Source organism: Frankia alni ACN14a, from assembly GCF_000058485.1.
Classification (GTDB): Bacteria; Actinomycetota; Actinomycetes; order Frankiales; family Frankiaceae; genus Frankia; species Frankia alni.
Map to the genome: position 1 here is coordinate 2705902 of NC_008278.1, position 56954 is coordinate 2762855.

Annotated in this window: 48 protein-coding genes, 1 tRNA gene and 5 pseudogenes (2 of these 54 only partly in view); 18 read left to right on the forward strand and 36 right to left on the reverse strand. The window is 70.2% G+C overall.

Going from position 1 to position 56954, the window contains the following annotated elements:
- Positions 1–408, reverse strand: partial view of a TetR/AcrR family transcriptional regulator gene (locus FRAAL_RS10860; RefSeq protein ID WP_011603643.1) — the 5' portion only. The gene continues 216 nt to the left of window position 1, outside the view; 408 of the gene's 624 nt are visible here — the first part of the coding sequence; its start codon is at positions 406–408; its stop codon lies beyond the left edge, outside the window.
- A 130-nt stretch (positions 409–538) separates the two neighbouring features.
- Between FRAAL_RS10860 and FRAAL_RS10865 the strand changes: the two genes are divergently transcribed.
- From FRAAL_RS10865 to FRAAL_RS10880, 4 genes are all read left to right on the forward strand, one after another.
- Entirely contained in the window at positions 539–1372 is an 834-nt protein-coding gene (locus FRAAL_RS10865) for a class I SAM-dependent methyltransferase (RefSeq protein WP_011603644.1), read from the forward strand.
- A 97-nt stretch (positions 1373–1469) separates the two neighbouring features.
- On the forward strand, positions 1470–2525 hold the full coding sequence (locus FRAAL_RS10870; protein ID WP_041939140.1) for an alcohol dehydrogenase catalytic domain-containing protein: 1056 nt from the start codon (positions 1470–1472) through the stop codon (positions 2523–2525).
- Between the two features lie 170 nt (positions 2526–2695).
- A complete protein-coding gene (locus tag FRAAL_RS10875; RefSeq protein ID WP_041939141.1) occupies positions 2696–3343 on the forward strand; it encodes an HD domain-containing protein in 648 nt (215 codons plus the stop codon).
- 236 nt (positions 3344–3579) lie between these two features.
- Entirely contained in the window at positions 3580–4617 is a 1038-nt protein-coding gene (locus tag FRAAL_RS10880) for a metallophosphoesterase (RefSeq protein ID WP_041939142.1), read from the forward strand.
- Here the strand turns inward: FRAAL_RS10880 and FRAAL_RS10885 are convergent.
- The 3 genes from FRAAL_RS10885 to FRAAL_RS10895 form a co-directional block, all read right to left on the reverse strand.
- Positions 4551–6263: a sensor domain-containing protein gene (locus FRAAL_RS10885; RefSeq protein ID WP_011603649.1), complete on the reverse strand. Its 1713-nt coding sequence runs from the start codon at positions 6261–6263 to the stop codon at positions 4551–4553. The two genes, FRAAL_RS10880 and FRAAL_RS10885, sit on opposite strands and share 67 nt — an antisense overlap.
- Positions 6264–6396: 133 nt before the next feature.
- Positions 6397–8640 carry a squalene--hopene cyclase gene (gene shc, locus FRAAL_RS10890; RefSeq protein WP_011603650.1) on the reverse strand — a complete coding sequence of 748 codons (2244 nt, stop codon included), beginning with the start codon at positions 8638–8640 and terminating at the stop codon, positions 6397–6399.
- Positions 8633–9274: a TetR/AcrR family transcriptional regulator gene (locus FRAAL_RS10895; RefSeq protein WP_041940395.1), complete on the reverse strand. Its 642-nt coding sequence runs from the start codon at positions 9272–9274 to the stop codon at positions 8633–8635. Before FRAAL_RS10895 ends, shc begins: the two co-directional genes overlap by 8 nt.
- 392 nt (positions 9275–9666) lie before the next feature.
- Between FRAAL_RS10895 and FRAAL_RS10905 the strand changes: the two genes are divergently transcribed.
- Both FRAAL_RS10905 and FRAAL_RS10910 read left to right on the forward strand, forming a co-directional pair.
- Positions 9667–10197: a phosphatase PAP2 family protein gene (locus FRAAL_RS10905; protein ID WP_231861608.1), complete on the forward strand. Its 531-nt coding sequence runs from the start codon at positions 9667–9669 to the stop codon at positions 10195–10197.
- 88 nt (positions 10198–10285) lie between these two features.
- A tRNA-Leu gene (locus FRAAL_RS10910) sits at positions 10286–10370 on the forward strand.
- 140 nt (positions 10371–10510) lie between these two features.
- On the opposite strand, the gene FRAAL_RS10915 is transcribed toward FRAAL_RS10910, so the two are convergent.
- Together FRAAL_RS10915 and FRAAL_RS34780 are read right to left on the reverse strand one after the other, a co-directional pair.
- Complete coding sequence (locus FRAAL_RS10915; RefSeq protein WP_231861609.1) at positions 10511–11137, reverse strand: IS6 family transposase; 627 nt, start codon at positions 11135–11137, stop codon at positions 10511–10513.
- Positions 11053–13278: a sensor histidine kinase gene (locus FRAAL_RS34780; RefSeq protein WP_083866759.1), complete on the reverse strand. Its 2226-nt coding sequence runs from the start codon at positions 13276–13278 to the stop codon at positions 11053–11055. Before FRAAL_RS34780 ends, FRAAL_RS10915 begins: the two co-directional genes overlap by 85 nt.
- Positions 13279–13419: 141 nt before the next feature.
- Between FRAAL_RS34780 and FRAAL_RS10925 the strand changes: the two genes are divergently transcribed.
- Together FRAAL_RS10925 and FRAAL_RS10930 are read left to right on the forward strand one after the other, a co-directional pair.
- The gene (locus FRAAL_RS10925) at positions 13420–14106 is read left to right on the forward strand and encodes a DUF4386 family protein (protein WP_011603655.1); all 687 of its coding nucleotides are present in this window, start codon (positions 13420–13422) and stop codon (positions 14104–14106) included.
- A 250-nt stretch (positions 14107–14356) separates the two neighbouring features.
- A complete protein-coding gene (locus tag FRAAL_RS10930; protein WP_011603656.1) occupies positions 14357–14767 on the forward strand; it encodes a VOC family protein in 411 nt (136 codons plus the stop codon).
- A 242-nt stretch (positions 14768–15009) separates the two neighbouring features.
- On the opposite strand, the gene FRAAL_RS10935 is transcribed toward FRAAL_RS10930, so the two are convergent.
- Complete coding sequence (locus FRAAL_RS10935) at positions 15010–15813, reverse strand: nuclear transport factor 2 family protein (RefSeq protein WP_011603657.1); 804 nt, start codon at positions 15811–15813, stop codon at positions 15010–15012.
- A 120-nt stretch (positions 15814–15933) separates the two neighbouring features.
- Between FRAAL_RS10935 and FRAAL_RS10940 the strand changes: the two genes are divergently transcribed.
- Positions 15934–18138 (forward strand): ATP-binding protein, encoded by a 2205-nt coding sequence (locus FRAAL_RS10940; protein ID WP_011603658.1) that lies wholly within the window; start codon positions 15934–15936, stop codon positions 18136–18138.
- Between the two features lie 159 nt (positions 18139–18297).
- Here the strand turns inward: FRAAL_RS10940 and FRAAL_RS34785 are convergent.
- The 14 genes and pseudogenes from FRAAL_RS34785 to FRAAL_RS11005 form a co-directional block, all read right to left on the reverse strand.
- Positions 18298–18492, reverse strand: a pseudogene (locus tag FRAAL_RS34785) (integrase); the annotation flags it as partial.
- 53 nt (positions 18493–18545) lie between these two features.
- Entirely contained in the window at positions 18546–19286 is a 741-nt protein-coding gene (locus FRAAL_RS10945; protein WP_041939144.1) for an SDR family NAD(P)-dependent oxidoreductase, read from the reverse strand.
- A 427-nt stretch (positions 19287–19713) separates the two neighbouring features.
- Positions 19714–20364, reverse strand: coding sequence for a CoA transferase subunit B (locus FRAAL_RS10950; RefSeq protein WP_011603660.1), 651 nt, complete (start codon positions 20362–20364; stop codon positions 19714–19716).
- Positions 20365–20366: 2 nt separating this feature from the next.
- On the reverse strand, positions 20367–21119 hold the full coding sequence (locus FRAAL_RS10955; RefSeq protein ID WP_011603661.1) for a CoA transferase subunit A: 753 nt from the start codon (positions 21117–21119) through the stop codon (positions 20367–20369).
- 8 nt (positions 21120–21127) lie between these two features.
- The gene (locus tag FRAAL_RS10960) at positions 21128–22048 is read right to left on the reverse strand and encodes an SDR family NAD(P)-dependent oxidoreductase (protein WP_011603662.1); all 921 of its coding nucleotides are present in this window, start codon (positions 22046–22048) and stop codon (positions 21128–21130) included.
- A gap of 5 nt (positions 22049–22053) precedes the next feature.
- A complete protein-coding gene (locus tag FRAAL_RS10965) occupies positions 22054–23277 on the reverse strand; it encodes a CaiB/BaiF CoA transferase family protein (RefSeq protein ID WP_050997080.1) in 1224 nt (407 codons plus the stop codon).
- Positions 23277–23753, reverse strand: a complete 477-nt coding sequence (locus tag FRAAL_RS10970; protein WP_011603664.1) for a Zn-ribbon domain-containing OB-fold protein — start codon at positions 23751–23753, stop codon at positions 23277–23279. Before FRAAL_RS10970 ends, FRAAL_RS10965 begins: the two co-directional genes overlap by 1 nt.
- An 89-nt stretch (positions 23754–23842) precedes the next feature.
- Positions 23843–25024 (reverse strand): thiolase C-terminal domain-containing protein, encoded by a 1182-nt coding sequence (locus FRAAL_RS10975; protein ID WP_011603665.1) that lies wholly within the window; start codon positions 25022–25024, stop codon positions 23843–23845.
- Positions 25021–25914: a hypothetical protein gene (locus tag FRAAL_RS10980; protein ID WP_157892043.1), complete on the reverse strand. Its 894-nt coding sequence runs from the start codon at positions 25912–25914 to the stop codon at positions 25021–25023. The genes FRAAL_RS10975 and FRAAL_RS10980 overlap by 4 nt, the downstream gene beginning before the upstream one ends.
- A 13-nt stretch (positions 25915–25927) precedes the next feature.
- Positions 25928–26989, reverse strand: coding sequence for a MaoC/PaaZ C-terminal domain-containing protein (locus tag FRAAL_RS34790; RefSeq protein WP_011603667.1), 1062 nt, complete (start codon positions 26987–26989; stop codon positions 25928–25930).
- On the reverse strand, positions 26989–28128 hold the full coding sequence (locus tag FRAAL_RS10990; RefSeq protein ID WP_041939146.1) for an acyl-CoA dehydrogenase family protein: 1140 nt from the start codon (positions 28126–28128) through the stop codon (positions 26989–26991). Before FRAAL_RS10990 ends, FRAAL_RS34790 begins: the two co-directional genes overlap by 1 nt.
- Positions 28125–29330, reverse strand: coding sequence for an acyl-CoA dehydrogenase family protein (locus tag FRAAL_RS10995; protein WP_011603669.1), 1206 nt, complete (start codon positions 29328–29330; stop codon positions 28125–28127). Before FRAAL_RS10995 ends, FRAAL_RS10990 begins: the two co-directional genes overlap by 4 nt.
- A gap of 38 nt (positions 29331–29368) precedes the next feature.
- Positions 29369–30520, reverse strand: a complete 1152-nt coding sequence (locus FRAAL_RS11000; protein ID WP_011603670.1) for an acetyl-CoA C-acetyltransferase — start codon at positions 30518–30520, stop codon at positions 29369–29371.
- A gap of 122 nt (positions 30521–30642) precedes the next feature.
- A complete protein-coding gene (locus FRAAL_RS11005; protein ID WP_055752404.1) occupies positions 30643–31050 on the reverse strand; it encodes an SRPBCC family protein in 408 nt (135 codons plus the stop codon).
- A 265-nt stretch (positions 31051–31315) separates the two neighbouring features.
- Here FRAAL_RS11005 and FRAAL_RS34795 point away from each other — a divergent pair.
- Positions 31316–31993 (forward strand): annotated as a pseudogene (locus FRAAL_RS34795) (AMP-binding protein); the annotation flags it as partial.
- On the opposite strand, the gene FRAAL_RS33520 reads toward FRAAL_RS34795, so the two are convergent.
- From FRAAL_RS33520 to FRAAL_RS11060, 11 genes are all read right to left on the reverse strand, one after another.
- A complete protein-coding gene (locus FRAAL_RS33520; RefSeq protein WP_162137501.1) occupies positions 31902–32168 on the reverse strand; it encodes an LLM class flavin-dependent oxidoreductase in 267 nt (88 codons plus the stop codon). The pseudogene FRAAL_RS34795 and the gene FRAAL_RS33520 overlap by 92 nt on opposite strands.
- Before the next feature lie 28 nt (positions 32169–32196).
- Positions 32197–33255 carry an LLM class flavin-dependent oxidoreductase gene (locus FRAAL_RS11015; protein ID WP_197537262.1) on the reverse strand — a complete coding sequence of 353 codons (1059 nt, stop codon included), beginning with the start codon at positions 33253–33255 and terminating at the stop codon, positions 32197–32199.
- A gap of 138 nt (positions 33256–33393) precedes the next feature.
- Entirely contained in the window at positions 33394–34221 is an 828-nt protein-coding gene (locus tag FRAAL_RS11020) for a mycofactocin-coupled SDR family oxidoreductase (protein ID WP_011603675.1), read from the reverse strand.
- A gap of 326 nt (positions 34222–34547) precedes the next feature.
- Positions 34548–35213: a TetR/AcrR family transcriptional regulator gene (locus FRAAL_RS11025; RefSeq protein WP_011603677.1), complete on the reverse strand. Its 666-nt coding sequence runs from the start codon at positions 35211–35213 to the stop codon at positions 34548–34550.
- Between the two features lie 141 nt (positions 35214–35354).
- Positions 35355–36197, reverse strand: coding sequence for an LLM class F420-dependent oxidoreductase (locus FRAAL_RS11030; RefSeq protein ID WP_011603678.1), 843 nt, complete (start codon positions 36195–36197; stop codon positions 35355–35357).
- Between the two features lie 161 nt (positions 36198–36358).
- Positions 36359–36757: a metal-sulfur cluster assembly factor gene (locus tag FRAAL_RS11035; protein ID WP_011603679.1), complete on the reverse strand. Its 399-nt coding sequence runs from the start codon at positions 36755–36757 to the stop codon at positions 36359–36361.
- Positions 36750–37877: an amidohydrolase family protein gene (locus tag FRAAL_RS11040; RefSeq protein WP_050997082.1), complete on the reverse strand. Its 1128-nt coding sequence runs from the start codon at positions 37875–37877 to the stop codon at positions 36750–36752. Before FRAAL_RS11040 ends, FRAAL_RS11035 begins: the two co-directional genes overlap by 8 nt.
- Positions 37878–37997: 120 nt before the next feature.
- A complete protein-coding gene (locus tag FRAAL_RS11045; protein WP_041939147.1) occupies positions 37998–38834 on the reverse strand; it encodes a mycofactocin-coupled SDR family oxidoreductase in 837 nt (278 codons plus the stop codon).
- Between the two features lie 85 nt (positions 38835–38919).
- Entirely contained in the window at positions 38920–40101 is a 1182-nt protein-coding gene (locus FRAAL_RS11050) for an ABC transporter permease (protein ID WP_011603682.1), read from the reverse strand.
- Positions 40098–41633 (reverse strand): sugar ABC transporter ATP-binding protein, encoded by a 1536-nt coding sequence (locus FRAAL_RS11055; RefSeq protein ID WP_162137466.1) that lies wholly within the window; start codon positions 41631–41633, stop codon positions 40098–40100. The genes FRAAL_RS11050 and FRAAL_RS11055 overlap by 4 nt, the downstream gene beginning before the upstream one ends.
- A gap of 8 nt (positions 41634–41641) precedes the next feature.
- Complete coding sequence (locus tag FRAAL_RS11060) at positions 41642–42802, reverse strand: sugar ABC transporter substrate-binding protein (RefSeq protein WP_157892045.1); 1161 nt, start codon at positions 42800–42802, stop codon at positions 41642–41644.
- A gap of 280 nt (positions 42803–43082) precedes the next feature.
- On the opposite strand from FRAAL_RS11060, the pseudogene FRAAL_RS30950 reads away from it, so the two are divergent.
- Positions 43083–43510, forward strand: a pseudogene (locus FRAAL_RS30950) (IS6 family transposase); the annotation flags it as partial.
- Here the strand turns inward: FRAAL_RS30950 and FRAAL_RS31570 are convergent.
- A pseudogene (locus tag FRAAL_RS31570) lies at positions 43511–44362 on the reverse strand (IS30 family transposase); the annotation flags it as partial.
- Positions 44363–44765: 403 nt separating this feature from the next.
- Between FRAAL_RS31570 and FRAAL_RS31575 the strand changes: the two are divergent.
- Positions 44766–45245: pseudogene (locus tag FRAAL_RS31575) on the forward strand (IS3 family transposase); the annotation flags it as partial.
- A 948-nt stretch (positions 45246–46193) separates the two neighbouring features.
- The gene (locus FRAAL_RS11070) at positions 46194–49511 is read left to right on the forward strand and encodes an AfsR/SARP family transcriptional regulator (protein ID WP_157892046.1); all 3318 of its coding nucleotides are present in this window, start codon (positions 46194–46196) and stop codon (positions 49509–49511) included.
- A 36-nt stretch (positions 49512–49547) separates the two neighbouring features.
- Here the strand turns inward: FRAAL_RS11070 and FRAAL_RS32910 are convergent, their stop codons facing one another.
- On the reverse strand, positions 49548–49700 hold the full coding sequence (locus tag FRAAL_RS32910; RefSeq protein ID WP_157734496.1) for a hypothetical protein: 153 nt from the start codon (positions 49698–49700) through the stop codon (positions 49548–49550).
- 262 nt (positions 49701–49962) lie between these two features.
- On the opposite strand from FRAAL_RS32910, the gene FRAAL_RS11080 reads away from it, so the two are divergent.
- Together FRAAL_RS11080 and FRAAL_RS11085 are read left to right on the forward strand one after the other, a co-directional pair.
- Positions 49963–51330 (forward strand): ATP-grasp domain-containing protein, encoded by a 1368-nt coding sequence (locus tag FRAAL_RS11080; RefSeq protein WP_011603693.1) that lies wholly within the window; start codon positions 49963–49965, stop codon positions 51328–51330.
- The gene (locus tag FRAAL_RS11085; RefSeq protein WP_197537263.1) at positions 51330–52019 is read left to right on the forward strand and encodes an LmbU family transcriptional regulator; all 690 of its coding nucleotides are present in this window, start codon (positions 51330–51332) and stop codon (positions 52017–52019) included. Before FRAAL_RS11080 ends, FRAAL_RS11085 begins: the two co-directional genes overlap by 1 nt.
- Before the next feature lie 105 nt (positions 52020–52124).
- Here the strand turns inward: FRAAL_RS11085 and FRAAL_RS11090 are convergent, their stop codons facing one another.
- Both FRAAL_RS11090 and ccrA read right to left on the reverse strand, forming a co-directional pair.
- Complete coding sequence (locus tag FRAAL_RS11090; protein WP_011603695.1) at positions 52125–52772, reverse strand: FMN-binding negative transcriptional regulator; 648 nt, start codon at positions 52770–52772, stop codon at positions 52125–52127.
- Between the two features lie 105 nt (positions 52773–52877).
- Positions 52878–54248: a crotonyl-CoA carboxylase/reductase gene (ccrA, locus tag FRAAL_RS11095; protein ID WP_011603696.1), complete on the reverse strand. Its 1371-nt coding sequence runs from the start codon at positions 54246–54248 to the stop codon at positions 52878–52880.
- Positions 54249–54703: 455 nt separating this feature from the next.
- Between ccrA and FRAAL_RS11100 the strand changes: the two genes are divergently transcribed.
- The 3 genes from FRAAL_RS11100 to FRAAL_RS11110 form a co-directional block, all read left to right on the forward strand.
- Positions 54704–54919 (forward strand): MbtH family protein, encoded by a 216-nt coding sequence (locus FRAAL_RS11100; protein WP_011603697.1) that lies wholly within the window; start codon positions 54704–54706, stop codon positions 54917–54919.
- A gap of 215 nt (positions 54920–55134) precedes the next feature.
- Positions 55135–55764, forward strand: a complete 630-nt coding sequence (locus FRAAL_RS11105; protein WP_011603698.1) for an LmbU family transcriptional regulator — start codon at positions 55135–55137, stop codon at positions 55762–55764.
- Positions 55765–55856: 92 nt separating this feature from the next.
- On the forward strand, positions 55857–56954 hold the 5' portion of the coding sequence (locus tag FRAAL_RS11110; protein ID WP_041939149.1) for an amino acid adenylation domain-containing protein. The gene runs 489 nt beyond the window's last position; only the first 1098 of its 1587 coding nucleotides appear in the window; it begins with the start codon at positions 55857–55859; its stop codon lies off the right edge, out of view.

Sequence of the window (56954 nt, forward strand, 5' to 3'; positions counted from 1 at the left end):
GGCGACCGTCGCGGTGGCCTCCGTCAGGACGGGGACGCCGACCGTTCCGGTCCGGCGCAGGGCGGCGCGCAGCTCGTCGCGGGCGGTGACGAGGCTGACGACGGCCAGCGCCACCGAGCCGAACAGGTCCGACAGCGCGGCCGTGAGGTTGTCGGCGACGGTGCCGGTCCCGGCCCGTGCGCGCAGGCCGGCGCCCTGGCCGGTGATCCGGGCGGTGCGGTCGCGCACGAGTTCGGCGAGGAACTCGTCGAAGTCGGCGAAGTGCCGATGCAGGACGCCCTTGGCGCAGCCCGCCTCGGTGGTGACCGCCCGGCTCGTCAGCGCGCTCGGTCCGTCGCGCAGCAGGACGCGTTCGGCTGCGGCGAAGAGCTGCTCACGTACGTCGCGCAGGGCCACCCCGGTCGGCATCGTTCCATCCTCCTGCTTGCGGCCGGCCGCACGTCGAGGGCTGCTGGTGCGGCCTGCCGGGGGTGGCGGGTCGCTCGTGGCGAGGCCTGGCGCGATTGCCTAGTGGGCAAGTGCCCACTAGGGTGGGCGCATGCCCACTCCATCTTCGGGCTCGGCGTCTCCCTGCGACCAGGAGCCGCACCGCCACCGGCAGCTGGCGGAGTCGTTCGGCGCCGACCCCGATCGCTACGACCGGACCCGTCCCCGCTACCCCGAGGCCATGGTGGGCCGGATCGCGGCGGCCAGTCCCGGGCCCGACCTGCTCGACGTCGGCTGCGGGACCGGTATCGCCGCCCGGCAGTTCCACGCGGCCGGCTGTCGGGTGCTCGGGGTCGACGTGGACGCGCGGATGGCCGGGTGGGCGCGGCGCAGTGGGATCGAGGCCGAGGTGGCGGCGTTCGAGACCTGGGATCCCGCCGGGCGCACCTTCGACGCGGTGATCGCCGGGCAGACCTGGCACTGGGTGGATCCGGTCGCGGGCGCAAGCAAGGCGGCGCAGGTGCTGCGGCCCGGCGGCCGGCTGGCCGTGTTCTGGAACGCGGGCCAGCCGCCACCCGGCCTGGCGGCGGCCTTCTCCGCGGTCTACCGCCGGGTGCTGCCCGACGCGCCGCTCTTCCACCGGACGATGACCGGCCCGGACGGGCACTCGACGGTGCTCGCCAGGGCCGCCGACGGCATCCGTCAGACGGGCGCGTTCGGCGACCCGCAGCGGTGGCGGTTCCATCGGCAGCAGTCCTACACCCGGGACGAGTGGCTGGACCAGGTGCCCACCTTCGGCGGCCACAGCCGGTTCCCGCCGGCCACCCTCGCGCGGCTGCTGGCGGGCCTCGGCGCCGCCGTCGACGCGGCGGGCGGTGCCTTCACCGTGCGCTACACCGCCGTGGTGATCACCGCGGCGCGCGCCGGCACCCGACCAGGCGAGTAGAGTCCTCCTGACTGCGCAGAATCAGTGTGTCGGCTCGTTTTCTCCGGCGTCCACGCGGCGGCCGGAAATGGGGCCGAAATACGTCAGGGAGAAGCGCGTGCGTGCAATCCAGTTTGCCGGAGTGCGGGACGTCCGCCAGGTGGAGGTCCCCAAGCCCACCATCGGTGCCGGTCAGGCTCTCGTCAAGGTCACGGCCGCCGGGGTGTGTCAGACCGACATCCACATTCGCGGCTCGGCCGAGGAGATGATTCCCGCCGGGACGATCCTGGGCCACGAGATCGCCGGTGAGATCGTCGACATCGCCGACGGCTTTCCGCACTTCTCGCCGGGTTCCCAGGTGATCGTGCATCCGGTCTGGTCCTGCGGCGTGTGCCGGCTGTGTGTCGCCGGCCAGGAAAACGCCTGCCGCAACACGGGGAACCGACTCTACCCGGCCCCGACGCCCGGGGTGTCCGTGAACGGCGGAATGGCCGACTACGTCGCCGTGAACGCCGCCGCGCTGGTCCCGGCCGACGGTCTGGACCCGGCCTTCGCCGCCGTGCTCGCCGACGCGGGCCTCGTGCCCTACCACTCCATCCGCGCCACCCTGGACCTCCTGCGCCCCGGTTCGACGGCGGTGGTCATCGGGATCGGCGGCCTCGGGCAGTTCGCGGTCGAGCTGCTGCGGGAACTCACCGCGGCGCAGGTCATCGCGCTCGACATCAGGGACGCGTCGCTCGCCGCCGTCCGGGGGAAGGTCGACCACGCGCTGCGCTCCGACGATCCCGAGGTCGCCGCGAAGGTCCTGGCGGTCACCGGTGGCTATGGTGCCGACGTCGTCCTGGATCTGGTCGGCAACAACCAGACCCTCGCGCTGTCGGGCGCCGTCGTCGCGCCCTACGGCGCCGTGCGGGTGCCGGGGCTCGGCGACGGGGTCTTCGCGTTCGAGACCTCGCAGACGTCGGTGTCCCTGCCGTGGGGCGCGTCGCTCACCCGCCCCTACAGCGGGAACCACCAGGATCTCCACGACCTGGTGGCGCTGGCCCGCACCGGCCGGATCACCGCCGACCTCACCCGGTACAGCTTCGACGACGGCCTGCAGGCGTTCGACGACCTCGAGGCCGGCAAGATCTTCGGTCGCGCGGTCATCGTCCTGGCTGACCCGGCGAGCTGACCCGGCGGGCTGACCCGGCGGGCTGACCCGGCTACGCGGGGAGAGGTCGACGCCGCTGGTGTCCCGGCGGTCGTCGGCCGCGTTCCCCGGCCGTTCCTGCGGCCGTTGTCCCGGGTACCTCCACGATGCTCGACCGACAACGGTCAGCCATCGACCCGGGGGGAGTCACCATGACCAGCAGCACCGTGCCGCTCGCCGGCGTTGCCATACCCGACACGAGCCTGGCCGCCCAGGCCACCGAGCTGGTGCGCGACGCCACCGACGACCTGATCTACCACCATTCGCGGCGGGTCTACTGCTTCGCCGGCCTGCAGGGCCGCCGCCGCGGGTTGAGCTTCGACCCGGAGCTGCTCTACGTCGCGGCGATGTTCCACGATCTCGGTCTCAACGAGGAGTTCCGCCGCAGCGGCCGGCGTTTCGAGGTGGACAGTGCCGACGAGGCACGCCGTTTCCTGCACGGGCACGGGATGCCCGAGGACAGCATCCGGCGGGTGTGGACGGCCATCGCCCTGCACACCACCCCAGGCATCCCGGAGTTCATGGAGCCCGAGGTCGCCCTGCTCACCGCCGGGGTGGAGTACGACGTGCTCGGAATCGGCTACGACGACGTCAGCGAGGCCGACCGGGACGCGATCACCGAGCTGCACCCCCGGCCGGACTTCAAACGTCGTATCCTGCGTGCCTTCACCGACGGCATCGCGCCCAGGCCGGACACCACCTTTGGCAATGTCAAGGCGGACGTCCTCGCGCACTACCTGCCCGGCTTCCGCCGCCGCGACTTCGTCGACACCATCCTCGACTCCCCGTGGCCCGAATAACGCCGGTGATGGCACCCCGCTCCGCTGCCGGCGCGCCGCGGACCAGGCAGTCTCCTCGGTCGCGGCGCGCCGCGTTTCGTTGCCTGTGCGGAGACGTTAACCCGTAATTCCGGGTACGTTCCGGCTGGCTCGATAGCTTGCCGAGGCTCGGAAGAAGGACAGCGGGGCGATCGCCTCGAATTGACCCGACCCCGAAGCATGAACCGCGCCGCCCTTTGTGTGAAGGAGCCTAACCGTTGCGTTACCGCAGGATTGCTTTAACCATTGTCGCGGCGGGTGCCCTCACCGTGACGACGTCGATGTCGGCCAGCGCGACGCCCCCGACCAGCGCCGGCGCCGCCCCGTCGACGATCGCCGTCATCGGTGACATCCCTTATGGTGCGGAGAAGATCGCCGCGTTCCCGGCGGACATCGCCAAGATCAATGCCGATCCCGACGTGTCTCTCGTCGCGCATCTCGGCGACATCAAGAACGGCAGCAGTCTCTGCTCGGACTCCTACTTCGCGACGATCAAGGCAGATTTCGATCAGTTCCAGGATCCGCTCGTCTACACGCCGGGCGACAACGAATGGACTGACTGCCACCGGGCGAACAACGGCGGTTACGTTCCCACGGAACGTCTCGCCGCGCTACGCCGACTCTTCTTCCCGGTGCCCGGCCGGACGCTCGGGGTGAACCCGAAGCAGGTGATCACCCAGGCTTCGGACCCGGCGTACGCCGCCTTCGTCGAGAACACCAGGTGGACCCAGTCCGGCGTGGTGTTCGCGACCCTGAACATCCCTGGCAGCAACAACGATCTCGGTCCCTGGTTCGGCGTGACCCCGCTGTCCGCGGAGCAGCAGAACGAGTACTCGACCCGGCTCGATGCCACGCTGTCGTGGATCAACACGGCGTTCAACTCCGCCCGGCAGACCGGCGCGCCCGGCGTCGCGCTGCTCCTGCAGGCGGACATGTGGGACACCAGCGCGCTGGCCGCGGGCGGGGACGGCCTGACCGGCTACGACGCCATCGTGAAGCGGATCGGCACCCTCGCCGGCCACTTCGGCAAGCCGGTGCTCCTCCTGGAGGGCGACTCGCACGTCTTCCGGGTCGACCATCCGTTCACCCGCACGGATCCGCTCTACGGCATCCATCCGCTGGCACCGAAGGACCTTGAGGTCCCGAACGTGACGCGGATCGTCGTCGACGGCAGCGGCCAGGCGAACGACTATCTCAAGCTCAGCATCGACCCGTCGGCCCCGGCCGTCTTCAGCTGGTCACGCGTCAACTTCTGACGCGTGTTCGCCGCCACCGGGGTCCGCATCTCGGTGGCATAGGCCAGGCGCTGGCCGGGACCGTTGCGCTTCGCCGTGTACATGGCGATGTCGGCGGCGTTCAGCAGGGTCTCGGCGTCGGCAAGGTCCGGGTTTGACAGGGCCAGTCCGACGCTCCCGGTCAGCGTGACGGGGCGGTCGAGCAGCCGGACCGGTGCCGCCAGCGCGGTTACCACCCGGTCGGCGATCGCCTCGAGGTCGGCGACGCCGTCGACGTCCTCGCAGAGGACGGCGAACTCGTCGCCGGCGAGGCGTCCGGCCACGTCACCGGGCCGCACGGCGTGGGACAGCCGGGCGGCGGTGGTGCGCAGCAGGTCGTCGCCGGCCTGGTGGCCGAGGGTGTCGTTGACGGCCTTGAAGCCGTCGAGGTCGACGAAGAGGACTCCGACCCGCCGTCCGTCGTGGCCGGCGCGGTGCAGGGCCCGGTGGAGGCGGTCGAGCAGCGCGGTGCGGTTGGGCAGGCCGGTGAGCCCGTCGTGCAGCGAGCGGTGGCGGATCTCGGCTTCCATCTGGAAGCGCAGGGCGGCCGAGCCGAGCACCGCGGTGACCGCGTGGACGAACTCGCGCTCCTGGTCCTCCAGCGGCGCCCGGTGCAGTTCGATCACGGCCAGCGGTCGGTCGGGGCGGCCGACCGGCACCGTCGTCACCCACGCGGCGGTGCGGCGCGGCGGATCCCGCTGCGTCCCGGTCGGGACCTGCGGTGCGCGCCGATCCTCGTGGGCGAGCGGGCCGACCCGCTTCCCGTCCGCGTCGAGACCGTAGGCCCGCACCAGGTCGGCGCCGAGATGGTCGGCCAGCGCCGTGACCGCCCGTTGCCACAGCTCGGCCGGCTCGCGCGCCTCCAGGGCCCGGCGGCCCAGGTCGGCGACGACCGCCTGCTCGGCGGAGCGGGCCCGCAGGCTGGCCAGCGCGAGGTGCAGGTCGGTGACGTCGCTGGCCACCGCGGCGACGGTGTCCACCTGGCCGCCGGGCCCGGGGATGGGCACGAGGTGCACGTCGAGGCGGCGGCCGAACGCCTCGAGGATCTGGTGGACGCGCTCCCCGTCGAGTGCCCGCCGCATGATCGACGTCGCCTGCGGCAGGTACGCGAACGTGGTGAAGATGGACGACGCTCGCGCCTCCGCCAGCCCGGCGGCAGCCTCCGGACTGGCGGTGCCCTCGCTGACGAGGACCCGCCCGCTGCGATCGATCAGGAACATGGACACCGGCGTGTTCTCCACGATGAGCCGCAGCCGGTCCTGGGCGGCGATCTCCTCGGACACGTCCTGGAGGTGGACGACGAAGTACTCCTCGCCATCCGGATCGGCGCGCAGCACGATGGTGGCCAGGGCGTGGCGCAGGTCGCCGTCCGGCTGCAGCAGCCGGACCATCATCCGTTCCCGGCGTCGGCCGCTGGCCTGGCGGAAGCGGATCTGCGCATGCAGGCGGGCGTGGTCCGCCGGGGTGGTGATCTTCTCCCAGTCGAGGCCGACGACCTCGGCCTCGGGCCGGCCGAACAGGGCGCAGGCGGCCGGGTTGGCCCGGCGGATGCGGTGATTCCGCACGGTTGCCTCGACGACCGCGATGTCCAGAATCTCGATGAGATCCGGCTGCACCCCCAGGGGCATGACTGTTCACCCGCCTACCAGCACGTTGCCATCGGGCTTCGTCCTACCCGGGCGCCCGACCGGTAAGCAGATGTATGCATTCAGTGATGACTTGGTGCTGTGGGTGGAGATGGTCGCCCGGCGGTCCGGCGAGTCAGTCGGACGGATGCTGGCGGCTGTGCAGGTAGCGGCCGAGGGCCATGACGGGCCAGACCAGCCGATAGCCGTGGTAGTTGAGGTAGAAGAAGCCCGGGAAGCCGGTGCCGGTGAACATCTCCTCGTCCCAGCCGCCGTCCGGCCGCTGCTGCTCGGTGAGCCAGCGAGCCGCGGCGGCCAGGGCGTCGGCGTGGACGCCGCCGTGATCGGTGGCGAGCAGGCCGAGCATCGCCCAGGCCGTCTGCGAGGGGGTGGAGAGTCCGCGGCCGGACCACGCCGGGTCGCCGTAGGAGCGGATGTCCTCACCCCAGCCGCCGTCGGAGTTCTGCCGCGACAGCAGCCACCGCGCGCCCGCCACCATCGCCGGGTGGGTCGGCGGGAGCCCCGCCGCCTGCAGGGCGGGCAGCACCGAGCCGGTGCCGTAGACGTAGTTGACGCCCCAGCGGCCGTACCAGGATCCGTCGGCCTCCTGGTTGCGCAGCAGCCAGTCGACGCCGCGCAGGGTACGCGGGTCGCGGATCCGCCCCGTCTCGCAGAGCAGTTCGACGACGTGCGCGGTGACGTCGGCGGACGACGGGTCGGTGAGCGCGCCGAAGTCCGCGAACGGAATCTGGTAGACGAGGGTGCTGGCGTTGTCGGAGTCGTAGGCCCCCCATCCGCCGTCGCGGGACTGCAGGGCGAACAGCCAGGCCGTCGACCGTTCGAGGGCGGCGTCGATCCGGGTGTTCGTGGGGTGGCGCAGCCGGCGAAGCCGGTTCAGCCGGTGCAGCGCCAGCACGACCTCGGCGGTGTCGTCGGTGTCGGGGTAGGTGTCGTTGTCGAACTCGAAGGCCCAGCCGCCCGGCGCCACGCCCGGGTGGGTGATGGCCCAGTCACCCCTGCGGTGCTGGATCTCCTGGCCGAGCAGCCAGTCGGCAGCCCGTTCCAGCGCCGTCGGAACCGGCGCGGATGGCGCCGGGGCGCCGGTCGCGACCCGCTGGGTGGGCAGCGCGGGCGCCACGTCGACGTCGGCAGGGGCGTCGATCCCCGCGTCGGCCAGGGCGAGGACGGCCAGCGCCGTGTCCCAGATCGGCGACTGGGAGGCCTCGATCATGCGCGAGCCGTCCTCGCGGTGCAGGGTGTACGCGTCCAGCGAGCGCAGCGCGGCGGCGAGGACCGGATGGTCGAGGTCGTAGCCGAGCAGGCGCAGCGCGATGATCGAGTAGACGGCGGGCGGCTGGATCCCGCCGAAGCAGCCGTCCGCCTCCTGCCGGGCGATGATCCAGCGTTCCGCGGTGCGCAGCGCGTGGCGGCGCAGGGGCCCGATCGGGTGGCGGTGGTAGCGGTGCAGCGCCGCGTCGAGCCCCCGGAAGAAGACCTTGGCCGTGTTCGGCCGGTCGCCCCCCAGCCGCCGCATCGCGCCCCGCAGCGTCCGTCCGCCGGCGGGGGACCGAGTGTCGGGGGACTGGGCGGCGCCGTGGGACTGGGCGGCGGGGACCTCGTCGGGGTCCAACTCGGCCAGGTCGAACGGCGCCGGGCACTGGGGGCGGGCGGCCGAGACGATCGTCAGGGGGACGATGGTCTGGCGGGCCCAGGAGGCGAACGAGTAGATGCTCAGCGGCGCCCGCGGGGGAAGGAACATGATCTCGGGCGGCAGGACCGGCAGGTCCTCCCAGCGCCACCAGCCGAACAGCGCCAGCCAGATCCGGGTGAACACCCTGGTCGCCGGGATGCCGCCGCGCTCGCGAATCCACGCGGCGCTGCGTCGCAGCGGTTCGTCGTCGGGTGAGTCACCGGCGAGCCGTAGGGCGATGTAGCACTCGACCGTGGTGGACAGTTCCCCGGGGCCGCCGAAATAGGTCGGCCAGGAGCCGTCGTCGAGGCGCCGGGAACGGATGTGCTTCGCGGTGGCCTCGGTCTGCTCGACGGTGCGGATGCCGAGGTACTCCCGCAGGAGGAGGTCCTCGGCGTCCATCGTCGGATTGGTCTCGAGGTCGAACTTCCACCAGCCGCGCGGGTCCTGCAGTCGCAGCAGGTGCTCGGCGGCCCGCTGGACCGTCTCCCGCAGTGCATTCTCCGGTGCCGGTGCCGGTGCCGGTGCCGTAGTCGGGGTCGGGGTCGGGGTCGCCACCGCTGCGGGGGTGGAGGCCGGTGCGGGCTCACCGGTGGGCGCGCTGGGCGACAGGGTGTCCGTGCGCCCGAGGTTCGGGGCGTGGTGCCTGCCATCCGCGCGGTCGACATCGCGAAGCTCGAGGTCAGGCACGGTGTGCGGGGTTCCTTTCGATGACGAGGCTGTCCAGGCAGATCAGGGCGGTGGCGACGAGATCCGCGGGATCGGTGCTGGCCGAGGCGCACCAGGCGCGCACGGCGACCTGCACGGCGGCGAGGAACGCGAACGCGGCCAGCGAGGCGTCGAGGTCCGTGCGTCGCGGCTGTGGGCCGTCGTGGTCGTCGCCCTCGACGAACTCCAGCGCGAACCGGTCGCCCAGGGCGACGATCCGGTTCTGGACCGCCCCGGCGAGCGCGGAGGCGTTGCCGATCGGCAGCAGATGATCGGTGTAGTGCCGCAGCGACTCGCCGTCCGGGCTCATGATCGTCCAGGCGTCGAGGACCGCGGCGCGCAGGGCGGTGAGCGGCGGCTCGTCGGCCGGACGCCGGCGCAGGGCCGTCAGGGTGAGCTCGCCCATCTCGTCCAACGGCGCGAGGGCCACCTCTTCCTTGTTCGCGAAGTAGCGGAAGAAGGTGCGGACGGACACGTCGGCGCCGGCCGCGATCGCCTCGACCGTGGTCGTGTCGTAGCCGTCCTCGTGGAACAGGGCGTGCGCCACGTCGATGATCGACTGGCGCGTGCGGCGCTTCTTGCGTTCCCGCAGGCTCTCTGCCTGCTTCTCGGACATCCCGCGCACCACCCGAAGACCTTGCTGGACTAAAGCGACATCCGGAACTTATGGCACGAACTGTCACTTGGCAAAGGGTGCCTACTGCGTCCGTGTGACAGTTGCCGGCTGTCGGCGCTCCCTCGGCGCCGCGAGGCGCGGCCGGCAGCGGGCGCCCTACGCCCCGGCGAGCCGGCGGGCAGGCATGTGCGCAGGCGGATCGGGTACGCCGTCATGCATGCTGACCTGGGGTATTTCGCCGCTCAAGGCCCGATCGGACCGGAGTCGGGCGCCGTGGCCGGGCCTCCTGGCATAGGCCGCTTCCTGCGCGCTGTCCGCGCCGATCACCTGTACCCGCGTCGAGAGGACGAGCCCCAGTGTCATGCACCTCCACCAGGAACCCGCCCGATGGTGTGCCGACCCTGATCGACCGCGGCGTGCTGCGCGCCGTGGTCGCTTCCACCGGCAGGCGCGCGCCGGTCGTGGTCAGCTCCCTGAGTAACCACCAGAAGCCGTGGCTGGCCGCGACCGTGGTCCTGCTGGTGCTCGGTGAACGTCGGGCCGCGGCGCGCGGGCTGATGGCCGTCGCCGCCGCGGGGGCGGTCAACGGAGTGCTCAAGAACCTGGTCGACCGGCGCCGCCCCCAGACGTCGGACTCCGCCGGTCGCGCCCCGTCCGGCGACCCTCCCCACAGCGCCTCGTTCCCGTCCGGCCACACCATCACGGCGGTCGCCTTCACCGCCGCGGTCACCGACGAGCTGCGCCACCCCCTGCTCGCCGCCGCCCTCGCGAGCATGGCCGCCGCCATCGGACTCGCCCGGGTCGCGGCCGTCCGCCACTGGCCGACCGACATCGCCGGCAGCGTCGTGATCGGAGCCGTCGGTGGTCTCGCGACCCGGCGCCTCGTTCCCGCGTCGCGCGTTCCGCGTCCCCCGCTGCCTTGATCTGCCGGTGGTCGGGGGTAGCGACAGGCACCCGCTCTGACCGTGTAACATCGCAGACGTGCGCGGGTGAGACACCCCGCGACCACCTGTCCGGGTGGCGGAATGGCAGACGCGCTAGCTTGAGGTGCTAGTGCCCTTTATCGGGCGTGGGGGTTCAAGTCCCCCCTCGGACACTCTCGTTCGTACATGATCGCTTGAGGTTGGGTCTCGGCGATCACTCTGTGGGCTCCTGGCTGGTAGGTGAGCTGGAGTCCGAGCGACACTGTTGCATTACGGGGAAGCTGAACATGCCAGCGGCTGGGGCGAGCGCCGGTCAAACGGCTGCGGCGAGTTCGGTGAACGCGGCTGCCAGTCGCAGCGGCGGGTGGGCGTCGATGGCGAGTTCATAGTGGCCGCGGCGGATGTTCTGGATCAGGGCGTGTCCGGCGCTGACGGTCTGGACCGAGCGCAGCCGTTTCAGCCCGCGCATAGGCCGCAGCCGTGCTTTCAACCGGCCGTGGTCGGCTTCGATCCGGTTGTTCTCCCGGGCGGCGTCGACGTGGCAGGCCTCCGGGAGCAGCTCGTCGAGGACCCGCGGGTAAACGGCGGCCTTGTCGGTGGTGACCTCGACCGGTCGACGGCCATGAGACAGCGCCCGGGTGAAGAAGCGGCGGGCGGCGGTTTGGTCGCGTCGTTCGCTGGCGAAGACGTCGATGACCTGTCCGTGCTGGTCAACGGCACGGTACAGGTAGGTCCAGCGGCCGGCGACCTTCACATACGTCTCATCCACGAACCACCTGTCGTCCGGCCGATGCCGACACGGCCTGGCCGCCTCGGCAAGCAGGGGTACGAAGCGCTGCACCCACCGGTAGACAGTCACGTGATCAACTTCGAGGCCGCGTTCCGCGAGCAGCTCCTCGACATCCCGGTACGACAACGCGAACCGCAGATACCACCGCACCGCCAGGACGATCGCCTCCGGCGGGAACCGGAACCCCGCGAACTCCGACACCGGAACCGGCGGACAGCCACGACGTCGACGCATCCCTCGATCATGACCGATCGACGGCCGCTGGACAGCGGACTCCGCCGATGCAACAGAGCCCGGATGGTTGTTCCGGTGCCGGGGTCGGTGTGGACGGTCAGCGACCCGCCGAAGGCTTCGGCTCGGTCGGCGATGCCTCGCAGCCCGGGTCCACTGGGCTGAGCGCCGCCGATGCCGTCGTCGCGGACCTCGACGATCAGCTGCCCGTCTGGGGCTGAGACGTCCACGGCGATGGTGGTCGGGTGGGCGTGTTTGACCGCGTTCGCCATCGCCTCGCAGGCGATGAACCAGGCGGCTGCCTCCAGATCGGGCGGATATCGCCGGTCCGGAGCAGAGATCTTGATGGGTACGGGGGTGCGGGCGGCGACGTCGTCGAGCGCGGCGGCGAGCCCGCCGTCGGCGAGGACCGCGGGGTGCAGGCCGTTGGCCAGTTCGCGGAGCTCGACCACGGCGGCCTGCAGCTGATCGATGCCCGTACTGATGGCTTGGCGTAGCGAGGCTTCGTCGCCGCCCAACTGCACAGCTCGTAGCTGAAGGGCGAGTGCGAGCAGGCGTTGCTGCGCGCCGTCGTGCAGGTTGCGTTCGATGGTGCGGCGCTCGGCGAACTGGGCCGCGGCGATCCGGGTGCGGGACTGGCGTACCTCGACGAGCTGGAGTGCGACCGCGGCGCGCAGGCCTGCGTTGTCGAGTTCGGCGGTCGCCGCCGTTGCCGCGGCGCGGACGAGGCCGGGTTGAGCCCTGCCACGGTCGAACGTCACCCGGGCGATGGGTCGGCCGCGCCGGTATACCTCGACGGCCGCCATAAAACTGTTGCCGGGGTTGGCTGGCTGTCCGTCTGCGCTGACCCATTGGCGACGGTCATCGACCAGGTAGGCCACCGCTAGCGTGGGGTCACCCAGTGCACGGCGCAACACCTCCTCAACGGCGACGTCGGGGTCGGGGTCCCGTAGATAGCGTCGGATCACCTGCAAGGTCTCGAACCGCCGCCGGCTAAACCGCCGGTCGACCCCTTCCTGGATCTTCCGGTAGGCCGGGGCGGTGACCGCGACAGCGGCGAGCGTCGCGAGCACCGCGGAGATCTGTGAACGCCCGGTCCGGCCGGCGAGCGACTGCCCGACGACGATCACGACCGTCGCGTAGGACGCCGCGAGCAGCCCGGAGACGAGCAGGTACGTGACGGCCCGGCTGAGGATCTCCTCGACGTCGTAGAGGTGGTACTGGCCGATCGCCAGCCCGGCACCGATCGCCAGCAGGCCGATCAACGTCGCCGCGGCGAGGCCGGCGGCGGTGTTGTTGCCCGCGTACGAGGCGGCGAACGACGCAGCCATCAGCACCGGCAAGGGGACCGCGGCCACCGCCACCCACAGCAACTGGCGGCGCTCGACGTCTACGGATCGGCGGAACCGGACGATCAGCGACACCGCCGCCAGCACAACACCAGCTCCAGTCGCCAGCCCCAGGACCCTGCGAGCGACCAGCAACGGACCGAGCGGCCCACCGATCAGCAGCGGATTGGTGACTGACTGGAACGGGGGCTGCATGGTCTCGGTGGTGACCAGACCCACGAGCAGCCACAGGCCGCCGGCGACCGCGGTCGCGAGCGCGATCCGTCCCCAACGGGCGGACAGCGGTCGGCCCGTCGGCGTCAGATGAAGAATGAGCGCGACGAGCACCAGCCATGGAATGAAACCGGCATCCGCGTAGATCGCCACCAGGTCCGCGGCGGGCAGACGACCCGGGCGGGCCACCGCGCCGTAGGCGGCATACCCCTGTGTCCCACCGGACAGCAGCAGGACGCCGCCCAGGGCGAGGAACAGCCAACCGACCGGATGGCGCGGGCGACGCAGCGCGAGAGCGACTCCGACCGTCGACGCGGTCGCCGCGACCAGCACAAACGGGATCTCTGCCCCGCCGGTGGTCGTCACGAGGTCGGGACGTCCCATGGCGCGCAGACGCTGATCCAGCCACACCAGCACACCGACGCCGGCCGGCAGCAGCAGCCACGCCGCCCCCGCGACAGCCACCGCGGTTCTCCGCCGCGCCAGCGTCATCTCCATCCGTGAATGGTGACACCGCACCGGTCGTCTTTTCTTCCGGGAATACCCGGAAGAAAAGATCCGGGCGTACTCCGACGCGCCCCACGGTCCGGATGCGACACCGTCGCGGCAACCGTTCCACCCGCCGAAAGGACGCCTCCGATGACCCCATCCGCCCGTAGTGGCCCCACACCGCCCCCGGCCCTGCTGCTCTGCCTGGTCGCCGCACCCCTGGTCGCCCTGATCGCGCGACTTCTTTCCGCCCCCTGGGTGGACGATCCCGCGAACTTCCTCGCAGACGTCAGCGCCCACCCGACCCGCTCGGACGCCGGTGGTCTGCTCGCCATGCTCGCCGCGGCGCTCCTGATCCCAGCCGGCCTGACACTCGCGGCGGCCATCCGCCCACACAAGCCGAAACTGGCCGCAACCGGCGCCACGCTCACCGTCGTCGGCACGATCGCGCTCGCCGGTATCGCGACGGCCTCACTGATCGCCGGACAGATCGCCCGGCAACCCCAACGGGCCGCGATGGTCGACCTGTGGGACCACTTCCACAACGCCAGCATCGGAAACGTCATCTTCTTCGCGCTCGTCGCCGGCGGCGTCGGTTACCTCCTGCTCGCCATCGGCCTCTACCGCGCCCGAGTCGCCCCGCTACCGGCCGCCGCCCTCACCGGCCTCGGCGGGGTCGGCATCATGCTCACCGCCCCCGGCCCAGCCCGTCCAGTGATCATCGGTGTCGCGGTGCTCGCGCTCGTCGGCTTCACCTGGGTCGCCGCGGCATTCCGCCCCCGAACTGACCCCGACCACGCGCATCGCACCACTCCCGCAGCCAACACCGCCGCCTAACGGCCGCCGCCGCGCTGGCCCGCGCCTGTCCCACTATCCAGCCTGCCAATGGCCATCTCCCAGCCGCGGCACCAATTCCACGACGAGCCCGGGAGGGGTCGTCCACCGACGGCCTCGCATTTCCCCGGGAGTCATCGCCGCCGCTCACCAGTGCGGCCGATCTCCGCAAGCCAGATCTCCACTCATGCCGTCACCGAGACAGACCTGGCAAACCAGGTCGAGCAGATGTCCTGACCGAAACGAGGACGCAGTGCCGGTCACAATCGGTTTCAATCACGTCGCCACGCTCACAGCCGATCTCGATAAGATCGTGAAGTTCTACACCGACGCACTCGGGGCCACGATGACGTCCGAGATGCAGGCTGTGGGAGACCACCCACGCATGGCCGTCGTCGACCTCGGTGAAGGTGCCGCGCTCAATGTCTTCGAGGTGCCGGCCGAAGCCATCATCGGCGACAGGCGCCAGAAAGGCGGGCGGGGCCCGATCGACCACTTCGCTCTCGCCGTCGACTCGCTGGAGACCCTCCAAGCCACTAGGGATCGGCTGCGCAGTCTGGGGGCTGACACCGGCGAGATCCAGCGGCTCGGATCCGAGTGGTCGCTGTTCTTCCGCGACCCGGACGGCATGGAGCTGGAAATCTGCTGCCATGCCGATCAATGAACCGCTCGACCTGCAGCTGCCGGTCGAAGGTGGGGTGCGGGGTCAACACCGGCGCGGTGCAGGTCCGCCAGACGGTGGCGACCCCGACCGGGTAGCCCAGCCCGACGAGCTCGCCGTGGATCCGGCGGTGGCCCCAGGTCGGGTTCTCCTGCGCCAGGCGCAGGACCAGATCGCGGATCTCCCGGCGGATCAGTGGCCGTCCGGGCGACTTCCGCGGATAGGTCCATTTCCTGACCCAGCGTCTACGCCACCATTGTGGCCAGTTGCCCCACCGACGCTTCGAGTTGGGCAGCGGAGACAAGCGGCAGACGCGGTACTTTTGCCGGGTGGGTGACCGCCGCCCAGTCGTAGGTGTGGGTCACCTCGGTGCGGCCGTCGTCGGTCGGGGTGAGCGTCCAGGTAAAGCGGTGACCGTCCGCGCGCTGACTCGGTCGGCCGGGCGCCCAGCCGATGACCCGGTTCTCGGTGAAGGTCACGACGTGGTTCTCGATCCGGTAGTCACCCTGCTCGTCGTTGTGCATCGCCATGACGAAGGTGTCGCCGACGGCGCCGATCGGGTCGAGGGTCTCGGCGCGGCGCAGGAAGCCGGTGGCGTCGAGCTCGGGGTGGCGGCGGGGGTCGCGGAGCACCGCGAAGATCCGGTCGGCCGGGGCGTCCAGCACCCGGGAGACGGTGGTGTGGGTCGGGCCGTTCATGGTGACCGGGTCGGGGTAGAACCGGGCCCATGCGATCCGTCCGTCGCGGGTGGTGAGCACCACTGGGCCGCGCAGCACGACCGTCGCCCCGGTCGGGGCGGTGCCCCGCATCTCCCACTCCGACCACAGTTCGTCGCCGTTCTGGGCGTGGCGCAGGATCTCGGCCTGCAGGTCCGGCAGCCCGGCCAGGATCTTCCTCCAGTTCGCGGCGACATGGTCGGAGCCGATAAACCCCTCATGCGGCTTCAGCGGCCGCTCGGCCACGTAGTCGTCCGTGAAGCAGCTGGCGATCCGCTCCGGGACGTGGGAATTGATCGCCACTCGCAACGCTTCCAGGGCCTCGGGGACCATGCCTTCGACTCCTCACTCGCCGGTTCGTCCTGTCACTGTCCATCGTGATCATCGGGATGCGGCTCGACAACCGGACAACGCCCGGACACCGCCCCTACAGCGGCGGACATAATCGAGATCGTGAATGATCCGTCGGGACCGGCGCGGAAGGCGCGCAGCTTCGCGGCCGTGCTGCGTGAACTGCGGGAGGCCAGGTCGCTGACCCAGCAGGAGCTGGCCGCCGCCGCGGGCCTGTCCGTCGATGCGGTCAGCGCGCTGGAACGCGGGCGGCGGACCCAGCCCCAGCCGCACACCGTGCGGTCGCTGGCCTCGGCGCTGCAGCTCCGCGACGCCGAGGCCACGGCGCTGCTGTCGACGCTGGGACGGGCGGGGAACGGGGCCCTCGAGATGCCGTCCCGCACCTTGACGTCCCACCCTCCGCCTCCGCCGGCTGTCCCGGTGGTCGGGCGGGACGACGAGGTCGCCGAGATCGTCGCCGCTCTGCGTTCCGCGCCGGGCCGGCTGGTGACGCTCACCGGCCCAGGCGGGGTCGGCAAGACCACCGTCGCGCTGTTGGCGGCACAGACGGTGGTCGCCAACCACCCGGGCGGGGCATTCTTCGCCGACCTCACCGACGTCACCGACCCCGACGACGTCCTCGCCGTCGTCGCCCTCGCGGCGGGAACCCACGCCGACACCGTGACCGGCCTCGCCGTGCACCTTGCCGGGGCGGCGGTCCTGCTCGTTCTGGACAACCTGGAGCGTGTGGCCGCCTGCGCTCCGCAGTTGGTCGAGCTGCTGTCGGCCTGTCCCGGCGCGGTGGTCCTGGCCACCAGCCGCGTTCCGCTGCGGGTGCGTCGGGAACGCGAGATCCGCATCGCCCCGCTGGACCCGACGGCGGCCGTGCGGCTCTTCAGCGAGCGGCTGACCGCCGCCGGCGCACGATCGCCGACGACGGGCGGGCAGGACGACGATCCCGTCGCGCAGCTGTGTCGGCAGGCCGACGGGCTACCACTGGCCATCGAACTCCTGGCCGCCGCAGCCGCGCGACTCGGCCCCCAGGCACTGCTGGACCGGGTCGATCAGTTGGCGGAGCTGCCTGTGGCCGGCCCCCGGGACCTGCCGGCGCGGCAACGCACCATGGCGGCCACCATCGAGTGGAGCTGCCGAATACTCGGCCCCGCGGCTCGCCGGCTGTTCCCGCGGCTCGCCATCGTCCCGGGCAGCTTCTCCCTGGATACCGTCGACGGGATCGCTGCGCCGGACACGGCGGATGCGGTGGGCGCGCTCGCCGAGTTGATCGAGCACTCGCTGGTCGCCCGCAGCGACGCCGGACAGGTCGCGCGGTTCCGGCTGCTGGAACCGGTACGCCGGTGCGCGCTCGAGACGCTCGAACCGACCGAGCGGGAGCAGGTCCAGCGGAGCGTCAGCCAGTGGGCCCTCCACACGGCGCGCGAACTCGGCGCACGGATCCGGGGCCGCGGCGACATGACGGCGGTGGAGCAGGTCGAGGTCGATCGCGGCGTGCTGCGGCTCGGGTACGACCAGCTCGTCGACGCCCGCCGTCACGACGACGCCGCCGAGCTGCTGTGGTCGGTGTGGTTGCCGATGTGGATGAGCGGGCACACCCGCGAAGGCTTCGCCTGGACCGAACGCCTGCGTGAGGGCGACCTGAGCGAGCGAGGCCGGGCCCGCTGGTTGGTGGCGCGCGCTGGGTTCAACCGCGTCGCCGCGAACCTGTTCGCCACCGCGGAGCGGGCGATGCGGCTGGCCGAACGGGTCGACGACGCCTCCCTGGCCGCGGAGGCGGCGATCTTCGCGTCGGCGGCGGCGCTGCGCCTGGGGGACTTCGACGGTTCAGGGGCTCTGCTGGCTCAGGCCGAGGCGCACGTCACGCAGCGGCTCGACGTTGGGAACGACGTGTGGGCGGCCGTGCACGTGCCCATCGGACGGGGGGACGGCGCGCTGCTGCGCGGCGACCGGTCCGCGGCGATGCGGCATTGGCGGGCGGCCGCAGCCACGGCGCAGGAGGTGGACAGCGGGTTCTCGGTGGCCGCGGTCCTCGCGGAGTGCGCGCAGGCCGCCCGCAGCGAAGGACGTCTGGACGACGCGGCCGTAATGCTCGCCGCCGCCGACGAGCTGGGCCCCCAGCGGGACGGGCACCGGCGTCGGGCGCACCTGGCGGGCGTGGCCGCTGCCGTGGCGGCCGAACTCGGTGACGTGGCCTCGGCGCAGTGGTGGGAGGGCGTGGCGGGACCGGACGCAGCTTCATTGGACACCGATGAGCTCCGCGAGCAGTTCCGGGAGCTGGTCCGGCGCGCCGACACCGTCTCCGGGCAGGACTGAGCTCGACCGTCCGTACCGGCGGCGTCCGGTCGGTGTCTGGTGGTCTCTCGCGAGCGGGGTGGCGAGACTCGAGGTCATCGGGTCGGCCTGTGGGGCTCCAGAATCCCGATTCGGCCTGTGATCTGGTCTGTTGCGGTTGATGCGATCTTCCGCGGGAGGTGTCGGATGTTTCGTGACCCCGAGAACATGGACGTCGCGGGTGGCGTGTTCGACGACGAAGAACACGTAGATCCGCTGGAGGAACGCGGTGTCCACCGTGAAGAAGTCGCAGGCCAGTATGCCGGAGGCCTGCGCGGACAGGAACGTGCGCCGGGAGGTGTCGGCCCGGCGGGGCGCGGGGTCAACACCGGCGCGGCGACCGGATCCGGAGAACCGACTACCAACCAGGCCCCAGTCTGGTCGACAGCTCATGCCCGCCACAGTTGAACGCCCGGTCGGGTAAGCACGACATTGGGCACTGCTGCGTAGCGCGACATCCGGCTCAACCCCATGACCAGCTCGGCGACGTCGTCAACCTTGATCATCTCATCTCGGGGAATACGGCCGCGCACCCACTCGGTCATATCGGTGTCGACGTAGCCCGGCGAGATGGCCGTGGCGTTGACGCCGCGCTTTCCCTCGGACACGGTGAGAGACTCGCACAGCGAGATCAGTGCAGCTTTGGTAGCCCCGTACGCGGCTAGATCCGGTTCGGCGGCAACGCCAGTGATCGACGCGATCGCGACGACCCGGGCGCCTCGGCTCCGCTGCGCGTCGGCCGCAGCCCGCAACGCCGGCAGCAGACGCTGCACGAGCAGAAATGGAGCCCGCAGGTTCACCGCGACCTGGACGTCCAGGCGACGCAGCGGGTACTCGGCGAACGGACCAGCCGTGCCCACACCTGCCGCGAGAACCAGCAGCTCCAGCCTGGGTGATATTTCGAGTTGGAAGCGGGCCAGTGCCTCGACGTCCGACTCCTGTGCCATATCCCCAGCGAAACCGTGCACATCGCCGCCCGCTGCTCGCAGCTGCGCGGCGGTCTCCTCGAGCGGTTGGGACCTGCGTGCAGCGATCACCACGGTATACCCCGCCGCGGCGAGTCTCTCAGCGATGCCGCGGCCGATTCCCCGCGAGCCTCCGGTGACCAGTGCTGTGGCGCGGTCGTTCATACCGGCCCGGCCATCGTCTCGATTCGCCCGAGTGCCAGGGCCGCCCGCTCGCGCGGGAGCGATACGAGCCGAAGGGCGGGCACCGGTGGTCGGCTCCGGCCTGGTGTCCATGCGTCGGTGTAGTCCGCCACCTGCCAGGTCTCCCTCCCGTCCGAATCCGTGATGGACATTCTTGCGCCGGCAGGGATCGGCCCTGGCGGATCCCACTGCATGCCGGATCGGCTGGACCTGACGATCCCGTCGATGTGTCTGCTTTTCGGTTCTTCGCTCAGTGGAATCATCGCCTTTGCTGTGGGTGACCCGAATTTTCGCGCCAGTAGTGCTCGATGTTCACTTCAAAGGGGCGGGATCACTTCGAGGAAAAGTGTCGGCCCGATTCCCTTCCCGGCGGGGCCGAAGTCGCCGCCGGCAGTACTCCCGCCGCCTGCTATCCGGCCGAACGGTCCAGGGCCTCGACGAGATCGGCGCCGGTGCGTCGCCGGACCTCGTCGAGGGTCACCGCCGGAGCGAGTTCGCGGAGTACGAGTCCGATGGGTTCGACGTCGATCACCGCGAGGTCGGTGATGATGCGGTGCACGCATCGTGTGCCGGTCAGCGGCAGGTCGCACTCGCGGACGATCTTCGGCGCGCCCGCTCTGTTCGTGTGCTCCATCATCACGATGACCCGCCGGGCCCCGTGGACGAGGTCCATCGCGCCGCCCATGCCCTTGATGGTCTTTCCCGGGATCGTCCAGTTGGCGAGGTCCCCGTTCCGCGAGACCTGCATCGCGCCCAGGACCGCGACGTCGATGTGGCCGCCGCGGATCATCGCGAACGACCCCGCGGAATCGAAGAAGGCCGCGCCGGCCAGCACGGTGACGGTCTCCTTGCCAGCGTTGATCAGATCCGGGTCGACGTCGTCCTCGACGGGGTAGGGGCCCACACCGAGGATCCCGTTCTCCGAATGCAGCACGACCTCCATCCCGGCCGGCAGGAAGTTCGGCACCAGGGTCGGCAGCCCGATGCCGAGGTTCACGTACTGGCCGTCGCACAGTTCCGCCGCGACCCGTGCGGCGAGCTGGTCGCGGTCGAGACCCACGATCACCCCTCCGTCCTGATCATTCGCTTTTCGATGCCCTTCCCGTCCGGACCCACCTCGATGACTCGCTGGACGAAGATTCCCGGCGTGTGCACCTGTTCGGCGGGCAGGTCGCCCGGTTCGACCAGCCGCTCGACCTCGGCGACAGTGATCCGTCCGGCCATGGCGCACAGCGGGTTGAAGTTCTGCGCCGACCGGGCGTAGACCAGGTTGCCGTGGCGGTCTCCCACGGCCGCCCGGACGAGCGCGAAGTCCGTCGTGATGCCGTGCTCCAGCACGTACTCCCGGTCGCCGAACCGTCGCGTCTCCTTGGCGGGCGAGGCGACGGCGACGTCCCCGGCCGGCGTGTAACGCCACGGCAGCCCGCCGTCGGCGACCGCCGTCCCCACCCCCGCCGGGGTGAAGAACGCCGGGATTCCCGAGCCCCCGGCCCGCAGCCGCTCCGCGAGTGTGCCCTGTGGGCACAGTTCCAGCTCCAGCTCCCCGCCGAGGTACTGGCGGGCGAACTCCTTGTTCTCCCCGACGTAGGAGCCGGTCGTGCGCCGGATCCGCCCGGCGGCGAGCAGGAGCCCCAGTCCGGCACCGTCGACGCCGCAGTTGTTCGACACCGTTTCCAGATCGGTCGTCCCACGCGCCAGCAGCGCCTGGATCAGGACGTGCGGGATTCCGCACAGCCCGAACCCGCCGACGGCGAGCGATGCACCGTCGGCGATGTCGGCTATCGCCTCGTCGGCCGAGCCGCAGGTCTTGTCCATCGGTCGCCTCAGAAGGCCGCGGCGGCGGAGGCGGAGCCGGCCTCGGCCCGCCGAAACGCCGCGCTCAGCAGGTCGCGCTCCTGCTCGGCGCTCATCGGCACCCCGTAGCCCGTCTCCGAGCAGATGACATCCCACCGGTCACGGACGTCTTCGAGGCTGAGCTCCGGCGAGTAGAAACCAGGCGATTCGGCGATGAAGATTCGGGCGACCCGCCCGGCCGCCGCGGAGAAGATCTCCCCGCTGGTCGGGCAGGATTCGTGGGACAGGAACGCGACGACGGGCGAGACGAGCGCCGGGTCGAGCCGACGCTCCCAGTCCTCGTCGAGCAGTCCCGCCGACATGGTGGTCGCGGCGATCGGCGCGAGGACGTTCGCCTTGACGCCGTGGCGTGCACCCTCCAGCGCGAGTACCCGGGTCAGCCCGACGAGGGCCATCTTGGCGGCGCCGTAGTTGGTCTGGCCGAAGTTGCCGAACAGCCCCGCTGCCGACGAGGTCGACACGATCCGGCCGTACCCGCGATCCCGCATGTGCAGGTAGGCCGGGCGGGTCACGAAGAACGCGCCGCGCAGGTGGACGTCGAGCACCGGGTCCATCAGGTCCGGAGTCATCTTCGGAAACGTCTTGTCCCGGACGATGCCCGCGTTGTTCACGACGATGTCCAGGCCGCCGAAGGCGGCCAGGGCCGCGTCCACGATCGCCTGACCGCCCTCCGGCGTGGCGACAGAGCTCACGTCGGCGACGGCTGTTCCCCCCGCCGCGACGATCTCGTTCACCACGGCCGCGGCCGGCGCGACGCCGACACCGTCCGCGGGCGGCGCCGGGTCGTTGACGACCACGGCCGCGCCACGGGCCGCGAGTAACAGGGCGTGCTGCCGGCCGAGTCCGGCGCCGGCGCCGGTGATGACGGCGACGCGGCCGTCGAATCGCATGTCGGTCAAGACCGTCCACCTTCGTGTGTCACGACGACGCCGCGCGCCACGAGCGCATCGACGTCGAGGTCGGAATAGCCGAGGTCGCGCAGCACGGGGCGGGTGTGCTGGCCCAGCCGCGGCGCGCGGGAGGCGATCACACCCCCGGCGCCGTCGAACAGGACCGGTTGCCGGACGACCCGCACCCGCCCGCCGCGCTCGTCCGGTCCGGCGCCGGGCGGATCGCCGTCGCCGGGCACGTCGACGATCATCCGGCGGGCGACGACCTGCTCGTCCGTGGTGATCTCCCGATCGTCGTAGACCGGGCCGAACCCGACTCCGTGCGCGGCGAGCTGTGGCTCGAGCAGAGCCCAGTCGGCCTTGCGGAAGGCCGACCTCAGCTCGTCGGCGATCGCCCGGCGGTCCCGTTCGCGCTCGACGGTGCTCAGCGTGGCGAGATGGTCCAGCCCGAGTGCGGCGCACAGTCCCCGCCACTGGTGGTCCTCCCCGGCGATGCTCAATGTGAGCCGTTCACCGCGCGAGTTCTCGACCACGCCGTAGCCGGGGTCGAGCGGCGGGTACGGCGCGGGATCCAGCCCGTTGAGCTCGGACACCAGCACTGTGCTGCGCCAGCTCACCAGCGAGTCGAGCATCGAGACGTCGAGGTACCCGGCGGTCCCGTTACGCTCGCGGCCGAGTAACGCTGCGACGACCCCGAAGGCGGCGAACATGGCCGAGGCCAGGTCGGCCAGGGGGAGTGGCGCCGGCCGCGGGTCGTCGCCCTGCACCAGGCCCGTCATGCCCTGCATCGAGATGTCGTGCCCGCCGCGCGCCCCGAGCGGGCCGGTCTGCCCGAAGCTGGAGATCGACGCGTACACGAGCGCCGGCAGGCGGGTCCGGGCCTGGCGCGGTCCGATCCCGAGACGGTCGACGGTGCCCGGCTTGTAGCCCTCGACGACCGCGTCGGCGGTCGGGGCGAGCCGCCAGAACACCTCCCGCCCGTCCTCGGACTTGAGGTCGAGCGCGATCGAGCGCTTGTTGCGGTTCAACGCCTCGAAATGGCCGGTGAATCGCCGCGTCGGGTCGCCTCCCGTGGGACGTTCGATCAGGATGACGTCGGCGCCGAGGTCGGCCAGCAGCATCGTTGCGAACGGCCCGGGATACTGCTCGGCGAGGCTGAGCACCCGCAGACCGGCGAGTGGCAGATCCGGCCGCGGCCGGGTCGGCCGCTCCGGCTGCGACGGAACCATCACGACCGGTCTCGGACGGGCTCGAACCAGAAGTCGGTCACCCGCCCCTCGCGCTTGTCGCCAAAAACCGCACGTACCGGTGCCTCGATCGCGATGTCGGCCGGCAGCCGATCGAGATCGCCGAGGTCCACGCCGTGCACGTAGTTGCAGATCGACGACGTCGCGCCATCGAGCCGCACGTAGGCGACGACGTACGGGACGGGCGGCGAGCCGGCGAACGGGGCGGTCACGACCGTGACGGCCTCGATCCGGCCGGTGTCACCGACTTCGACGAGCTCGTCGATCGGGACGAAGCAGTACTCGCAGAAGGACTTCGGCGGCACGCTCACCCGACCGCACTGTGCGCATCGGCAGCCGAGGATCCGCTGCTCGCGCAGGGCGTCGAAGAACGCCGTCGCGAACGTCCCGATCGTGTACTGGTAAGGGATGTGCCACTCGCCGGGGATGCGCGTGGGGACAGTCGTGGGAACGGTCATGTCGGACCTCGTGTCTGTCAGGTGGCCGGTGGTGCGGGGCGTCTGCTGTCCGGGCGTCGGCCGCGTGCGACGACGGCCGGGGGTCTCGGTCAGGTGGGCTGGGCGGAGAGGACGGCCGCGGTGTAGAACTGGTCGATTCCGCCGCAGGCCGTGGCGAGGGCCAGCCGGGCGCCGTCGACCTGGTGATCGCCGGCCCGTCCCATCACCTGCGCGGCGGCCTCGCCGAAGCGGATCAGGCCGGTGGCGCCGATGGGATTGGTTGTCATGCAGCCCCCGGACGGCACGACGGGGATGTCGCCGTCCATCGCGGTGGCTGCGGTCTCGACCAGATCGATACCGCGGCCGGGAGGCGCCAGGCCGAGCGACTCGTAGTAGGCGATCTCGAGGTTGGCGAACGGCGCGTAGACCTCGACCACGTCCAGCTCACGCCGCGGGTCGGTGATGCCCGCCTCCTGGTAGGCCTCGGTGGCCGCCCATGCCTGGGCGCGCGGGATGGCGAAGTCGGATTCGTCGTCGTGGATGCGGTCGCCGATGCGGTACACGTCCGCCGCACAGCCCAGGCCCGCGACGTAGGCGGCGTGGGACTTCTCGCGGGCCTTCTCCGCGCTGGTCATCACCACCGCCGCGGCGCCGTCCGAGCGCGGGCAGGTGTGCAGCAGGCGCAGCGGGTACGCCAGGGAACGGGACTGCTTGACCTCCTGCTCGGTGATCTCGCGGTGCAGGTGCGCGTACGGGTTGCGCAGCGCGTTGCCGAAGTTCTTCGTCGACACCCACGCCATGTGATCCTCGGTCAGGCCGAAGTACCTCATCTGTCGCGAGGCGACGAGCGCGATGCCGGTGATGACGTTGAGCTGGACGTCCTGCTCGTACACCGGATCGAAGATCGTGGTGAACACCGCCTGCGCGTCGGCCGTCTCCGAGGTGCGCTGCAGGCCGACGACGAGCACGGTCTCGTACAGGCCGGCCGAGATGAGCCGTGACGCCGCGAGTGGGCCGGAGCCTCCGGTGGCCCCGCCGGTGTGCACCCGGATCAGCGGCTTGCCGACCCCGCCGAACGCCTCGACGCACCAGCGATCCGGCTCGTACACGCCCTCGAACACCTCGGGCGCCGAGGCGAACACGACGGCGTCGATCTCGGTGAGCTCGGTGTCGGCGTCGGCCAGCGCGCGGCTGACCGCCTCGAAGATGAGTTCGGGTGTGCCGACGTCGACCCGTGACGTCTTGTAGCGGGTCTGGCCGAAGCCGAGGACCGCGGGCTGCTGCGGGCTCATGCGACCTCCACCAACGCGGCGTGCGCGTTCTCGTATCCGATGCCGCCCGCTGAGAGCACCAGCGCCGGGCCGGGCTCGCCGGCGGCGAGCGACTCGTGCACGGCGAGCAGGCCGGCGGCGTAGCCGAGGTCGGCCCACCGTTCGCTCTGGCGGGCCAGAATGTCGTGGGGCACCCCGACCGCGCGTGCGAGCTCGTCGTCGTCCACCGCGTGCAGGCCGGCGACCCGGGCGCGGCGCAGATCGGTCACGTCGCGGCCGGCGAGCTTGCACGCCGCGGTCGCGGCGGCGGTGACGGGCCCCAGCAGCGGCTCACCTGGACGCAGGTACGGGCCGTTCGCGGCGCCGAGGCCGATGACCGTGCCGCGGGTCCGCCGCTCGGGCGAGGGTGCGGTGAGGACCAGCGCGACGGCGACGTCGGCCGATTCGACGGCGGTCCGTTCGACGAGCGTCGGCCGCCCCAGATCGGACGACCGCCGCAGTGCGACGACGGCGTCCGGATGGGCGTTCAGCCCTCGGGTGAACACCGGTTCCAGGCCGAGTGCGGCCATGGCGTCCCGGTTCGCGTCGCTGAGCTTGCTCCAGGTGCAGACGATCACCGCCTGGGCCGCGTCCGCCGCCACCTCGGCCGCGGCCAGGGTGAGCGCCGCCAGGCTGTCGTTGCAGACGCGCATCTCGTTCTTGTGGAACGAGCCGGTCGATCCGGTGAGCGTCATGGTCGCGATCGCGCGGCCGTCGTAAAGGTCGGACGCCGCCATGAACGAGCCCGAGACGTCGCCGATGCCGAGTCCGGCGTCGCGCAGTGCGCCCGAGGTGACCGTATAGATCATCTCGTCGAGGGCCATCGGTATGTCGGGGCGCGGGGGCAGGCAGTAGCTACCAGCAATGTTCACCGATATCACGCGCTCACCTCACTTCTTCGGTGACGCCGATCGCGGGGCGATCCGTGACGTCGAGGGATGGATGGTCGAACGAGTCGCCGACGACGAGCGCGGTGCCGGTGAAGACGACCGCGCCGCGCTGGTTGGTGGTCGCGAGCTCGATGGTCACGAGGGCATCGGTCCCGGCGCCCTCGACGGCGATGATCGCCGCGGTGCCGGACAGCGAGTCGCCGGGGAACACCGGCGCGCGGAACCGCCCGCCGAACTCGCGTAGTCGCGTCACGCCGACGAGATCGGTCACGAGGCGGCCGGTGATCCCCATCGTGAGCATGCCGTGGGCGATGACCGACGGGTAGCCGGCGATTTCGATGGCATAGGGCTCGTCATGGTGCAGCGGGTTGTAGTCACCGGACGCGCCCGCGTACTGCACGATCACAGCTCGCGAGAGATCTGTCACCAGAGGCCGCTGGCAGATCTGGCCCGCGGGCAGCGCGGTACTGGCACCCCCTTCCGTGTCGCCGGCGGTGTCGCCGGCCGGCAGCCGACGGCCGGCGTCGCGGCCAGGCCGATCGGCCGGGGCCCGACGGCTCACGGCGCCGCCTTCCCCGACTCGGGCCTCCACCGCCACCGCGCGCAGCACCAGCTCGCCGGCCTCGTCGGCGAAGTCGGTGACGATCTCGCGGAACCGCAGCGTCCCGCTCCTGGCGCTGGTCCGCTCCCAGCTCTCGCCGGCTCGCTTCGCCGCACGCAGAGTCTCCCCGGCGACAACCGGTCGGACGTAGGTGTAGCGCTGCTCCGCGTGCAGGACAACCGGACTGTCCGCGACCTGCGTCGAGCCCGGGCGCTGCGATCCGACCCATGGCGTGTCCGGCCGGGGCCGCCATGGGTACCCCGGGATGAACTGCTGCAACGCCTCACCGAAGGTCGGCGGGGCCGGGACGCCGCCGAGGCCCGCGCGGGCCGCCGCCGCGGGATCGGTGTAGACCGGGTTGTCGTCACCGACCGCCCGGGCGAACAGCATGACGTGCACCGGGTCGATCGGGAAGACGATCGTCTCGTCCGTCGTCCCGCCCGGTGCCTCGCCCATCAGTGGCCACCCTCGGCGCCGAGGGCCCGTCGATGGGCCGACGGGAAGCCGAACTGCGCCCGGCCGCTGACAGCTCGACGCAGATACAGGTGGGCCGGGTGTTCCCAGGTGTAGCCGATGCCGCCGAGGGTCTGGATCAACGCGCCCGCCGCGTGGAAGAAGGCGTCGGAGGCGGCGGCCTTGGCGACATGCACCATCGTCGCGGCATCCGGGGATTCGTGTTCGAGGGCGCCCAGCGCGAAGACGGTCGCCGCCTTCGCCGCCTCGACGTCCATCAGCACGCTGGCGAGCTGATGCTTCACGGCCTGGAAGCTGCCGATGGGACGACCGAACTGGTGGCGTCGCTTCGCGTGGTCGACGGCCTGTTCCAGGCAGTGCTCGGCGCCGCCGATCTGCTCCGCCGCCAGGCACACCGGCGCGATCCGCCGCAGCCTCGCGAGCGCCCGGGAGCCGCCGTCGAGCGCGCCCAGCGGTCGGGCGGCCGCGGCGGTGAACCGGACCCGCGACAGGCGTCTCGTGAGATCCATGCCCGGCAGCCGTTCGACCAGCACGCCGGGTGCGTCCGGATGGGCGAGGAAGCAGCCGACCCCGTCGCGGGTCGACGCGAACACGACGAGCCGGTGCGCGCCGTGCGCCTCCCAGACATGGTCGGAGACCCCCGTCAGCCGGGGTGTCCCGTCGCCGTCGGCGGTCGCGGCGGTGGCGACCACGCCACCCATGTCGGGAAGGCCGTCCGGGCCGTCGTCGCGCAGTCCGGCGACGGTCGCCAGGACCTCACCCCGGCACAGCCCGGGCAGGATCTCCGCCCCGACGGCCACGTCGCCGCTGCCCACGATCGCCTGCGTGGCGAGAACCCCCGAGGAGAAGTACGGCCCGCTGTACAGCGCACGCCCCAGCTCCATCAGCGCGACGCCCAGCACCGGCAGCGGCGCGCCACCGCCGCCGAACCGCTCGGGTGCGGCGAGCCCCACAAGGTCGAGTTCGGTCGACAGCAGCTTCCACAGCGCCGGGTCGAAGTCCTCCTCGCCCGTGGCCAGGGCGAGCTGCGCCGGCCCGGAGCAGTGGCGGGAGAGCGCCGCGCGCAGCGTCTTCTGCAGCTGGATCTGGTCGTCGTCGAGGCTTGCCGACACGCCCGTCATCGCGGCTCCCTCGGCAGTCCCAGCATGCGCTCCGCGATGATGTTGCGTTGAATCTCGCTGGAGCCGGCGTAGATGGTCGCGGCGCGCGCCCGGAGGAAGTAGTCCGCCCAGGTACCCGCGGTGTTGGGGGTTCCGGCCTCGGCGGCGGGGAAGCTCACGCCGCGCAGCCCGTCGCTGCCGGCGGTGACCGCGTCCATGCCCAGCACGTCGAGGGCGAGTTCGGTCGTCTCCTGGATCCACTCGCTCCAGAACAGCTTGTGCAGCGACGACTCGGCGCCGATGTCCCGACCGGCGACCCAGCTGTCGACCGCGCGCAGCCCGAGGCACCGCAGCTCCTCGACCCGCTGTCGGCTCCGCCCGAGACGTTCGACGATGACCGGATCGGTGGGACCCTCGGGGTCGACCGCGATGCGGTGCAGCCGTTCCCAGTCCTTGCGGAAGCGAATGGCCAGGGTGGCCACCGCCTCGCCGCGTTCGAAACCGAGCAGGCTCATGGCGACGGGCCACCCGCCGTCGACCGGCCCGACCACGGCGTCGGCGGGACATTCCGCGTCGGTGAAGAAGACCTCGTTGAACTCGGCCTCGCCAGTAAGCGTCCGCAGCGGGCGCAGGTCGATGCCCGGCTGGTCGAGGGCGCACAGCAGCAGGCTGATCCCCCGGTGCGGCGGCACGGAGGAGTCGGTGCGACACAGGACGAAGATGTGCGTGGCCAGGTGCCCGTAGGAGGTCCAGATCTTCTGTCCGTTGATCATCCAGCGGCCCTCGACGAGCTCCGCGCGGGTGCGGATGCCGGCGAGATCGGACCCTGCCTCGGGCTCGGAGAAGCCCTGGCACCAGATGTCCTGTTGGCTGAGGATCCGCGGCAGGTAGTACCGGCGCTGTTCCTCGGTGCCCCAGCGCAGCAGCGTCGAACCGAGCATCTGCACCCCGAAGTTGTCGTTCAGGCCGCCCTGGGGCACGCCCGCCGTGGTGCACTCCTCGGCGAGGATGAGCTGTTCGCGCGGGCTCAGGCCGGATCCGCCGTACTCGATCGGCCAGCCCACCGCGAGCAGTCCGTTCTCGTGTAACAGCCTGCGCCAGCGTGTGCGGAACTCCTCCTGTTCGCGGTCGGACAGCGCGCCGATGCCGCTCCAGCCCGCGGGCAGGTTCTCGGCGAGCAGCGACCGCACGCGGGCTCGGAACATCTCGCCATCGCTGTCCACGTCGCGGTCCCCACCGGTCGGCGCGGCCCCGGCCGTGTTCACAGGCGCTCGATGACGGTGGCGTTGGCCTGGCCGCCGCCCTCGCACATCGACTGCAGCCCGAAGCGGGCCTGCCGGCGCTCGAGCTCGTGCAGCAGCGTGGTCATGATGCGCGCGCCACTGGCGCCGATGGGGTGCCCGAGCGCGATCGCGCCGCCGTTGACGTTGAGCCGCTCGGAGCCGACGCCGAGCTCACGCTGCCAGGCCAGGACGACCGAGGCGAACGCCTCGTTGATTTCGAACAGGTCGATGTCGTCGAGGGCGAGACCGGCGCGGCGCAGCACGTCGCGGGTGGCCGGGATCGGGGCGGTGAGCATGTAGACCGGGTCGTCGCCCCGCACCGACATCGCATGGACGCGGGCGCGCGGGCGCAGCCCGTACTGCTCGACCGCGCGCTCGGAGCAGATCAGCAGGGCCGCCGCACCGTCGCAGATCTGGCTCGACAGGGCCGCGGTGATCGATCCGCCCTCGGTCAGCGGGTTCAGCGTCGCCATCCGCTCCAGGGAGGTGCTGGGCCGGGGACACTCGTCGCGCGACCCGGCGCCGAACGCCTCGATCTCGCGCTCGAACCAGCCGTGCTCGGTGGCGTGCACCGCGCGCTCATGACTCGCCAGGGCGAAGCGCTCCATCTCCTCGCGGGGGATCTCCCACCGCCGCGCGATGAGCTCGGCCGCCCGAAACTGGCTGACCTCCTGCGTGCCGTACCGGCCCTGCCAGCCCCGACTGCCGGAGAACGGGTCCGGGTGCACGAGGTCCTGGCCGGCCGACCAGGCGATGTTCATGGGGACGACGCTCATCAACTGCACGCCGCCGGCGACGACGACATCCTGGGTGCCGCTCATGACGGCCTGCGCGGCGAAGTGCACCGCCTGCTGGGACGAACCGCACTGCCGGTCGATGGTCACGCCGGGCACGTTCTCGGGCAGCCCGGCGGCCAGCCACGCCAGCCGGGCGATGTCGCCGGCCTGGGGGCCGACCATGTCGGTGGCTCCGAGGATCACGTCGTCCACCACCACCGGATCGATGCCCGCGCGCTTGACCAGGGATGTCAGCACGTGCGCCGCGACGTCGACCGGGTGTTCGGCGCTGAGGCTGCCCCCGCGACGTCCGACCTGAGTACGAACCGCTTCGACGATGAAGGCTTCCGCCATGTCATACCTTCCGGCGTTCGGGCGCGGGCAGACCGCGCAGCGAGATCAACATTATCTACCAAACGATTGGTCGTCAACGGTGAACGGTGGCCCGCAGGTCGGGTCGACGATCGATCGCGGGATCAGTCGGGGCGGGTGGAGGGCTGTTCGAACCGTTCGGCGAGGAGGTCGAGCGCGCGCTCGACCGAGGTCCCGAGCGGCCCCGCGAGATCATCCGGACGGACATCCGTCGCATACAGCACGAGACACCGGTGGTTCCCGTCGGGGATGACATCCACGGTTCCCAGGTGCGACTCGACGTCGATGCCCCGGACGATCCGGTACTGCAGGCGCATGAGGGCGTCGTCGACGGTGATGATCTCCTCGGCGACCACCTCCCCGGACCGCAGGGTGCACGTGCGCGTCGATCCGGACATCTCGCAGGCCACGATGCTCGGGAACCATGCGGCGATCGCCCCGGGATCGCCGACCAGCGCCCACACCCGCTCGGCCGCGGCCTCGACCCAGACGTGCCGGCGACTGCTCGCCACGTCACCCACCCGCCCGTACCGCCGGCCGGCCGGCGGTACCGCCGGCCGCCCTCGCCCTGTTTCTCGCCCTGCCCCTCGTCCGCCAACGTTTCGTCATCAAGGCCCCTTCCGACCGTTTGGTTGCTAAACCGTAGGTCGTCGGGACCGGTTGGGTCAACGGGTCCCGCGAGCGGAGCTGGGTCGGTCCAGACAGGTACCCACCAATCGTTTGGTTTGGTACCCTTCCCCGGCGATCGTGAAAACCGACGAGGAGAATCGAGCCGCGATGACGGTGCACTCGACTATCGACCTTCTGCGCGAACACGCGGCCCGTTCCAGCCGTGGTACCGCCCTTCACGCCGACGGCCGCGCCCTCTCGTACGGCGACCTGGACGGGATGTCGAATCGCATCGGCCACGCGCTCGCGGTCACCGCCGGTGCCCGCGTGGCGTTCCTCGGGAAGAACAGCGCCCACTACTTCGCCGTTCTGGCCGCGTGCGGCAAGGTCGGCGCGGTCATCGTCCCGCTGAACTGGCGGCTGGCCTACCCCGAGCTGACCGCGATCGTCGCCGACGCCGACGCCGCGGTGATCGTGGTCGACGACGAGTTCGCCGAGGTCGCGCGGCGGCTCGAGGCCGATCCGGAGGTCACCCTCGTGGTCCGCACCATTGACACACGCACCGGAACGGGCAACTGGTACGACACCTTCCCCGCGACGGACCCGGGGTACCGCCCGCACCGGGACGACGTCGCCATCCAGATGTACACGTCCGGGACCACCGGCCAGCCGAAGGGCGTGATGTCCACGCACGGGGCCGTCCTGGACTCGCTGCGCATCCTGGCCGGCGTTGCCGGCATCGGGCGGGACGCGGTCAGCCTGTGCACGTTGCCCACCTTCCACATCGGCGGAACGTCCTGGACCCTGACCGGGTTGTGGGCCGGCTGCACGACCGTGCTCTTACGCGAGGTGGAGCTCCTATCCGGGAGGTACGGGTGGCGGCGACCGCGAGCGTTGCCCACGGATCGAGGTACACCGCGGGCGAGTCGTATACCCAGGCCCGGTCGTATCCCAGGCTCTCCGCCGCAACAATGTCGTCGGGCGTCTGCTCGGCAGGCCCGAACGCGCAGGATATCTTCATGGGGCACTCCCACCGGCTTCCACCGGCCTCAGGCCGGTAACGACACCTTCGGGGCGACTTCCCGGCTCAGCAACTCGATCGAGTGATTCCATGGCTCCGGGTTGTCGATGTAGTCGTAGCCGTACATCATGATCGTCCCCCACCCGCCGGTCGCGGCAAAGGCCTCTTCGAGCTTCTCGACCGCGGTCTCCGGCGAACCGACGATCCAGACGTTGTCGGCCAGGTAGTCGAGATCGACGTCATCCGCGCTCATGCCCGGATTCTTGATCATCGTCTCCAGGATGCCGTAGTTGTGGTAGCGCGGTAGCACGTACTCCTGCCAGGCCTTGCCCATGCCGCCCTCGATCGCCCACCTGCGCGCCTCCTTGTCCGTGTCCGCGATAAAGACGTCGCGAACCACGTGGTGCACCGAGCGGTCGACGATCCGGCCCTTCTCCTGGGCCGCCGTGGAATAGGTCTCCCAATGGTTGCGCAGGAAGTCGTCACCCGAGTAGATGGAGAGCGGTAAGTAGCCGTTCTGCCCGGCGAAACGCAGCGACGGGGAGTTCGGGCTGAGACCTGTCAGGCCGATCTCGATCGTTCCGTTGTACAGGCCGACGTCCCGGAGGGGATGCCCCTCCGGTGCCTCCGGATAACCGGCCCGCCAGTAGTCGCCCTCGAACTGGAACGGCTCCTTGCGCCAGACCCTCCGCATGATCTCGAGGGACTCGGTCACCATCCTGTGGTTCTCGGTCAGGTCCTTGAGCCCCCGCAGTGCGGCGTCCTCGGGAAAGGCGCCGGCACCGATGCCGAGAATGTAACGACCCTGGGTGACCTGCGTCAGGTAGGCGATCTGGACCGCCAGCGTCGCCGGGTGGTGGTACGGCAGGAGATGTGCTCCCGGCGCCAGTCTGATCTGTTCGGTCTGCAGCGCCGCCGCCGCGATCACGAGCTCCGGATTGGGGATCGACTCCCACGCCTGGGTGGCGTGCTCGCCGATCCAGTACTCCGAGAGCCCGGCCTGATCGCAGACCACGGCCTGCTCGACGGCCCACGTGAAGGTCTCACGCGCCGACCGGGTCGGCGGCATGAAGGGTGTCTGAAACATCGCTGCGTGCATGATTCACTCCCCAGACTGACTTGGCTGTGGACGGAACGGTGGGGCGGACGGGACACCCTCCGGCGTTCCGGGGACAATAGGGCGCCGGGGGTGGCGGACAAATGTCGGTGCGCCCCCTTCGGCCCGTTATACCTTCTGCAGGAAACCGCCGTCCACCGGGATCATGGCTCCGGTCACGTAACGTGATTCGTCGCTCGCCAGATAGAGCACGGCGTTGGAGACGTCGACCGGTTCCACCCATGGAATTCTCATGGGGTTCAAGGTCTGGAAGATCTCGCCAAACCGCTCCCGTGTTGGGTTCGCCGGATCGAACAACCGGTATGTGGCGTCATTCATAATCATCTTGGTGTCGACCGAGTTCGGATGGACCGTGTTGACGCGGATGCCGTGCGATGAGATCTCGTTGACGAGGGTCCGCATCAGGCCGATGACGCCGTGCTTGGCCGCGGTGTAATGGGCGAAGTTGGCGAAGCCCACCAGACCGGCGGCCGAGCTGATCAGGACGATCGAACCTCCTCGACCCGACTCAATCATGGAGGGCAGAACGGCCCTCACGGTGCGGAAGACGCCCGTGAGGTTGACGGCCAACATGTCGTCCCACATCTCGTCGGTGATCTCACTGAAGGGCGCCATGCTGAAGATTCCCGCATTCGCGCACACCACGTCGATCGGACCGAGCTCGCTGATGGCCTGCTCTACCACCGCATCGAGTTCGCCGGACTTGCGGACGTCGGCCTGCCGTCCGACGACACGCCGATCGAGGGCTTCGATCTCCTTGATCGTCTCCGCGAGGTCGTCGGCGGTTGCCATGTCATAGGGAACCGAGCCGATCCGGCCACACAGGTCGACGGCAATGATGTCCGCGCCCTCTTCGGCTAGCCGTAACGCATGGGCGCGCCCCTGTCCGCGGGCCGCACCGGTCACGAACGCGACTTTTCCGTCCATCCGTCCCATTCAACGCTCCTTCGTTGATTTCACGGCTGGCAGAATAGGGGCGGTGGTCAACCGGACGCCCAGGATTCCGATGCCCACAATAAAAGCAACGACCGCCAACCAACTGTTTGGTGCCATCACGTTAGGCGTCGGCGGTAGACCTGTCAACGGGGGAATCGCGGGGGAATTCTGCGCCGAACCGTGCACTCTCCGCCGGCCCGCCGGGGCCGCCGTGCGCGCAGGATAGCTGACTCGGCACGGGAGGTGTGGGGGCGAGGTCGTCGAAGTTGCACCCACGGACTTCGTGCGACCTGGTTCGTGCGGCTTACGTCCGTGCGGCCTACGTACTACTGTCCTTCGTGCGATGCCGCCTGCGCGGTCAGCGCCTTGGCGGGCTGCGCGATCCCCAGGACGGTCGCCATCGCGAGCTGCGCGTAGCTGCGCGCGACCTCGTCGGGGGAGTCGTCGCCGTCGCTGCGGTACCAGTCGGCCACCCAGTTCGTGCCGCCGATGACGAAGGAGGACACGTAACGCTGATTGACCGTGCTCTCGATGCCCAGAGTCTCGTACGCCTTCGTGATCAGGCCACGTAGGTAGTGGTCGTACTGTCGGCGGCGTTCGACCAGCTTCTTCCGCCGCTCACCGGTGAGATTGCGCCAGTCCCGGAAATAGAGCGTCTGTAGTTCGAGGTTCTGCAACGTGTTCGAGACGCTGCGCTCGAGATAGGACCGCAGCCGCTCGACCGCGTCGACCTCGAGGGCGTCGAGCTCGGTCATCAACCGCTCGGCGTCGACATGGGCGTTGTCGAAGATCTGGAAGAGCAGGTCTTCCTTCGAGTCGATGTAGTGATAAAGACTGCCCTTGAGTACGCCGACTGCGTCCGCGACGTCCTGGATGCTGGCGGCGGCATAGCCCTTGCGCGCGAAGATCTCGAGGGCGGCCTGCAGGATCTCCGCTTCACGATTGCGGCGATCCGTGGGCTGGCCGGTGGCCTTCTCGCGCCTGGACTTCATCACACCCCGTAACCGACCGATTGTTTGGCCGAGGTTACCCCTTCCTCGATGCAGCGGGCAAATCAGAACCGCCGTCACGATGAGGTGTGCCCGCCCTCACATGCGGCTGAACCGCCGACCGAGGCAGTGCCGTGATCGGCGTCATGTGAGGCCGGCCGTCTTCGCAATGAGGCGAAGGGCGTCGAGCGTCTGGTCCCGGGGCGCCGTCTGCAGCAGGAACACGCAGGCGTCCACGCCCATCGCCTCGTACGCGGCGATCCGGTCGGCGTCGGCCGCCATCCCGAACAGGTACACCGGGATGTGCCCGCGGCCCCGTTCGGCCGACCGGGTCCGCAGCTCTGCGATGCGGTCCGCCAGGTCCGGCATCGGCGGCCACCCCGGGTTCGGCGCCCAGATGTCGGCGTACTCGAGTACCCGGTCGATCACCGTCGGCCCCATCCCGCCGAGCACGATCGGCGGGTGCGGGGTCTGTGCGGGCCGGGGTCGCACCGTCGTCGGGGCGATCCTGACCAGCTCGCCGTCGAAGCTCGCCACGTCGTCGCTCCACAGCGCCTTCATGGCCTGGACACGCTCGCCGACCAGGCGGGTGCGGAGGCGCGGCTCGGTGCCGTGCTGGCGCATCTCCTCGACGTTCCAGCCCGCGCCGACCCCGAACAGGAACCGTCCCCCGCTCAGCTGGTCGAGGCTCGCGACGGACTTGGCGGTGTGGATGGGATCGCGCTGGCCCAACAGGCACATCCCGGTGCCGATGCGCAGCGTGTTCGTCGCGTGCGCCGCGATGGTGAGGGCCACGAACGGGTCGTAGGTGCGCAGGTACTCGGGCGGTAGTTCGCCTCCCCCGGGGTACGGCGTCTCGCGGCTCGCGGGGATGTTCGAGTGCTCGGTCAGGAACAGGTGGTCGAAGCCGTGGCCCTCGACGGCGACGGCGAGGTCGTCGGGACGGATGCCCTCGTCGGTCGAGAAGGTGACGATCCCGAACTGCACGACTGTTCTCCTTCACGGACGGCCGCGGAGGGAACGCGACCAGGGTCGGAAAGCGATCGAGACTGCGGTCGCCGGACAGCTCGACGCGGTGTCTGGTGTGCCCGCGGCATCGTGCGGAATCGACGGCGACGACGACCGTCGAAGACCAGCCGGCTGACCGCTCAGCGGGCGGGGAACCCGCGCGACCGGAGCGTCGTTCTGCGCCGCGTCTGTGCCGCCTCGCTGATCAGCGCGGGGGTCCAGTCCAGACCGTGGTCCATGCTGACCACGATCGACGTGACCCCCGTGACCTCGGTCAGGCGACGTTTGATCTCGACGCTGAAGTAGCCGACGTTGTGGCACAGTGGCGCGGTGAGCCGCATGGCGACCCGGACGCGTCCGTCCGGCTCGACCTCGACGGTATCGATCAGGCCCATCTCCTCGATGCCCATCGGGGTCCCCGACGCCACGCTGCACGGGTCGCCGATGGTGTTGAGGACCTCACGGATCCGGTCGGCCAGGCCGGGCTCGGAGGTGGGCGGGGTGGTGGGTGCGGGCACGGACAGCGGGATCTCAGGCAACGCAAGTCCCTTCGGGCAGCGGGGTGGTTACGGCGTCCTTCAGCGGCGTCGTGGAGTAGGGGATCGGTAGCGGCGCGCCCTGGGCGAGATCGAACTCGTCGCCCTTGATGCCGGCGGCCAGCGCGTCGACGTCCCAACCGTGCAGCCGCGCGATGTTGCCGCTGAGGATCGCCTTCTTGTGCTCGCGGGTAAGCTGTGGGACCGGGAAGAAGATCCCGTGTCGCGCCATCTGCTCTTCGGTGAACTGGAAGTCGACGAACGCTTCCAGGCCGGGTCGCGGGTGCGAGTTCATCGCGCCGCTGGCCCAGTAGATACGATTCAGAGCGTCCTCACCCGCGACCCCGAGCAGCCCGGCGAGCAACTCGCCGAACACACTCGGACGCATGGTCAGGACGAGGTTCATCGTCTCGAGGTTGACCCAGATGTTCGGGAACCGCGCGAGCAGCCAGGCTGTTTCCTCGACGAACGACAGTCCGCCGTGGACGATGGAGAAGTTGAGGTCGGGGAATGCGGCGGCTGCGCCCTCGACGTCGATCGGGCTGAACGCGTCACCGCCGGACGGCGACGGGCCCATCGGTAGCGACTTGTGTGTCGCGACGCAGGTCAGACCGAGCTCGCGGGCCTTCTCGTAGAGCGGGAATCCGATCGTGGGGTCGTCCATGCGCCACGGGGTGACGTCGCCCTCGTGATAGCTGACCGGGTACAGCTTCAGTCCGACGGGGTTGTCCAGCAGCTCGACCTGGCGCTCCATCTCGCCGAGCGGGTCGGGACGCAGCGGGTCGATGGCGATGTAGGAGCCGATGAACCGGTTGGGCCAACGCCGCGTCGCCGCTACGGCCTTGTCGACGCTGGAGTAGCCGTCCTTGAAGAAGAAGATCGGGACGGGGTGGAACACCGCCACGTCGGTGTGGGACTCCCGGAAGAGGATGTCCGCGGTCTCCTCGACCGTCCAGTCACGCAGCGTCGCCTCGGCATCGAGGTCGTAGCCGGCGGGCTGTCCCGCGAAGAAACTGGCCTGCAGCCGGCGCAGCGCGTCGGCGTACTCGGGCGAGGCCATGTTGGCCTCGCTCATGTCGAACGTGTGCGCGACGCCGTCGATGACGAAAAACTCGTCCTGCATTTTGGCTTCCCTTCGAAAAATCGGCCGCATGTTACCAACCAACCGTTTGGATTAAAAGTATCCGCATGCCAGTTGAGGGTCAAGGATCCAGGTATGCGTCCGATCTCGGAGAATCCGAGGTCAGGTGATCAGGGCTCCGGCGTCGACCGGCAGCGCGACGCCGGTGATGTAGCGCGCCTCGTCCGAGGCCAGGAACAACAGTGCGTTACTGACATCCCGGGCCTCGACCCACGGAAGGGGCAGGGCGTTCATGGCCTGCGAGGCCGGCGCGAAGTCCTCGCGGGTCGGGTGCGACAGGTCGGGCCGGAACAGCCGGTAGGTCGAGTCATTCATGATCATCGGAGTGTCCACCTGGGTGGGATGCAGGGTGTTCACCCGGATGTTGTGTGGCGCCAGCTCGAGCGCGAGCGCGCGCATCAGGCCCACCACGCCGTGCTTCGCCGAGACGTAGTGCGCGACGTTCGCATACGGCTGCAGCCCCGCCGCCGAGCTCGTCAGGACGATCGCCCCGCCGTGGCCCGCCGCAACCAGGTGCGGGATGGCCGCCCTGCACGTGCGCCACACGCCGCTGAGGTTGATGTCGAGCATCGTGGTCCACACGTCGTCGGGGATGTCCTGCGCGGGATGCGGTGCCGAGCTGATCCCGGCGTTCGCCGCGACGATGTCGAGCCGGCCGAACCGGTCGAGTCCCCGAGCGAGCGCGGCCGACACCGCCTCCTGGTCGCGCACGTCGGCCTCGATCGCGACGATGCGTCGGTCCAACCGCTCGACCTGCTTCACCGTCTCGGCGAGGTCCTCCGGGGACGGCCCGTCGTAGGGCACACCCTGAATCGACCGGCAGATGTCCATGGCGATGATGTCCGCGCCCTCCTCGGCCAACCGGACGGCGTGGCTGCGTCCCTGCCCTCGTGCGGCGCCGGTGATGAAGGCGACCTTGCCTGCTACCCGTCCCGTCATGTGACTGCGGTTCTCCGTTCCCACTCGTCTGTTCCATTCGCTGACCATCCCCGGCACCCGGCCGGTGGCTGCGCGGTCGGCGAGGTCAGGGTCCGGCCCGGTTCGCGCCCGCGTCCTGCGTCACGTTCGTGGGACGGCGGTCCGACCCGTCGGTGTCGTCGGCTCCGTCGAGGACGGGTGGTGCGTCGAGGACGGGTGGTGCGTCGAGGACGGGTGGTGCGTCGAGGACGGGTGGTGCGTCATGGGGCGCCGTCGTGGCCGCGGCTGCCATCTCGTCCGGCGACGCCGTCCCCCTGCGGCCGGGCCTCCTGCGCCGAAGGGCTCCGGCGTAGACACCGAGCCCGACGCCCACGATCAACGCCGCACCGTCGAAGAGCTCGCTGACCCACGGGGCGGCCCCCCACAGGGTCAGCCCGTTGACGCTGATGGCGAGAAAGAACACCGCGGTGATCGTGCCCCACACGTTGTACCGACCGGGCTGGATCGACGTCGCGCCGAGAAACGCCGCAGCGATGGCCGGCAGCGTGTAGTTCGAGCCGAGCTGTGGGCTGCCGGCGCCAACGGCCGCGACGAGCAGAACGCCGGCGCCGCCCGCGATGCCGCCGGCGAGCACGAGAGAGCCGAACGTCTGCCGGGAGACGCCGATGCCCACCAACAACGCCGCCCGGGGGTTCGATCCGATCGCGTAGAGGTTCTTACCCGTCGGCGTCTTCTCCAGCAGATACCACGCGACGAGGGCGATGCCGAGGAGGAAGTAGAAGAGTGTGGGGACGCTGAGCCATTTCCCCGGGCCGAGCCTGAGGAGCCCGGGGCTCACGCCCGTGGTGATCGAGACTCCGCCGGAGTACGCGAGGACGGCCGCCCCGATCACGCTGGACATCCCCAGCGTGGCGATGATCGAGTTGATGCCCACCGAGGCGACGAGGATCGCGTTGATCGTGCCGATGACGAGGCCGACGACGATGGCGGCGAGGATCGCGGGGAACAGCGGCCAGCCGGACTTCGACATCAGGCCCGCGCACAGAACGGAGGTCAGGCCGGCATTCGGCCCGACCGAGAGATCGATCTGACCGGCGACCAGCGGAATCACGGTCGCGATGGCCAGGATCCCGAGGATTGACTGGTCGGTGAGGATGTTCCTGAGGTTGGCGACGGTGTCGAACTGGGGGGTCGCGGAGTTCACGCTGAAGAAGACGATGACCGCGACGAGCAGGGCCACGAGGCCGTACCGCTCGAAGAACTCGGTAATCCGTAACTGCGCCTTCATCGGGTCGCCCTCTGCTTCTCGAGCACGGATTCCAGCAGGTCATGGCTGGTCATCCCGTGTGGGTGTTCGTCGGCGATGCGGCCGTCGCACAGCACGAGGACCCGGTGGCTGATCCTGGTGAGCTCCTCGAACTCGGAGCTCACCAGGATCACGGCGGTGCCGGCACGGCTCGCCTCGGACACGAGGCCCAGGACGGTCTCGCGGGATCCGACGTCGATGCCCTGTGTGGGTTCGTCGAGCAGGAGCACCGTGGGTGAGGTGCGCAACCACCGGCCGAGCACGACCTTCTGCTGATTGCCGCCGGACAGGGCATTGATGGGCAGGTGAACGCTGCTCGTCCGGACCGCATAGGTGGAGACATCCCGCGCCACGTCCCGCAGCAGCAGGCCGGTGCGCAGCCGCAGTTTGGCGAAATAGCGTCCCGACTGGCCGGCGGTCATGTTCGTCGCGACACTTTCCTGCGGAAAGATGCCCGCCGCGATACGGTCCTCGGGAACGAACGCGACGCCCCGGCGGGTCATCGCAGAGGTCGACGGCGATCGGACGGCAGTGCCGCGCACGACCAGGTCACCGCGCTCGATCCGGCGCGCGCCGTAGATCATCTCCATCAGCTCGGTCCGTCCGCTGCCGAGCAGGCCGGCGATGCCGACGATCTCGCCCGGACGCAGCGTCAGGCTGACATCGCGCAGCGGGCCACCCGCGACATGACGCAGCTCGAGCACGGGCGCCGCCGACGCGTCGGCCGGCCCGGCGGCCGTGACCGTGCGCTCGAGCTTGCCGCCCAGGATCAGCTCAACCAGTCGCGCCTCGGACAGGTCGGCCGCATCGAGGGTGCCGACGTGTCGGCCATCCCGGATGCAGGTGACCCGATCGGCCGCCCGCCGCACCTCGTCCAGGCGGTGGGTGACGAGCACGACGCTGTGCCCGGCCTCGGCGAGCCGGCGCAGGGTGCGCAGGAGCTCGCTCGCCTCCTCGGCCGGCAGCGCGGCCGTGGGCTCGTCGAGGACGAGGATGGCCCGGCCGGACTCGTCGACGTCCTGCAGGGCGCGGGCGATGGCGAGCAGGGCGCGCTGCGGTGTGGACAGCGACGCCGCAGTCACCCGCGGGTCGACGTCCAGATCGAACCGGCGCAGCACCTCGGCCGCCCGTCGCCGCGAGCGTCGCGAGCGGATGGTGCCCAACGGCCCCCGGACGAAGTGACCGCCGAGCCCGAGATTGTCGCCGACGCTGAGCACGGGCACGACGCCCAGGTCCTGGTGGACGAAGCGGAAGCCGGCCCGGGCGGACTCCGCCGGCGTGTGCCGGGTGAGGTCCCACGTCGACCCGTCCGTCGTCAGCTCGCCGGCGTCGGCCTCGAGCACTCCGGCGAGAATCTTGATCAGGGTCGACTTGCCCGAGCCGTTGCCGCCCACCAGGCCATGGATCTCTCCCCACGCGAGCTCGAGCCGCACCCCGTCCAGCGCCTGGGTGCTGCCGAAGCTCTTCGACAGCCCCCGGACGACGATCGCGGTCCGGGCGTCGTCAGCAGGCATCGCCGACATCAGCGCGTGACTCCCCAGGACTTCTCGTACGCCGCCGGGACGTCGAAGCCCGGCGCGAAGTCCTTGCCTGCCGTGGGAAGGTCCTGCGCTCCGTCCACGATCTCGAACCCGAGGCCTTCATCCCGGGCGGGCGTCTTGTTGAAGTAGCTGTTCAGCGTGTCGACGGCCGCGAAGGACCACCATTGCAGCGGCCACGAGTTCACGGCCGTCAGACCCTGGTGCGACCGCAGCGCGTCGTAGTCGGCGGCGACGCCGAATCCGCCGATCATCTGCATCTTGCCGGTGAGCCCGGACTGGGTCACACCCTGCGTGATGCCGAGGGTCGGGTTGGTCGCGCCGTTGGCGGCCACCGCGTCCGGGTTCTGCAGGAAGGCGGCCTTGACCTTCGAGGTCAGGGCCGGCCCGAAGTCCGCGGCGAGCCAGGGGACCTCGACCCGCTTGCACGCCGGGCAGCCTGTCTTGATCTTCTGCGAGAAGCCCTGCTCAAGCAGCTTCAGCGTGGTGTACTCGTTGTTCGAGAAGTCGATGATCTTGCCTCGGCAGTCGGCCTTCGTGATAGCCCACTGCGCGGACGCCGCGCCGTAGGCACGCACCGCCGCGGCGAAGTCCTGGTAGCGGTCACCGAAGCTGATATGGGTCGTGAAGATCGGCTTCTCGGTCTGGGTCGACGGGTCGTCGTTGAGATCCCAGCCCTGGACCGAGATGATGGGAACGCCGGCCGCGGTCGCGTCCTTGGCGGCCTGCGTCACCAGGGGCGCATCAAGCCCGACCCCGATGATGCCGTCGGCCTTCGATGCGACGGCCTGCTTCACCATCACCGGGAAGTTGGCCGGATTGAGCTTGCCGTCGTACAGGGTGGTCGTCCATCCGATGGCCTTCGCGGCCTCCTCGACGCCCCGGGCGCCGACGGCGACCGTGGATGACGACATCCCCACTGCGATGATCGCGATCTTCTTTCCCCGGACCGCGGGGTTCGGCGCCGTCGGCGGCGCTGTGTAGGTCCTGACCGCGTCCGTGGACGGATCCGCCGAGCAGGCCATGGTGGATGCGGCCGCGCCGCCGCCAGACCCGGCCGTTGCCCCGGAGCCGGACGAGGCGCAGCCGGCGACGGCTGCCGATAAGACCGCTACGGACGCCGCAAGGCGTGCGGTTTTTCGCACATTGACCCCCTGAGATCAATTGTGATTCGCGCAACACGCGGTGAGGCAGTTTCTACCAACCGGTTGTTTGACTGTCAACGGCTGAGGGCGATGCGGCCGGGGAGGATCGGCCGGGGACGGCTCGCCAGCGCCGGGAGGCAGGGGAAGGTGGGACGGCCGCGCGGACGGAACCGGACCCGACACCGGAGCGCGGGTGACAGGCACGGCAGATGACCCTGCCGGCACTGTTGCATCGGCGATGTCCGCCTTCGCGTAGCCGCCGATCGGTCGTGATCGGTGGATGCGTCGACGTCGTGTCCATGTCCCGGTTCGGACGTCTGAGTTCGCCGGGTTCCGGTTCCACCCGAGGTGATCGTCCTGGCGGTCTGCTGGCACCTGCGGTTTGCGCTGCCGTACCGGGACGTCGAGGAACTCCGCGCCGAACGGGGCCTCGAGGTCGACCACGTCACGATCTACCGCTGGGTGCAGCGCTTCACACCCCTGCTCGCCGACGCGGCCCGGCCCTGCCGGCACCGTCCCGGCGACAGGTGGTTCGTGGCTGAAACGTAGGTGATGGTCGCCGGCCGTTGGACGTATCTGTACCGGGCCGTCGACCAGTACGGACAGGTCATCGACGTCCTCGCCAGCACCCGCCGCGACCAGGCCGCCGCCCGCCGATCCTTCACCCGGGCGCTGTCTCACGGCCGCCGGCCAGTCGAGGTCACCACCCCAGGTCAGGGTCCGGCGCAGCTGCTCGGGCAGCACGGCGAACGCCTGTGTGATCGCCTCGCGGACGGCGTCGGCGCCGCGGCCCGCCAGCGCCGGACCGTTTTTCACCCGCGGTTCATGGCCGTAGCCGTCCATGCGGGGCAGGTGCAGCAGGAGGGTGAACCGGGTGGTGCGCTCGACCAGCGTGCCGATCGCGGACCGGTTCAACCCGATGATCAGGTCTCCTTCCCAGTGCCCCGCGACCGCCCGGTCTGTGGCCTCGACCGGGCGGGCACCGATCCGCACCTCGGGGGTGACCATGCCATCGGGGCGCCGTCCGGCCCGCGCGCGTGGCGCCCGCAGCGCGCGGCCCGTGCGCAGACACGCGACCAGCTCACGGCGCAACGCCCCCCGCCCCTCGGTGTAAAGGGCCTGGTAGATCGCCTCATGTGAGATCCGCATCGCCGCGTCGTCGGGAAAGTCGACCCGCAGCCGCCGCGAGATCTGCTCCGGGCTCCACGCGCTGACCCAGCGGCGGTCCTGGCGGTGCGGCTTGTTCCTATCGGTGAACGGCGCCGTCCACGGGCCGGGCACCACCGTGCCGTCGCCACGGCGGACCGGCCCGGCGAGCCGCTCCTGCACATAGCCGCGCAGCTGCTCGTTGCCTGCGAGCTTGGCGGTCTTGGGGCGGGTGGCCCGCCGGTCACGATGCCACAGCGCGAGCGTGGCCCGGTAGACCAGCGTCCCGCACCGGGTACCGGCGTTACGTCACAGCTCCCGCGACACCGTCGACGCGGGCCGGCCCAGGCCCCGGGCGATCTGACGGATGCTGTCCCCACGGGCACGACCCAGCGCGATCTCCTCGCGCTCCGCGAATGGGTGATCACGTGTGCGGCGTGAACCGGTGTACCCCAGCCCGCGTCCGGCTCCGTGCCGCAGGACAGTCCGCTGCCAGGCGATCGATCATCTGTGGATGGTGACCTACGCTTACCCACCTGCGTTGCGCACGCGTCCATCCCGTACGTGCCCAGCCCGGTGGACCTGCGGGCTGCTGATGCGAGTCGGAGGAGCGTTAGCGCGAGCGGTGCTGACGGACTCCCGTACCCACCGTCAGCTGGTCCTGGCTGAAGCGGGCGCCGCCCGCGTTGTGATCGGGCCGCTGCGGGCATTCACCGCAGCCCCGGCTGGCATCTGATGTCGGTCGGACGTCAGACATGGCGGGTCAGGAGGAAGCGTTGCCGGCGGTGTAGAGCGCGGGCGTAGTGGCCGAGTCCCCCCGGCGTCACCCCGGGCCCGGCGACACGCCACCCTGGAGACCCAGGTACGGGCGTTGTTCGCCGCGTCCCGCCAGACCTACGGCGCGCGGCGGATCGCCGCCGCCCTGACCACGTCGGGCCGGCCCACCTCGGTTCGCCTCGTCCGGCGGATCATGCGTCGGGCCGGGCTGAAGGGCTGCCAGCCCAAGGCCTACCGGCGCACCACGACCCCCGGTCAGGCGCCCGCCCGCCGACCTCATCCGCCGCGACTTCACCGCCACCCGCCCTGGCGCCAAGCTCGTCGGGGACATCACCTACGTCCGCACGGGCGAAGGATGGCTGTATCTCGCCACCGTCATCGACCTCTACTCCCGCAGGGTCATCGGCTGGTCGATGGCGAACCACATGCGCACCGAACTCATCATCGACGCGTTCACCATGGCCACCTCCCGCACCGCCCTCATATCCGACGCGATCTTTCTTCCGACCGCGGAACGCAAGTAATCCGTCGGTCGTCCGGGTAGGTTCGTGAGATTCTCTGCTCTGCGCGGGTACCAGGACTACGGTTCCCGCGAGGACATGTGCACGGGAGGTGCGGTGATGGGTGATCACGTGTGCGGCGTGAACCGGTGTGCCCAGCCCGCATCCGGCTCCGTGCCGCATGACAGTCCGCTGCCAGGCGATCGATCATCTGTGGGTGGTGACCTACGCTTACCCACCTGCGTTGCGCACGGCCGAGAGCACCATCGACTTGTCCTGGGGCGGGATCCCCGTCCCGGCGATGTCACGATCCTTGATTGAGAGGGCTGGGCGCCCTGCAGGCGGGAGCCGCCGGGCGGTGCCCCCTGCCCTGCCGGCGGAGTGGGCAGGGTGACGCCGTTGCTAGCCAGGCACTCCTGGTAGGCGGATCGGGCCGTATGCGGCAAGGACCAGCGCCAGGGCTGGCAGCGCCATCACCCGGTGCGCCACGTCCCGCGCCAGAAGTCGCGCCCTCGGCGCGGTTCTCCGCAGCATGATCATGCTTGCCGCAGCATGATCATGCTTGCCCGGCACCTGCTCCACGACCAGACCGCCCACCGCGACCCCGCTCCGACCACCACCAGCGCCGGCACGAATGAGGACATCGCACCCGCCAGCTCGGCCGCTGGCTCCCTCAGGTCGACCACCAGATCATGGTGAGAGTTTTACCCTGAGTCATGTTCGACCCCACATGAGTCCGCCGGTCCCCGCGTCCGGTGCCCGGCGGGGTGGTCCGGGAGCGCGTTCCCCGGCCACCCCCGGGGGGGCGGCCGCCGCCCCGCGCGACGCTGGCAAATCTCCGTGCTTGGCTGGTCATGGTGGCGTTGACCACATGAGGCAAGGCATCGCGCGGTGTTGAGTGGGGCCGGTCGCGCCAACATAAACGGTGCCCGCGAGTTCCTGAAGCCAAGGCTGGCGGCGCGTCAACCGTGCGTAGCTGCTCGACAATCTTCTGCCCTGCGGTTCAAGGTCATGTAACGCTTCTCGTTGCCAACGTGTTAGATTCTGTGTCGACAGTGTGGCTCTGCGGCGCGCATGGCGCCGCCCCGGGATACGACGCCGGATCTCCGGCTGGAGCGCTCCTGTGGGGTGAAATGGAGTTCAGGTTTCTAGGTCCTCTGGAGCTGCTTCACAACGGTCAGCAGCTGACTGTGGGCGGTCCCCGGCTACGGATCGTGCTGGCGATGCTGGGCCTGGAAGCCAACCGGGTGACGCCGTTGGAGAGGCTCATCGAGGCGGTGTGGGGTACGGAGCCGCCGGCAACGGCGCGCTCCCAGATTCAGATTTGCATTTCGGGACTGCGTCGCACCTTTGCTGACGCCGGCCGCTCCAATGCCATCGCCACCCGCGCGTCGGGCTATTTGCTTTCGATCGACGCGGAAGAATTGGATGTCACCCGCTTTGGTCGGATGGTCGCCTCGGCACGCGACCTCGCCGGTAAGGGCCAGGTCGCCGAGGCGGTCGAGGAGCTGCACGGCGCTCTCGGCCTCTGGCGGGGCCCGGCGCTGCAGGGCGTGGAGAGCGACTTCGTGCAGCGGGCCGCCACCCAGCTTGACGAGATGCGGCTGACCGCGATCGAGGAGCGGGTGCGGCTGGAGCTCGCGCTCAACCGGCACGACAAGGTCATCAGGGAGCTCTTCGAGCTGGTGGAGCGTGAGCCGCTGCGGGAGCGGCTGTACGGCTCGCTGATGCTCGCGCTCTACCGCGCGGGCCGGCAGGCCGAGGCGCTGAAGTGCTATCGCCGGATGCGTGCCATCTTCGTCAACGAGCTCGGCATCGAGCCAGGCAAGGAGCTGCAGCAACTCGAGACGGCGATCCTGAACCACGATCCGGTCCTCGACCTGCGGGTGCCGGACCGGGAGGCCGACGTGCCTGCGGCGGCGACCGGTACTGGTACGGGTGCCGGCTCGGGTCCGGTGTCCGGTGCGCCCGGGGAGGACACGGCCGCGGACTCCGGCGTCGTACCGCCGCGGCAGCTGCCCAGCGACATCGCCGACTTCACCGGCCGATCCGAGCAGCTGGCCGAGATCGTCCAGTCGCTCGGCGCCGATCAGGACCAGATGGCGGCACGCTACTCGGTGCGCGTGCTGGCCATCACCGGCAAGGGCGGTGTGGGCAAGTCCGCGCTCGCGGTGCGCGCCGCGCACGAGCTCAAGGCGCATTACCCGGACGGGCAGCTCTACGCCAACCTGCGCGGCATGACCGGTGCGGCGGGCTCCGCCGAGGTGCTTTCGCGGTTCCTGCGCGCCCTGGGCGTTCCCGGACCGGCGGTCCCCGAGGATCCGGCCGAGGGCGGCTCGATGTACCGCAGCAGGCTCGCGGCGAAACGGATCCTCGTGGTGCTCGACGACGTGGTCGACGAGCCGCTCGTCCAGGCGCTGCTGCCCGGCAGCCCCAGCTGCGCGTTGATCGTGACGAGCCGCTCTCGGATGACCGGTCTGGCCGGTGCCGTCTGCATCAACCTCGAGGTGTTCGACAACGATCTGTCGATCGACCTCCTCGCGGACATCGCGGGGCAGCAGCGGGTCCGCGCCGAGCTGCCGGCAGCAACGCAGCTTGCCGAGTTCTGCGCCGGCCTGCCCCTGGCGCTGCGGATCGGCGGGGCCCGCCTCGCGCACCGCCCACACTGGCCCATCGCCAAGCTCGTCCGTCGGCTGCAGGACGAGGCCGGACGCCTCGACGAGTTCGAACACGGCGGCCTGGAGCTGCGCTCGACCATCAGCGTCGCCTACCGGGGCGTCGACGTGTCCGCCCAGCGGCTCTTCCGCCTGTTCGCCCTACTGAACGGGGAGGACTTCGCGGCCTGGACGGCCGCCGCGCTGCTCGACATCGACGTCACGGAGTCCGAGGACACCCTGGAGCGGCTGGTCGACGCGCAGCTGCTCGACGTGGTGGTCATGCTTGGCGAGGAGCCACGTTACCGCTACCACGACCTCATCCGGATCTACGCGAAGGAACGGCTGCGCGAGGCCGGTCGGGAGGACGAGTCGCGGGCCGCCCAGGAGAGGGTGCTGGGATGCTGGCTCTCGCTCGTGCGGCGGGCGCACCGCCGTGAGTACGGTGGCGACTTCACCGTCCTGCACGGCGACGCCGCCCTGTGGGAGCTTCCGGATGACGTGATCGACGACCTGGTCGAGGACCCCATCACCTGGTGGGAAAGCGAGCGCCGCCCGCTGGTGGGCGCCGTGCGCCAGGCCGCCGAGCTGGGCATGGACGAGCTGTGCTGGGACCTGGCCCTGACCTCGGTGACGCTTTTCGAGGCGAAGGGCTACTTCGACGACTGGCGGGAGACCGCCGAGCTGGCTCTTGCCGTCTGCGAGGGCGCGGGCAACGTCCGTGGCGCCGCGGCGATGCGCTACTCGCTGGGGAGCCTGGCCGTGTACCAGCAGGATCTGCAGGAGGCCGAGCGTCTGCTGCCCGCGGCCTTCGCGGCGTTCGAGGAGATCGGCGATCTGCATGGCCAGTCGCTGGTGCTTCGCAACATGGCGCAGATCGACTGGTTGCGCGGCGATCACTCCGCCATGTTGGACAAGTACGACACCGCCCTGACCGGTCTGCGCGCCGTGGGTGACCGCGCGGGCGAGGCGCACGTGCTGGTCAACATCGCGAAGGCCCGCACGGAGGAGGACACGGAGCACGAGTCCGCGCGGGACATGCTCACCGCGGCGCTGGCCATCTGCCGGGATATTCACTGCGAGCGCGTGGAAGCGCAGGTGATTTTTCGGCTCGGCGAGCTGTATCTACGCGATCATGAGGCGGGATCGGCGGCGCAGGCATTCGAATGGGCGCTGCGTCTGGTCCGCCGGAACCGTGATCAGTTCGGTGAGTGCCATGCTCTCAACGGACTCGGCCGGGCCCAGTGGAGGCAGGGCAATCTCAGCGCCGCGGAGGCGAGCCTGATCCAGGCGTTGCGTCTCGCGAAACAGGTGGGCGACCGCATGATCGAGGGCCGCAGCCTGCTGGCCCTGGGTGAGATCGCGATGGTGGGAAGCGGCTATGAGGTCGCTCGTATCCACCTCGCCGCGGCGCGGGAGCTTTTCGACCGGCTTGGAGTGGGTCTGCTTCAGGCGAGCGTTCGGATGATCTTCTCCGAACTTCTCGCCGCCGAGGCGGACTATGTGGCGGCCGGTGCCGAGCTGGCGGGGGCCAGGCTGATTCTGCTCAAGCTCGGTTCTCCGGAGGCTGCTCGGATGCTGGCTGAGCTGACCGTGAAGTGGCACCTTATTCCGGGCGCCGCGACCTCCTGATTCAGGCTGCTGTGGTCGCGGCGCGGGGCGCGATCACTACCAGTGCGTGTCGTCGCTCGCCACCGTCGGGTTCGACGAGAAGTCCGGCGCGCTGATTCCGCAGGTGCCCCAGTGCGTGTCGTCGCTTCCCGCGGGAATGCTGGAGTGTGCCTTCAGGGCGAAGGTGGAGGAAATCGCGCTGGTTGTCATCCTGGGTCTCCCGTTCAGGTTTTCCGCCGTACCCCGGCGGTCTGTTGCGGCCCGTGGCGGCCGCTTCGGGAGAAATCACACAGCGCGGCGGTTTCAACGCGCCCTCGTTCGGCTTTCGGTCCCATTCGATAGCTGGCATGATCGACAGATGGCGGCCTGATAGCCGGTCAATACCCCCGCCGAGCATGGTGTGTTCCAGTCATCCGGATTTCGCGGGATGGCCGGCTGCGCAAGCGGTACGAGCTGAAAGGGGAGTAACCGGATGCCCGAACGATTCGTCGGTCCGACGGCGGCCAGGCGGTTGTCCATCCGGGCGGGGGCGAACGGGGGAATCGTGCCCGCCGACGATCGGCCGGCGGCGCTGCTCCTCGGCGCCGACTGGCCCGCGCCACTCGGCGAGGACATCGCGGGACGAGCGCTGCTGGAAGGCCGGGCCCGCGGGGTGTGGACGCACGTCACCGACCGGACGCGGTCGCTCGCCGCGGCGGCCACGCTGCGCGAGCTGGCGGACGTCTGCTCCGCCGTCGACTTCGCCCGCACCGATGAGTGGGTAGCGTGGGCGCGGTCGATGGTGGCCGGCGGCGCCCGCTTCGACATGGTGTTCGACGTCGGTTCGCGCAGCCAGCAGATGGTGGCCGAGGTGGCCGCCGAGATCGGCGCCCCCGGCAACGCGCCGAAGGCCGTGGAGCTGATCGCCGACAAGGACCGCTGCCGGGCCGCGCTGTCCGCCGCGGGCTTCGTCCAGCCGCGCTTTCGGCTCTGCGCCGACCGCGCCGAGGCCGCCGAGTTTCTGCGGGACACCCGCAGCCCCTGTATCGTCAAGCCCCGCCGGTCGGCGGGAGGGAACACGGTATCCCTGGTGCGAAGGCCCGCGGATCTGACCGCCGCGCTGGCCCGACTGCCATCGGACGAGGAGCTCCTGGTCGAGCAGTTCGTGGGAGGGCGCGAGTTCAGCGCCGAGGGCGTCTTCCTCGACGGGGAGCCACGCACGCTGGCCATCGCGGAGAAGGAGCTCGGCCCCGGGCCGCGGATGCGGACTCGGGCCCGTGTCCTGCCGGCGGACCTGCCCGCGGACGACCTCGCCCTGGTCGAGAGCACGGTGGTCGCCGCGCTGCGCAGCCTGTCGCTGTCCTTCGGCGCGTTCCATGTCGACCTGACGCTCACGGACGCCGGTGTCGTGCTCGGCACGGTGAAGGCCCGCCTGGGCGGCGGCTGGACCCACGTCCTGCTCGCCCATGCGATCCCCGACCTGGAGCTGTTCGGGCTGATCTACGGAGACGCGCTGGGCCAATCCCGCGACGCCCAGCCGCTGGTGCCGCAGCGTGCCGCGGCCGTGCGGTTCCTCACCGGTCCGCTCGGACGGTTCGTTCTCGTCGAGGAATGGCGCAGGGTGCTCGACCATCCGGCCGTCCTGCGCGCCGAGCTCTTCGTCGAGCCCGGTGCGCTGGTCGACCCGGAGGACGGAGGGTACGTGGGAATGATCCTCGTCGCCGCCCCCACCCCGGGGGAGGCGGCCGCCCTGGCCGCCGACCTCGCCCGCTCCACGCGGGTCGTCGTCGAACCTATTCAGACAGCCGCTGATGACTCGGTGTACTCCGAGGTTCGCAGAATTGTTGACACGGAGGCGTGATGATGAATCAGATCGAGGGGCGGGAGAACTCCGACGTGCTGACCTCACGCGCGGAACCCGAGGGAGTGCCCAGAGCGCGGCGACCGGGCGGGCAGGGGCCGCGGTTGCCCCAGGTGCTCACCACGAAGGTCGGGCTGCACATCCCCCCGGGGCTGGCCTTCGAGGACTGGGAGCGCGCCGGCCGTCAGCTGTCCGGACTGATCGACTCCTCCAGCTGGTGGCTGGGGGACTGGCTCATCTACGGCAAGGACCAGTACGTCGACCGTTATGAACGGGGCATCCGCGCGGCCGGCCTGCAGTACCAGACGCTCCGCAACTACTCGTGGGTCTGCCGGCGGTTCGATATGCCCCGCCGGCGGTCCGCTCTCAGCTTCCAGCACCATGCCGAGCTGGCGTCCCTGCCCGTCGACGAACAGGACGCCTGGCTGGATCGCGCTGAGCACCTGAAGTGGACGACCAAGCAGTTGCGCAATGCCGTTCGGGCCGGCCGGCAGCGCGTCGCCGGCCCGACCAGCACCGCCATAGCTCCGCGTGCGCTGGTCCTGCCCGACCACCGGCTCCAGCGATGGCACACCGCGGCGATCCAGGTCGGCAGCGAGCTGAGCGCCTGGGTGACGACCACCCTGGACGCCGCCGCCAGCCAGGTGCTGAAGGATCGGAAGGCCGAGCCGGAGCTGCCCCGGGCCTGACCGGCCGACGGCCGGGATGACGGCCTGTCCGCGACCGTGGACGTCGAGGTGGGTCCGCGCCCCGACGGGGTACGGACCCCTTTCGGCACACCATGGTGAGCGGTGTCAGTGCGGCAGTCGGCTGATGAGTTCCGCTGTCTGCGCGTGCCGCGTGGATCCGTGGGCGGCGAAGGACCGCGCCACCCGCTCGCGGATCTCGGGGGTCTGTTCCTGGCTGAGCTTGAACATGCCCTGGGCGCCGGTCACCCGCAGCCGGAAGGCGCCCACACGGGGCACGATCCGGCGGAAGTAGCCGAGGGAGTCGGTCATGTCCCAGCCGTCGCCGAACTCCTGCTCGAAGGCCAGCACCGTCGCCCGCACCACCTCCAGCGTCTCCTCGGTCGTGGTGAGCTTCTCGACCACTCCGTGCACGTGCACCGAGGTGAAGTCCCAGGTCGGAGCCGCGGGCGTGAGGCCGTAGACGGTGGGTGAGACGTAGGCGTGTGGGCCTGTGAACGTCAGCAGGATCATCGAGCCGGTCTCCAGCGCCGCCCAATGGGGATTGGCTCGGTTCAGATGACCCAGCAGCACCATGCCGCCCAGGTCCGGCCCGGCCTGTCCGTCCCAGCAGGGGTCGGTGATGACGGGGAGATGGGTGGCGAACGGCACCGCCCCGGGAGCCCCGTTGCTCACCATCAGCGCCAGCGGGTTCTCCCGCATCAGGTCGACCATCATGGACACGTTCGGTGCTCGGTAGTGGCAGGGCACGAACATCGGGAGTTCACCTTTCGTGGGACGGCGGAGACCGGGTGTTCTTTCCGTGTCGGGGTGTGACGCGCCGGCGGCGGTGCTCGGGGGGTGCCGTTACGGCCGCGGCGGTCAGACGGCGATCGGGGTCGGCCGCGGCGACTGCCGTGGGACGGACGGCTCCAGCAGGGGGGTCAACCGCTCCTCGCCGATCTGGGCGCGCAGGGCGGGATCGGTGACCCCGAGCCCGGTGCGGGGGGCCAGGCACAGCACCCCGACCTTGCCGATGTGCCGGTTGGTCTGGACCAGCCGCGTGGCCTCACCGACCTCGTCGAGCGGATAGACCGTGCTCAGCGCGGGGGCGAGCCTGCCCAGCTGCACCAGCCGGTTGCACTCGACCTGTTCCTGCAGGTTGGCCACGTGACTACCGATGATCCGCTTGAGGTTCATCCACAGGTAGCGGTTGTCGTACTGGTGCTGGAAGCCGGTGCTGGATCCGCAGGTGACGACCACGCCACCCTTGCGCACCACGAACACCGAGATGCCGAAGGTGGCGGAACCGACGTAGTCGAACACTACGTGCGGGTCCTCACCCACCTCGGCGCGGATCCGCCGGCCGAGCCGCCTGCCCGCGTCGATCATCTCGTCCGGGCTCTCGGTGCCGTTTCCCAGACCCAGCTCGTCGCGGTTGATGACCACGTCGCAGCCCAGCCGGCGCAGCACCCGCTCCTTCTCCGCCGAGCTGACCACCCCGATCGGAATGCCGCCGCCGGCCTTCACCAGCTGCACCGCGTACGCACCGAGACCCCCGGTGGCGCCCCAGATCAGCACGATGTCGCCTTGCTTGATCCGGGCTCCGTGGTCGCCGACCAGCATCCGGTAGGCGGTGCCGCCGCACAGTGTCACCGAGGCGGCTTCCTCCCAGGACAGGTGGGTGGGCTTGGCGACCAGCTGACTGACCCGCACCACCGTGTAGTGGGCCAGGCCGCCGAAGTTGGTCTCGAAGCCCCACGCGCGCTGCTCCGCGCCGAGCATCCCGTCGGCGTGCGTCGCGGCCTCCTGGTCATCCACGTAGGCCGGCGAGATGACCACGTGGTCGCCGACCTTCCAGTGCCGCACCCCCGAGCCCACCCGCACGATGACGCCGGCGCCGTCCGAGCCGACCACGTGGTGCGGCCGGTCGTGCCGGGCGGCGAAACCGCCCTGGCGGCCGAAGCGATGCAGGAAACCGAAGGTCGGCAGCGGCTCGAACATCGCCGACCACACCGTGTTGTAGTTGATGGAGCTGGCCATGACCGCGACGAGGGCCTCGTCCGGAGCCAGCTCCGGCATCGGCACCCGGCCGACCCGTAGCGACCGGCGCACGTCCTTGTCGGCCGTGCCGCCGAACATCTGCACGTCGTCCTCGTGCAGATAGGTGGCGAGGTACTCGGCCGGCACCTCCTTGCTCAGTAGTTCGTCGCGCGATGCGCCCGCGAGCACGGCCTCCGCCAGAGCGTCCATCCGGATGTCCCTTTCTTCGGTGCGGCGCAGGCGTGTCGCCGCTACGCGTCAGTGTTGATTGCGATTTCTTTCCGATGTACTCGCCGGGGTCATCGGGGGGATGTCGCGGAGTCCTGGCCGGCGCGGTCGACAAGCAACCACGCGCTCTTGCCGGCCGCGGTCCGGAATCCGAGGAATCCGGGTACGAGCGGGCCGGTCCGTGGAACGCGGCAGGCACATCGTGGCACAGCGTCCGGACGGTGTGCAGAGGGTTCTCCGCAGAAGGGTCTCGGCCGGGCGACAGGGGGCCGACAGACCGTCATCCCCTTGTGGCACCATCGGTCGGGCCATAACGTGGGCTGTGCATTTCGAGCGACTGCGATGTCCTGCCGACAGGACACCCGGCCCGGAGACATCGCGCCGGGTCCTGCGATTCCCTTCTTGAGTCACCTGGTGACGGACGAGGACGGTGGAATGTGAGCACGAACCCCTTCGACGACGAGAACGGCCGATTCTACGTCGTGGTCAACGACGAGGAGCAGCATTCCCTCTGGCCGGTGTTCGTCGAGGTGCCCGCCGGCTGGCGGGTGGTCTTCGGTGAGGCGGCGCGGGCGGAGTGCCTGGAGTACGTCGAACAGAACTGGACCGATCTGCGGCCGAAGAGCCTGCGTGAGGCCATGTCGGTGGATTGATCCGCCACTGGATCCGGCCGGACGGCCGGAAAGGGTGGTGTGGGAGTGATCGCCAATGGGGTGCTGACGCTGGCAGTCGGCTCAAAAGCGGGGCGTAACTCTGGTTGCGAGATGAAGGTTGTGGGTGGTGTTCGGTGAGAGCCACGAGCAGTGTGGAGATACGGCCGGTTGGATCCAGCGCTGAGCCGGCGCAGCGCGATGCGACCCTGTCCCTCATGGGGCTGGAAGCCAAGATGCAGAAGTCGGGAATGACGTTCCCGCAGAACCTGTCCGAACGATCCTGGGAAAAGATCGGGATCAGTCTTCGTGAACTCACCAACTCCTCGGCGTGGTGGCTGGCCGACTGGTTGATCTTCGGTGAGGCCGCCTACGGCTGGCGCCGCTACCAGGAGGCGATCGAGAGAACCGGGCTTGATTACCAGACCCTCCGCAACTACGCGTGGGTGGCCCGCCGGTTCGAGCATCACCGCAGGCGGGACGGGCTCAGCTTCGCCCATCACGCCGAGGTCACCCGCCTGTCGACGCCTGAGCAGGACTACTGGCTACGCAAGGCCGAACAACAGAACTGGTCGCGCAACGAACTTCGTCGGGCGATCCGGGCCAGCCTTGCGGAGCAGTCCCAGGAGGACGAACTCCCCGAGCAAGGCGGTGACGAGAGGCGGGCGGCACCCCGGCCGATCAGATCGACCTCCGCCGGTCGCCGCCGACAGCAGGCCACCACCCTCACCATCGAGCTGTCCGCCGGCCAACTGGATTCCTATTCGAAAGTGGCCGCCGCGCACGGACTGCCTGTCGGCAAGTGGGTGACGCAGGTACTCGATGCGGCCGATCGGTACGCCTCCTAACGACGTAGCATCCGCCGGCGCCGAATCGGGGTGGTTCCCGTGACGCGCCGGCGACTCGTCCGGCCAGATATCCGCGACATCGGAGTCAGTTGATGATTATCCAGGGAAAGCGGGTCGCCCTGCCCTCGGCCCCCGTCGTCCACACGAAGTTCGAAGCGCATGCACAGGCCACACCCACCGCAGTTGCCGTCGTCTGCGCCGGGCAGCAGCTGACGTACGCGGAACTGAACGCGAGGGCCAACCAGTTCGCGCATCTTCTCCTCGCGCGCGGACTCGGGAGAGGTGCCAAGATTGGCGTCTGCCTCGACTACTCGGCCGACCTTCTCGTCGCCATTCTTGGCACCCTGAAGGCGGGCGCGTGTTATGTCCCCATGGACCCGTCCTACCCGGCGGAGCGGCTCCGGCTGCTGCTTGCGCAGATTCCGGACCTGGCCCTGGTCGTGACCTCCGCGGCGACGGCGGGCCTGGTCGAATCGGCGCGCGCCGACCTGGTCTCCCTCGACGGAATCGACGCCGATCTCAGCAGTCGCTCGCCGGAGAACCCGGACGTTTCGGTCACCGGGGACGACCTGTGTTACGCAGTCTTCACCTCCGGGTCGACCGGTACCCCCAAGGTGGCCACCGTCCGCCATGAGGGCTGGTTCAACCTGTTGAACTGGCTGATGCTGGAGTACGGTCTCCATCAGGGGTCGAACAATCTGGTGGTCAGCGCGTTCGGGTTCGACCTCTCGCAGCGCAGCCTTCTGATGCCGCTGTTCTGCGGCGCAACCCAGTACCTGCTGTCGAGCCGAAACTTCGACGCTGCGATGGCCTATCGCATCCTGACCCGGCATGACATTCGCACCGTGCACTGTGCCTCGAGCACGCTGTATCTGCTGGTGGAGTGGGAGACCGCCCGCGGCGGTACCGCGCTCACCCAGCTCGACTATGTTCTCTTCGGCGGAGAGCCGCTGCACACCGAGCGGATCGAGGTCTGGGCCCGGCAGCCCGGAAACACCTGCACCCTGCTCCACCAGTACGGCGTCGCCGAGTGCACGGACGTCGCGTCGTCCTACGACCTCGCCGACTACTGGCGGGGCGGGCAGAACATCGCGCCGGTCGGCAGGCCGGCCTACAACACCGAGCTGCACATCGTCGACGAGCAGCTGCACGGTGTCGCGGCGGGCGAGTACGGCGAGATCTGTATCTGC

What these genes read in the sequence shown, in the direction of transcription:
- FRAAL_RS10865 (WP_011603644.1), top strand. Translation starts at nt 539, where the DNA reads ATGCCCACTCCATCTTCGGGCTCGGCGTCTCCCTGCGACCAGGAGCCG.
- FRAAL_RS10875 (WP_041939141.1), top strand. Translation starts at nt 2,696, where the DNA reads ATGACCAGCAGCACCGTGCCGCTCGCCGGCGTTGCCATACCCGACACG.
- FRAAL_RS10885 (WP_011603649.1), bottom strand. Translation starts at nt 6,263, where the DNA reads ATGCCCCTGGGGGTGCAGCCGGATCTCATCGAGATTCTGGACATCGCG.
- FRAAL_RS10895 (WP_041940395.1), bottom strand. Translation starts at nt 9,274, where the DNA reads ATGTCCGAGAAGCAGGCAGAGAGCCTGCGGGAACGCAAGAAGCGCCGC.
- FRAAL_RS34780 (WP_083866759.1), bottom strand. Translation starts at nt 13,278, where the DNA reads ATGGAGATGACGCTGGCGCGGCGGAGAACCGCGGTGGCTGTCGCGGGG.
- FRAAL_RS10925 (WP_011603655.1), top strand. Translation starts at nt 13,420, where the DNA reads ATGACCCCATCCGCCCGTAGTGGCCCCACACCGCCCCCGGCCCTGCTG.
- FRAAL_RS10935 (WP_011603657.1), bottom strand. Translation starts at nt 15,813, where the DNA reads ATGGTCCCCGAGGCCCTGGAAGCGTTGCGAGTGGCGATCAATTCCCAC.
- FRAAL_RS10945 (WP_041939144.1), bottom strand. Translation starts at nt 19,286, where the DNA reads ATGAACGACCGCGCCACAGCACTGGTCACCGGAGGCTCGCGGGGAATC.
- FRAAL_RS10955 (WP_011603661.1), bottom strand. Translation starts at nt 21,119, where the DNA reads ATGGACAAGACCTGCGGCTCGGCCGACGAGGCGATAGCCGACATCGCC.
- FRAAL_RS10960 (WP_011603662.1), bottom strand. Translation starts at nt 22,048, where the DNA reads ATGCGATTCGACGGCCGCGTCGCCGTCATCACCGGCGCCGGCGCCGGA.
- FRAAL_RS10965 (WP_050997080.1), bottom strand. Translation starts at nt 23,277, where the DNA reads ATGGTTCCGTCGCAGCCGGAGCGGCCGACCCGGCCGCGGCCGGATCTG.
- FRAAL_RS10970 (WP_011603664.1), bottom strand. Translation starts at nt 23,753, where the DNA reads ATGACCGTTCCCACGACTGTCCCCACGCGCATCCCCGGCGAGTGGCAC.
- FRAAL_RS10975 (WP_011603665.1), bottom strand. Translation starts at nt 25,024, where the DNA reads ATGAGCCCGCAGCAGCCCGCGGTCCTCGGCTTCGGCCAGACCCGCTAC.
- FRAAL_RS34790 (WP_011603667.1), bottom strand. Translation starts at nt 26,989, where the DNA reads ATGGGCGAGGCACCGGGCGGGACGACGGACGAGACGATCGTCTTCCCG.
- FRAAL_RS10990 (WP_041939146.1), bottom strand. Translation starts at nt 28,128, where the DNA reads ATGACGGGCGTGTCGGCAAGCCTCGACGACGACCAGATCCAGCTGCAG.
- FRAAL_RS11000 (WP_011603670.1), bottom strand. Translation starts at nt 30,520, where the DNA reads ATGGCGGAAGCCTTCATCGTCGAAGCGGTTCGTACTCAGGTCGGACGT.
- FRAAL_RS33520 (WP_162137501.1), bottom strand. Translation starts at nt 32,168, where the DNA reads ATGAAGATATCCTGCGCGTTCGGGCCTGCCGAGCAGACGCCCGACGAC.
- FRAAL_RS11015 (WP_197537262.1), bottom strand. Translation starts at nt 33,255, where the DNA reads ATGTTTCAGACACCCTTCATGCCGCCGACCCGGTCGGCGCGTGAGACC.
- FRAAL_RS11020 (WP_011603675.1), bottom strand. Translation starts at nt 34,221, where the DNA reads ATGGGACGGATGGACGGAAAAGTCGCGTTCGTGACCGGTGCGGCCCGC.
- FRAAL_RS11025 (WP_011603677.1), bottom strand. Translation starts at nt 35,213, where the DNA reads ATGAAGTCCAGGCGCGAGAAGGCCACCGGCCAGCCCACGGATCGCCGC.
- FRAAL_RS11040 (WP_050997082.1), bottom strand. Translation starts at nt 37,877, where the DNA reads ATGCAGGACGAGTTTTTCGTCATCGACGGCGTCGCGCACACGTTCGAC.
- FRAAL_RS11045 (WP_041939147.1), bottom strand. Translation starts at nt 38,834, where the DNA reads ATGACGGGACGGGTAGCAGGCAAGGTCGCCTTCATCACCGGCGCCGCA.
- FRAAL_RS11050 (WP_011603682.1), bottom strand. Translation starts at nt 40,101, where the DNA reads ATGAAGGCGCAGTTACGGATTACCGAGTTCTTCGAGCGGTACGGCCTC.
- FRAAL_RS11055 (WP_162137466.1), bottom strand. Translation starts at nt 41,633, where the DNA reads ATGCCTGCTGACGACGCCCGGACCGCGATCGTCGTCCGGGGGCTGTCG.
- FRAAL_RS32910 (WP_157734496.1), bottom strand. Translation starts at nt 49,700, where the DNA reads ATGACAACCAGCGCGATTTCCTCCACCTTCGCCCTGAAGGCACACTCC.
- FRAAL_RS11080 (WP_011603693.1), top strand. Translation starts at nt 49,963, where the DNA reads ATGCCCGAACGATTCGTCGGTCCGACGGCGGCCAGGCGGTTGTCCATC.
- FRAAL_RS11085 (WP_197537263.1), top strand. Translation starts at nt 51,330, where the DNA reads ATGATGAATCAGATCGAGGGGCGGGAGAACTCCGACGTGCTGACCTCA.
- FRAAL_RS11090 (WP_011603695.1), bottom strand. Translation starts at nt 52,772, where the DNA reads ATGTTCGTGCCCTGCCACTACCGAGCACCGAACGTGTCCATGATGGTC.
- ccrA (WP_011603696.1), bottom strand. Translation starts at nt 54,248, where the DNA reads ATGGACGCTCTGGCGGAGGCCGTGCTCGCGGGCGCATCGCGCGACGAA.
- FRAAL_RS11105 (WP_011603698.1), top strand. Translation starts at nt 55,135, where the DNA reads ATGGGGCTGGAAGCCAAGATGCAGAAGTCGGGAATGACGTTCCCGCAG.